The sequence below is a fragment of the Achromobacter spanius genome, from assembly GCF_002812705.1.
Lineage (GTDB): Bacteria > Pseudomonadota > Gammaproteobacteria > Burkholderiales > Burkholderiaceae_B > Achromobacter > Achromobacter spanius.
In genome coordinates, this window is sequence record NZ_CP025030.1 from 1,481,589 (window position 1) to 1,539,259 (window position 57,671).

45 protein-coding genes (2 of these 45 cut by a window edge) are annotated in these 57,671 nt (G+C 62.4%); 30 read left to right on the plus strand and 15 right to left on the minus strand.

Annotation, left to right across the window (positions count from 1 at the left end; genetic code table 11):
- Nucleotides 1-699, plus strand: the 3' portion of a protein-coding gene (tagF, locus tag CVS48_RS06730) for a type VI secretion system-associated protein TagF (RefSeq protein WP_100853766.1). Its footprint begins 18 nt before the window's first position; 699 of the gene's 717 nt are visible here — the last part of the coding sequence; its start codon lies off the left edge, out of view; its stop codon occupies nt 697-699.
- Nucleotides 700-725: 26 nt separating this feature from the next.
- The gene (locus CVS48_RS06735) at nt 726-2,081 is read left to right on the plus strand and encodes a serine/threonine-protein kinase (RefSeq protein WP_100853767.1); all 1,356 of its coding nucleotides are present in this window, start codon (nt 726-728) and stop codon (nt 2,079-2,081) included.
- 23 nt (nt 2,082-2,104) lie between these two features.
- Here the strand turns inward: CVS48_RS06735 and lysA are convergent, their stop codons facing one another.
- Together lysA and lptM are read right to left on the minus strand one after the other, a co-directional pair.
- On the minus strand, nt 2,105-3,397 hold the full coding sequence (lysA, locus tag CVS48_RS06740; protein WP_100853768.1) for a diaminopimelate decarboxylase: 1,293 nt from the start codon (nt 3,395-3,397) through the stop codon (nt 2,105-2,107).
- Nucleotides 3,394-3,651 carry an LPS translocon maturation chaperone LptM gene (gene lptM, locus CVS48_RS29840; protein WP_341867007.1) on the minus strand — a complete coding sequence of 86 codons (258 nt, stop codon included), beginning with the start codon at nt 3,649-3,651 and terminating at the stop codon, nt 3,394-3,396. Before lptM ends, lysA begins: the two co-directional genes overlap by 4 nt.
- Between lptM and cyaY the strand changes: the two genes are divergently transcribed.
- Nucleotides 3,602-3,931 carry an iron donor protein CyaY gene (cyaY, locus tag CVS48_RS06750; protein ID WP_100853770.1) on the plus strand — a complete coding sequence of 110 codons (330 nt, stop codon included), beginning with the start codon at nt 3,602-3,604 and terminating at the stop codon, nt 3,929-3,931. The two genes, lptM and cyaY, sit on opposite strands and share 50 nt — an antisense overlap.
- A 55-nt stretch (nt 3,932-3,986) precedes the next feature.
- Here the strand turns inward: cyaY and CVS48_RS06755 are convergent, their stop codons facing one another.
- Complete coding sequence (locus tag CVS48_RS06755; protein WP_100853771.1) at nt 3,987-6,437, minus strand: penicillin-binding protein 1A; 2,451 nt, start codon at nt 6,435-6,437, stop codon at nt 3,987-3,989.
- 114 nt (nt 6,438-6,551) lie between these two features.
- Between CVS48_RS06755 and CVS48_RS06760 the strand changes: the two genes are divergently transcribed.
- Genes CVS48_RS06760 through CVS48_RS06770 form a run of 3 tightly spaced genes read left to right on the plus strand, consistent with a single transcriptional unit; the run spans nt 6,552 to nt 9,418 of the window.
- Nucleotides 6,552-7,193, plus strand: a complete 642-nt coding sequence (locus tag CVS48_RS06760; protein ID WP_100853772.1) for a shikimate kinase — start codon at nt 6,552-6,554, stop codon at nt 7,191-7,193.
- On the plus strand, nt 7,190-8,266 hold the full coding sequence (gene aroB / locus CVS48_RS06765) for a 3-dehydroquinate synthase (protein ID WP_100853773.1): 1,077 nt from the start codon (nt 7,190-7,192) through the stop codon (nt 8,264-8,266). The genes CVS48_RS06760 and aroB overlap by 4 nt, the downstream gene beginning before the upstream one ends.
- 24 nt (nt 8,267-8,290) lie before the next feature.
- On the plus strand, nt 8,291-9,418 hold the full coding sequence (locus CVS48_RS06770; protein WP_100857540.1) for a deoxyguanosinetriphosphate triphosphohydrolase: 1,128 nt from the start codon (nt 8,291-8,293) through the stop codon (nt 9,416-9,418).
- 36 nt (nt 9,419-9,454) lie between these two features.
- Here CVS48_RS06770 and CVS48_RS06775 read toward each other — a convergent pair whose 3' ends face one another.
- Together CVS48_RS06775 and uvrA are read right to left on the minus strand one after the other, a co-directional pair.
- Entirely contained in the window at nt 9,455-10,117 is a 663-nt protein-coding gene (locus tag CVS48_RS06775; protein WP_100853774.1) for a glutathione S-transferase family protein, read from the minus strand.
- A gap of 34 nt (nt 10,118-10,151) precedes the next feature.
- The gene (uvrA, locus tag CVS48_RS06780) at nt 10,152-13,007 is read right to left on the minus strand and encodes an excinuclease ABC subunit UvrA (RefSeq protein ID WP_419191452.1); all 2,856 of its coding nucleotides are present in this window, start codon (nt 13,005-13,007) and stop codon (nt 10,152-10,154) included.
- A gap of 195 nt (nt 13,008-13,202) precedes the next feature.
- Here uvrA and CVS48_RS06785 point away from each other — a divergent pair, with 195 nt between their 5' ends.
- From CVS48_RS06785 to CVS48_RS06810, 6 genes are all read left to right on the plus strand, one after another.
- The gene (locus CVS48_RS06785) at nt 13,203-14,387 is read left to right on the plus strand and encodes an MFS transporter (protein WP_100853776.1); all 1,185 of its coding nucleotides are present in this window, start codon (nt 13,203-13,205) and stop codon (nt 14,385-14,387) included.
- Between the two features lie 399 nt (nt 14,388-14,786).
- Entirely contained in the window at nt 14,787-15,311 is a 525-nt protein-coding gene (ssb, locus tag CVS48_RS06790; protein WP_100853777.1) for a single-stranded DNA-binding protein, read from the plus strand.
- 205 nt (nt 15,312-15,516) lie between these two features.
- On the plus strand, nt 15,517-18,390 hold the full coding sequence (locus CVS48_RS06795) for a two-partner secretion domain-containing protein (protein ID WP_126376230.1): 2,874 nt from the start codon (nt 15,517-15,519) through the stop codon (nt 18,388-18,390).
- A 204-nt stretch (nt 18,391-18,594) separates the two neighbouring features.
- Nucleotides 18,595-21,390, plus strand: coding sequence for a two-partner secretion domain-containing protein (locus tag CVS48_RS06800; RefSeq protein ID WP_100853779.1), 2,796 nt, complete (start codon nt 18,595-18,597; stop codon nt 21,388-21,390).
- A 204-nt stretch (nt 21,391-21,594) separates the two neighbouring features.
- The gene (locus CVS48_RS06805; RefSeq protein WP_100853780.1) at nt 21,595-24,393 is read left to right on the plus strand and encodes a two-partner secretion domain-containing protein; all 2,799 of its coding nucleotides are present in this window, start codon (nt 21,595-21,597) and stop codon (nt 24,391-24,393) included.
- A 204-nt stretch (nt 24,394-24,597) separates the two neighbouring features.
- Nucleotides 24,598-27,399 (plus strand): two-partner secretion domain-containing protein, encoded by a 2,802-nt coding sequence (locus CVS48_RS06810; RefSeq protein ID WP_100853781.1) that lies wholly within the window; start codon nt 24,598-24,600, stop codon nt 27,397-27,399.
- Here the strand turns inward: CVS48_RS06810 and CVS48_RS06815 are convergent, their stop codons facing one another.
- A complete protein-coding gene (locus tag CVS48_RS06815; protein ID WP_100853782.1) occupies nt 27,400-28,299 on the minus strand; it encodes a LysR family transcriptional regulator in 900 nt (299 codons plus the stop codon). It lies immediately after the preceding gene.
- Between the two features lie 124 nt (nt 28,300-28,423).
- On the opposite strand from CVS48_RS06815, the gene CVS48_RS06820 reads away from it, so the two are divergent.
- Nucleotides 28,424-29,590 (plus strand): mandelate racemase/muconate lactonizing enzyme family protein, encoded by a 1,167-nt coding sequence (locus CVS48_RS06820; protein ID WP_050448316.1) that lies wholly within the window; start codon nt 28,424-28,426, stop codon nt 29,588-29,590.
- A 103-nt stretch (nt 29,591-29,693) separates the two neighbouring features.
- Here CVS48_RS06820 and CVS48_RS06825 read toward each other — a convergent pair whose 3' ends face one another.
- The gene (locus CVS48_RS06825) at nt 29,694-31,901 is read right to left on the minus strand and encodes a TonB-dependent siderophore receptor (protein WP_100853783.1); all 2,208 of its coding nucleotides are present in this window, start codon (nt 31,899-31,901) and stop codon (nt 29,694-29,696) included.
- Between the two features lie 167 nt (nt 31,902-32,068).
- Between CVS48_RS06825 and CVS48_RS06830 the strand changes: the two genes are divergently transcribed.
- The 5 genes from CVS48_RS06830 (at nt 32,069) to CVS48_RS06850 (ending at nt 35,597) form a co-directional block, all read left to right on the plus strand.
- Entirely contained in the window at nt 32,069-33,022 is a 954-nt protein-coding gene (locus CVS48_RS06830; protein WP_242001348.1) for an AraC family transcriptional regulator, read from the plus strand.
- 77 nt (nt 33,023-33,099) lie between these two features.
- Nucleotides 33,100-33,828, plus strand: coding sequence for a class I SAM-dependent methyltransferase (locus CVS48_RS06835; protein WP_100853785.1), 729 nt, complete (start codon nt 33,100-33,102; stop codon nt 33,826-33,828).
- Between the two features lie 305 nt (nt 33,829-34,133).
- Nucleotides 34,134-34,442, plus strand: coding sequence for a DUF4148 domain-containing protein (locus CVS48_RS06840; RefSeq protein ID WP_100853786.1), 309 nt, complete (start codon nt 34,134-34,136; stop codon nt 34,440-34,442).
- A 116-nt stretch (nt 34,443-34,558) separates the two neighbouring features.
- Nucleotides 34,559-34,867, plus strand: a complete 309-nt coding sequence (locus CVS48_RS06845) for a DUF4148 domain-containing protein (protein WP_100853787.1) — start codon at nt 34,559-34,561, stop codon at nt 34,865-34,867.
- 127 nt (nt 34,868-34,994) lie between these two features.
- Entirely contained in the window at nt 34,995-35,597 is a 603-nt protein-coding gene (locus CVS48_RS06850) for a TetR/AcrR family transcriptional regulator (RefSeq protein ID WP_100853788.1), read from the plus strand.
- A gap of 132 nt (nt 35,598-35,729) precedes the next feature.
- Here CVS48_RS06850 and CVS48_RS06855 read toward each other — a convergent pair whose 3' ends face one another.
- The 3 genes from CVS48_RS06855 to CVS48_RS06865 form a co-directional block, all read right to left on the minus strand.
- Nucleotides 35,730-36,587 carry a cysteine hydrolase family protein gene (locus CVS48_RS06855; RefSeq protein WP_100853789.1) on the minus strand — a complete coding sequence of 286 codons (858 nt, stop codon included), beginning with the start codon at nt 36,585-36,587 and terminating at the stop codon, nt 35,730-35,732.
- 245 nt (nt 36,588-36,832) lie between these two features.
- Entirely contained in the window at nt 36,833-37,450 is a 618-nt protein-coding gene (locus CVS48_RS06860; protein ID WP_100853790.1) for a TetR/AcrR family transcriptional regulator, read from the minus strand.
- A 118-nt stretch (nt 37,451-37,568) separates the two neighbouring features.
- Nucleotides 37,569-39,740, minus strand: a complete 2,172-nt coding sequence (locus CVS48_RS06865; protein WP_100853791.1) for a malate synthase G — start codon at nt 39,738-39,740, stop codon at nt 37,569-37,571.
- A 239-nt stretch (nt 39,741-39,979) separates the two neighbouring features.
- Between CVS48_RS06865 and glcC the strand changes: the two genes are divergently transcribed.
- The gene (gene glcC / locus CVS48_RS06870) at nt 39,980-40,744 is read left to right on the plus strand and encodes a transcriptional regulator GlcC (RefSeq protein WP_100853792.1); all 765 of its coding nucleotides are present in this window, start codon (nt 39,980-39,982) and stop codon (nt 40,742-40,744) included.
- Between the two features lie 45 nt (nt 40,745-40,789).
- Here the strand turns inward: glcC and CVS48_RS06875 are convergent, their stop codons facing one another.
- The 5 genes from CVS48_RS06875 to CVS48_RS06895 form a co-directional block, all read right to left on the minus strand.
- The gene (locus CVS48_RS06875; RefSeq protein ID WP_100853793.1) at nt 40,790-41,911 is read right to left on the minus strand and encodes a saccharopine dehydrogenase family protein; all 1,122 of its coding nucleotides are present in this window, start codon (nt 41,909-41,911) and stop codon (nt 40,790-40,792) included.
- 203 nt (nt 41,912-42,114) lie between these two features.
- Nucleotides 42,115-42,507 carry a DUF4148 domain-containing protein gene (locus CVS48_RS06880; protein ID WP_100853794.1) on the minus strand — a complete coding sequence of 131 codons (393 nt, stop codon included), beginning with the start codon at nt 42,505-42,507 and terminating at the stop codon, nt 42,115-42,117.
- A gap of 339 nt (nt 42,508-42,846) precedes the next feature.
- On the minus strand, nt 42,847-43,263 hold the full coding sequence (locus CVS48_RS06885) for a DUF1090 domain-containing protein (RefSeq protein ID WP_100853795.1): 417 nt from the start codon (nt 43,261-43,263) through the stop codon (nt 42,847-42,849).
- A gap of 169 nt (nt 43,264-43,432) precedes the next feature.
- Nucleotides 43,433-44,359, minus strand: coding sequence for a 4-hydroxybenzoate octaprenyltransferase (gene ubiA / locus CVS48_RS06890; protein WP_100857541.1), 927 nt, complete (start codon nt 44,357-44,359; stop codon nt 43,433-43,435).
- A 133-nt stretch (nt 44,360-44,492) separates the two neighbouring features.
- Nucleotides 44,493-45,695, minus strand: coding sequence for an aminotransferase-like domain-containing protein (locus tag CVS48_RS06895; protein ID WP_100853796.1), 1,203 nt, complete (start codon nt 45,693-45,695; stop codon nt 44,493-44,495).
- A 157-nt stretch (nt 45,696-45,852) separates the two neighbouring features.
- Here CVS48_RS06895 and CVS48_RS06900 point away from each other — a divergent pair, with 157 nt between their 5' ends.
- From CVS48_RS06900 to CVS48_RS06950, 11 genes are all read left to right on the plus strand, one after another.
- On the plus strand, nt 45,853-46,338 hold the full coding sequence (locus CVS48_RS06900; protein ID WP_050448331.1) for a GAF domain-containing protein: 486 nt from the start codon (nt 45,853-45,855) through the stop codon (nt 46,336-46,338).
- A gap of 377 nt (nt 46,339-46,715) precedes the next feature.
- Complete coding sequence (dapA, locus tag CVS48_RS06905; RefSeq protein WP_100853797.1) at nt 46,716-47,609, plus strand: 4-hydroxy-tetrahydrodipicolinate synthase; 894 nt, start codon at nt 46,716-46,718, stop codon at nt 47,607-47,609.
- Nucleotides 47,610-47,743: 134 nt separating this feature from the next.
- Nucleotides 47,744-48,520 (plus strand): sterol desaturase family protein, encoded by a 777-nt coding sequence (locus CVS48_RS06910; RefSeq protein ID WP_100853798.1) that lies wholly within the window; start codon nt 47,744-47,746, stop codon nt 48,518-48,520.
- Nucleotides 48,480-49,412, plus strand: a complete 933-nt coding sequence (locus tag CVS48_RS06915) for a fatty acid desaturase (RefSeq protein ID WP_419191451.1) — start codon at nt 48,480-48,482, stop codon at nt 49,410-49,412. Before CVS48_RS06910 ends, CVS48_RS06915 begins: the two co-directional genes overlap by 41 nt.
- Before the next feature lie 32 nt (nt 49,413-49,444).
- Nucleotides 49,445-51,376: a StlD/DarB family beta-ketosynthase gene (locus CVS48_RS06920; RefSeq protein ID WP_100853800.1), complete on the plus strand. Its 1,932-nt coding sequence runs from the start codon at nt 49,445-49,447 to the stop codon at nt 51,374-51,376.
- The gene (locus CVS48_RS06925) at nt 51,373-52,269 is read left to right on the plus strand and encodes a DUF6999 family protein (RefSeq protein ID WP_100853801.1); all 897 of its coding nucleotides are present in this window, start codon (nt 51,373-51,375) and stop codon (nt 52,267-52,269) included. The genes CVS48_RS06920 and CVS48_RS06925 overlap by 4 nt, the downstream gene beginning before the upstream one ends.
- 179 nt (nt 52,270-52,448) lie before the next feature.
- Nucleotides 52,449-53,732: a putative Na+/H+ antiporter gene (locus CVS48_RS06930; protein WP_100853802.1), complete on the plus strand. Its 1,284-nt coding sequence runs from the start codon at nt 52,449-52,451 to the stop codon at nt 53,730-53,732.
- 209 nt (nt 53,733-53,941) lie between these two features.
- Nucleotides 53,942-54,274, plus strand: a complete 333-nt coding sequence (locus tag CVS48_RS06935) for an FmdB family zinc ribbon protein (protein WP_100853803.1) — start codon at nt 53,942-53,944, stop codon at nt 54,272-54,274.
- A 16-nt stretch (nt 54,275-54,290) separates the two neighbouring features.
- Nucleotides 54,291-54,956 (plus strand): DUF502 domain-containing protein, encoded by a 666-nt coding sequence (locus CVS48_RS06940; RefSeq protein WP_167400956.1) that lies wholly within the window; start codon nt 54,291-54,293, stop codon nt 54,954-54,956.
- 40 nt (nt 54,957-54,996) lie between these two features.
- Nucleotides 54,997-56,781 carry an aspartate--tRNA ligase gene (gene aspS / locus CVS48_RS06945; RefSeq protein WP_100853805.1) on the plus strand — a complete coding sequence of 595 codons (1,785 nt, stop codon included), beginning with the start codon at nt 54,997-54,999 and terminating at the stop codon, nt 56,779-56,781.
- A 277-nt stretch (nt 56,782-57,058) separates the two neighbouring features.
- Nucleotides 57,059-57,671 carry the 5' portion of an endonuclease/exonuclease/phosphatase family protein gene (locus tag CVS48_RS06950; RefSeq protein ID WP_100853806.1) on the plus strand. The gene runs 254 nt beyond the window's last position, so only the first 613 of its 867 coding nucleotides appear in the window; its start codon is at nt 57,059-57,061; its stop codon lies beyond the right edge, outside the window.

Genomic DNA, 57,671 nt, shown 5'->3' on the forward strand with positions numbered 1-57,671 from the left:
AGCGGGCAGGTAGGCTGGTACGGCAAGATTCCGGCCGCGGGGGATTTCGTGCACCGGCGCTTGCCGCGCGAATTGATCGCGTGGTGGGACCACTGGTTGCAGTTCGGGCTGGTGGCGTTGAAGCAGGCGCCGGACGCGGCGGCGGCGCGCAGCTTTGCGTCCGCCCCGATCTGGAATTTCGCCATTCCGGCAGGGCCCGGCGCCGGTGTGGCGCAACTGGGCTGCATCACGCCAAGCCGCGACCGCGTGGGGCGCGGCTATCCCTTGTGCGTGGTCGTGGCGCTGCCGCCCGCGCAATATCACAGCAGCATGCTGGACGGCGCCAGCGACTACTACCGTCAAGTGGGCGCCAGCATGCTGGCGGCCGTGCGCCATGGCTGCGCGCCTGAGCAGTTTGACCGCAGCCTTCAGCAGGTACGCATGCCCGCCGCCTCGCCAAGCCCGGCCGCGCCGCGCGCGGGCAACGACATCATGGACATCTTGCGCGCGGGGCTTGAGCAGGAATCGGCGCCCTTGGCGCGCCGCGCCTTGAATGCGTGGCCCGACCTGCCGTTCTGCTTCAACCCCAGTTCGCACACCAGCTATTGGTGGACCAACCAGGCGGACGGCGCGGCGTTGCAAACCTATGTGCATGGCGGCGCGCTGAACGCCACCTTGTTCGCCAGACTGTTCTCGTCGCTGCCGACGTGGCGGCCATGAGTCTGATCGACCCCGGAGGACCGCGCATGACACCCGCTTCCACCATGCCGCCCGACGCGGGCGGGGCCGGCATTCCCACCTTGCCTGCCGACCCGCGCCTGGATGCTCTGATCCGCTTGCCGCCGGGCCGCAAGCGCCAGGACGAGATCACGCGCATCGTTGCCGGGCTGGCAGAGGCGCTGGCGCCGCTGCATGCGCAAGGCCGGGTGCATGGGGGTATTCATCCGGGGGCGGTCGGGTTTGATGGGGGCGCCTCAGGCGGGGGCGCGATAGACGGGGTCGCGATAGACGGGGTCGCCTCAGACGGGGTCGCCTCAGACGGGGTCGCCCTGAACAGCGGCGGCCTCGACGCAGCGGGCCAAGCCATGCTGGCTACGCCACCGGTGCAGCCTGCGCCAGATGCCGAGGACGCGCCCCGGCATGCCGGCTACGCGGCGTTCGAGCAATACACGGATGATCCGGCGTATCCCTGTGGCCCGTGGACCGACGTGTACGGGCTGGCGGCGCTGGCATACTTCCTGGCCACGGGCAGCGCACCGCCCAGCGCGCTGGCGCGTCGCGTGCGTGATGATTTTCTGCCTCTGGAGGAATGGGGCGCGAACGAGTACGGCAAGGCGTTTTGCGACGCGGTGAACAGCGGTTTGGCGATGCCGGCGCACGCACGGCCGCAGACGGTGGCGGCGTTCGCGGCTGCGATGGGGGCGTTGCCCCTGCGTGAGCCAACGGTCTTGCCTGCCGTCCCGCCGACGATAGCCCCGCCTGTTGATGAGACGCCGATGCTTGCCGAGGCCGATCCGGTGGCACAGACGCCGCCGGAGTATCCGCCTCGCCGCCGCCCGCGTGTCTTGCCGTGGGTCCTGGCGTGCTTGTTGCTGCTGGTCGCAGGCGGGGTTGCCTGGATGCAGATGACGCGTGCCCCTGTTCAACTGGCCGCTACGCCGCAGGCTCCGGCACAGACGCCGCAAGCGTCGGCACAGACGTCGCAGGCATCAGCACCCGCTCCCGCTCCGATCCTGGAGCCGCAGCCTCCTGAACCCGCTCCCGCCGCGCAAGCGCCACCCGCGGTCGAGCCTGAACCTGCGCCCCAGTCTACGTCTGCGTCCCCGCCTACGCCTGCGCCTGCGCCGCCCGAAACCCTACCTGATGCAGCACCCCAAGCAGTGCCCAAGGCAGCGCCTGTCGCGGTGCGCGTGGCCGTGCGGCCTTGGGGAGAAGTGCTGATCAATGGCCGGTCACGCGGCGTGAGCCCGCCCTTGCGGGAGTTGTCTCTGTCGCCGGGCCGCTACCAGGTGACGGTGCGCAACGCGTCGGCGGGCGAGCACCGCATGACATTGACCGTTGCGGCGGGCAAGCCTGCCTCGATCTCGCACGAGTTCAAGTGAAGGGGTGAACAGCGGGCGCTGGTTCAGGGCAGCGTGGACTCGCCCTTGAGCAGATCGTCCAGCGTCTCGCGCTGGCGCACCACGTGGTAGTGGTCGCCGTCGACCATGACTTCGGCGGCGCGGGCGCGCGTGTTGTAGTTGCTGGCCATCGTCATGCTGTAGGCGCCCGCGGATTCCACCGCCAGCACATCGCCCTGCTTGATCGCCAGCTTGCGCCGCCTGGCCAGCCAGTCGGCGCTTTCGCAAACCGGGCCGACGATGTCGTACTCCACTTGATCGCCGGCGCGCGGGCGCAACGCTTGCACGCCGTGGTAGGCCTCGTACAGCGCGGGTCGGAGCAGGTCGTTCATGGCGGCGTCGACAATGGCGAAGTTGCGGGCCTCGGCGTGCTTCAGATATTGCACGGTGGTCAGCAGCACGCCTGCGTTGCCGACGAGCGAACGGCCCGGCTCCAGCACCAGGTGCAGATGCCCGTGGCCGCGCTCGTTCAAGCGTTCAAACACGCGGTCCAGCAGCGCCTTGGGCGACGGGGGCGTTTCATCCGTATAGCGGATGCCCAGGCCGCCGCCCAGGTCCAGATGGGCGATGCGGATGCCGTCCTGATCCAAGGCGTCGATCAGGTCCAGCAATTTTTCCAGCGCATCGAAATAGGGACTGATGTCGGTCAGTTGCGAGCCGATATGGCAATCGACGCCCACGATGTCCAGGCCGGGCAAGGACCGCGCCACGCGATAGACGTCCAGCGCCGACTCGATGGCGATGCCGAACTTGTTTTCTTTCAGGCCGGTGGAGATATAGGGGTGCGTCTGCGCGTCCACGTCGGGGTTCACGCGCAGCGACACCGGGGCGCGCACGCCAAGCGCTTCGGCAACGTCGGACAAGCGGTGCAGCTCGGCTTCGGACTCGACGTTGAAGCACTTCACCTTGGCCGCCAGCGCGTCGCGCATTTCCCAGGCTTGCTTGCCCACACCGGAAAATACGATCTTGGACGGGTCGGCGCCAACCGCCAGCGCGCGCTTGAGCTCGCCGCCGGACACGATGTCAAAGCCCGCGCCCAGCCGCACGAATTCTTTCAGTACCGCCAGGTTGGAATTGGCCTTCATGCCGTAGCAGACCAGCACGGGGCGTTGCCCGATTGCGCTATGGTAGGTTTCCCAGGCTGCCTTGAGGGCCGCGCGGGAATAGACGTACAGCGGGGTGCCTAGCCCATGCGCCAGATGGTCCAGCGGCACATCCTCGGCGTACAGTACGTTGTTGCGGTACTGGAAATAGGGATGGCCGGCCAGCTCGGGCGGCAAGGGATAGGCTGACGTCATGGAACTGAGGGGACCGGGGGAATTTGCGGCGCGGGCTGCGAGCTCGACGGCGGCTTGCCGTCAGGCGTCGGCATATATAAAGGCCCCTTGTACCCGCAAGCCGCCACCATGCCGGAGGCCACAAGCGTGGCTACAATGCGAAGAGCCATGCGGCTGAATGCCAATTGGAACACTGGGAACTCCGTAATTCTTGCAGGCTCGATTATGACCGAAACCGAATTTCTTGCGTTGATCGACCAGGTGCTGGACAGCATCGAAAGCCAGGCCGATGACTGGGCGGCTTCGCTCGACGTCGATGTGGAAACCAGCCGCAGCGGCAATGTCCTGACCATGGTCTTCGAAGATAACACCCATGTCGTCGTGAACAGCCAGGCCGCCATGCAGGAGCTCTGGGTGGCCGCGCGCAGTGGCGGCTTCCACTACCGCTACGACGGCCAACACTGGCACGACACCCGGGGCGGCCCGCAACTGCCGGACGCCTTGTCCCAGATCTGCTCGGCCGCGGCCGGCGTGCCCGTGACGCTGAAACTATAAGGCTCACGTACTCGGCAAGTAAAAAGGCCGGCCTATCCAGGCCGGCCTTTTTGCGTCAGAACGGGATCTTCTGCGACCAGGGCGCGGTGTTTTGCGTGCCCACGCCCGGTGCAACCTTGATCTGCGTGTCCGGGTTGCTGCTGCCGCTGCCCAGACCGTTCAGGAATTCACCCAGCGTATCGGCCTCGGCCAGCCCCAGGCGGGCGACGGCTTGGCCGGGGGGGAATTCCGAGAAGTAGTACTCGCCGTTTTCCACGATCAGACCGTCGGGACGGGGGCGCGGCTTTTCTTCCGGCACGCCCTTCAGGACGTCCTGCATGTAATCGACCCAGATCGGCATGGCGACGCCGCCGCCCGTTTCACGCGAGCCCAGCGACTTCGGCTGGTCAAAGCCCAGCCACGACGTCGCCACCAGGTTCGGCGTGTAGCCCGAGAACCAGGCGTCCACGGATTCGTTGGTCGTGCCCGTCTTGCCGGCGATGTCGTTGCGCTTGAGCAGCACCCGGGCGCGGGCCGCGGTGCCGTAGGTGGCCACGCCGCGCAGGATGTCGTCCATGACCCAGGCGGTGCGCGGGTCGATGGCGCGGGCCGCCGCGTCGCCGGCCACAACGGGCCGGGACTGCATGATGACCTTGCCGCTGCTGTCGGTGACGCGGTCGATCAGGTAGGGCGTGACGCGGTAACCGCCGTTGGCGAATACCGAGAACGCGCCGGCCAGTTGCAGCGGCGTCACGGAGCCCGCACCGAGCGCCAGCGGCAGCACGGGCGGCTGACGGGCCTTGTCGAAGCCGAAACGGGTCAGATAGTCTTGCGCGTACTGCGGGCCGATGGCCTGCAGGATGCGGATCGACACCATGTTCTTCGACTTGTACAGGCCCTGGCGCAAGGTCAGCATGGGCTCGTACTGGTTGCCGTAGTTCTTGGGATTCCAGGCCTTGGAGCCGGTTTGCGCCGCGGTCAGTTCAAACGGCTGGTCGGAAATCTGCGTGGCCGGGGTCAGGCCGCGCTCAAGCGAGGCGGCGTAGATGAAGGGCTTGATGTTCGAACCCGGCTGGCGCCAGGCTTGCGTCACGCGGTTGAAGTTGCCGCGATAAAAATCGAAGCCACCCACCAAGGCGCGGATGGCGCCGTCTTGCGGGGTCAGGGCCACGAACGCCGCCTGCACCGACGGCAGGTTGATGATTTCCCAGTGGTCGCCGAACTTGCGGATGTAGACCACCGACCCACGCTTGATGCGCTGGTCGGGCTTGGCCTTGTCGTTCAGCGCGCGCGCCACCACGGCCAACACTTTTTTGTCCGTGATGGTGATGATTTCACGCGAGCTGCGCGCCAGCTTCACTTCGGTGGGGCTGGCCGACAGCACCAGGGCGGTGAGCAGATCGCCGCTGTCGCTGAACTTGTCGAACACGCCGTCCAGGAATTCGTCCAGCGCGGCCGGGTTGCTTTCGGTGCCCGGCGGCAGGTCCAGTTGTTCTTCGGGGCCGGGGTAGGGCGCGCGGCGGGTGTATTCCAGCACGCCTTCCCGCACGGCGCGATAGGCCGCTTCCTGGTCCTTGGACTGCACCGTGGTGTAGATGTTGATGCCGCGCGAGTAGACGTTGTCTTGGTAGACGTTGTAGAGCAGTTGGCGCGCGAGTTCGGCCACGTATTCGCCGTGGATGGCATAACCGCCGGCCGGCGTGCCTTCCGCCGATTTCATGACGATGGGCTGCGCCATCGCCTGCTTGTATTCGGGTTCGGTCAGGTAGCCCAGCGACAGCATGCGGCCCAGCACGTAGCGTTGGCGCAGTTCGGCGCGGGGGCGGTTCGAAATCGGGTTGAAGCGCGAGGGCGCCTTCGGAATGCCGGCCAGCATGGCGGCTTCGGCCGGCGTGACTTCCGACAGCGGCTTGCCGAAGTAGGCGCGCGAGGCGGCCGCGAAGCCGTAGGCGCGGTGGCCCAGGTAGATCTGGTTCATATAGAGCTCAAGGATCTGGTCCTTGGTGAGCTCGGATTCAATCTTGAACGTCAGCAGCAGTTCGTAGAACTTGCGCGAATAGGTCTTTTCCGACGACAGGTAGAAGTTACGCGCCACCTGCATCGTGATCGTGCTGGCGCCCTGCGTCTTCGACATGTTGATCACGTTGGTCAGGCCGGCCCGCACCACGCCCATCCAGTCGATCCCGCCGTGCTGGTAGAAGCGGTCGTCCTCGGCCGCCAGCACCGCCGACTTCATGACGTCGGGAATTTCATTGAAGCGCAGCACGTTGCGGCGTTCTTCGCCGAACTCACCGATCAGGACGCGGTCCGCCGTGTAGACGCGCAGCGGCACCCGGGGGCGGTAGTCCGTCATGGCGTTCAGGTTTGGCAGGTTGGGCCAGGCCAGCGCCAGCGCCATTCCGGCCAGCAATACGCCGCACAGGAACAGGCCGACACAGAAGATGCCGGTTTTTACGAAGAATCGCAGGATCGGGGAGCCGCTCTTGGCGGGCTTGTCTTTCTTGGAGGAATTCTGGGGCTTGCTCATCGCGGCGATTTTACGGGTAACTCCGGCCCCATCTCAGCGAGGGGGATCGGTTTCTGTAACAAGATTGTTCTGTGTGGTGCGCGGACAACTGGCGGCAGATGTGATAATGCCGACATGAACTTTTCCGCTCACTCATGTCCGGAAGCTGACCCGGACCCAGCGCCCACTGGCGAGGCGCCTGAAAACGTGCCGTGCGCCGTCGAATGCACAGGCAAGGCTGTGCCGTTGCCGCACGATTTGCCCGTCTTCCTGGTCGGGATGATGGGCGCGGGCAAGACCACCATAGGCCGTAGTCTGGCGCGTGCGTTGGGGCGCGAGTTTATGGATCTGGATCATGAGCTCGAGGCGCGTTGCGGCGTTCGGGTGCCGGTTATCTTCGAAATCGAGGGCGAAGCCGGTTTTCGTCGCCGAGAGTCCGCCGCCTTGGAGGAGTGTACCCAACGGCGCAACATAATTCTTGCCACCGGCGGCGGCGCGATCCTGGCGGCCGAAAATCGCCAGCGGCTGCACGAGCGCGGAATTGTCATCTATTTAAGGGCCAGCGTGGACGAATTGTTTCGCCGGACCTGCCGCGACCGCAACCGGCCCTTGCTGGCCACGGCGGACCCCCGCGGCACCCTGCGGGACCTGATGACCCTGCGGGAACCTCTCTATAAAGAAGTCGCCGACCTGGTCGTGGAAACGGGCGCGACGCCCATCCACACCCTGGTCAAGGCGCTGCTGCCGCAATTACAAGCCTTTGAGAAGCGCATATGAACGTTGTTGACGTCGACACCCCGGGCGGAAGCTATCCGATCCATATCGGCCCCGGCCGCATCGATGCCCTGGACCAATGCATTCCCGCCGACGCCACCGCGATTGCGGTCGTGACCAACCCCACCGTGGCGGCGCTCTACGGCGAACGCGCCGAGGCGGCGCTGGCGCGCACCGGCAAGCGGGTGTTGCGCATCGAGCTGCCGGACGGCGAAGCCTACAAAGACTGGCAGTCGCTGAACCTGATCTTCGACGCCTTGCTGACCCACCGCCTGGATCGCCGTTGCGTCCTGGTGGCGCTGGGCGGCGGCGTCATCGGTGACATGACGGGCTTTGCCGCCGCCGTCTACATGCGCGGCGTGCGCTTTCTGCAGGTGCCCACCACCCTGCTGGCCCAGGTGGACTCGTCGGTGGGCGGCAAGACCGCCGTCAACCATCCGCTGGGCAAGAACATGATCGGGGCGTTCTACCAACCGGTGGCGGTCGAGATCGACACCGATGTGCTGAACACCCTGCCCGCGCGGGAAGTGTCGGCGGGGCTGGCCGAAGTCATCAAGTACGGCTTGATCCTGGACCCGGATTTCTGGACCTGGTGCGAAGACAACGCCGCGAAGCTGCGCGCGCTGGACCCGCAGGCCGTCGCCCATGCCATCCGCCGTTCTTGCGAATTGAAGGCGCAGGTGGTGGGCAAGGACGAGCGTGAATCCGGCTTGCGCGCCATCCTGAACCTGGGCCACACCTTTGGCCACGCCATTGAGTCCGGCTTGGGCTATGGCGCCTGGCTGCACGGCGAGGCCGTCGGTTGCGGCATGGTGCAGGCGGCGGAATTGTCTGCCGACGTGGCGGGCTTTGACCGCGCCGACGTCGAGCGCGTGCGCGCGCTGGTGGCCGCCATCGGCTGCCCGGTCGTGGCGCCTGACCTGGGCGCGGACCGCTGGCTGGACCTGATGCAGGTCGACAAGAAAACAGAAGGCGGGTCCATCCGCTACGTGCTCATGCCGCGCATCGGCGAAGCCTTCATGCGCGCGGCCCCCGACGACGCGGTGCGCGCCGTCTTGTCCCGAACCACCCAGTAACCGCGATTGGAGACGGTGTTGCAGATGAATGAACTGGCTTCTTACGCATCCGACCCGTCTCAATCGCGAGGTCGGAAAACGGCAGAGGCGCCGCCCGAGAACCGGACCGAGTTTCAGCGCGACCGCGACCGCATCGTGCATTCCGGCGCGTTTCGCCGGCTGGAATACAAGACGCAGGTCTTCGTCAACCATGAAGGCGATCTCTTTCGCACTCGCCTGACGCATAGCCTGGAAGTGGCGCAGATTGCGCGCACGCTGGCCCGCAGCCTGAAGTTGTCGGAAGACCTGACCGAAGCCATCTCGCTGGCGCACGACCTGGGCCATACGCCCTTCGGCCATGCGGGGCAGGACGAGCTGAACGCCTGCATGCGCGAACTGGCGCCCGAAGCGGGCGGTTTTGAGCACAACCTGCAAAGCCTGCGCGTGGTGGACGAGCTTGAAGAGCGCTATGCGGACTTCAACGGCCTGAACCTGTGCTTTGAAACGCGCGAAGGCATCCTCAAGCATTGCTCGGCCGCGCACGCGCGCCAGTTGGGCGACGTGGGCGAACGCTTTCTGAGCCGCACGCAGCCGTCGCTGGAAGCGCAACTGGCCAACCTGGCCGATGAGGTCGCCTACAACAACCACGATATCGACGACGGCCTGCGTTCTGGATTGATCACGCTTGAGCAATTGCAGGACGTGTCGATCTTCGAACGGCATCACGCCTATGTGCTGGACCGCTATCCGGGCCTGGCGCCGCGCCGTGCGGTAGCGGAGACCATCCGCCGCATGATCAACACGCTGATCGGCGATTTGACGCAAACCTCGCTGGCCCGTATCCGCGACGCGGCGCCGGCCAGCGTGGACGACGTGCGCCGCTCACCGCCGCTGGCGGGGTTCTCGGACGACATCCGGCGCGAGGCCGATGCCTTGAAGAAGTTCTTGTTCGACAACCTGTATCGGCACTACCAGGTGCTGCGCATGACGGCCAAGGCGCGCCGCATCGTGCGTGAACTGTTCGCGGCGTTTCTTGATGACCCGCGCCTGCTGCCGCCCGACTACCGGCGTCCGGCATTCAACGAGCAGGCGCGCGCCATTGCCGATTACATCGCCGGCATGACCGACCGCTACGCCATCCGCGAACACAAGCGCCTGTTCGAAATGGGCTGACGCGGCCGGGGTTGGCCAGCCGCGCGCCATGCCCGCTTAGCGGTGCTTTCGATAGGGTTCGTCTTCCGGCACGAACGTGGCTTCAGCGCGCGCATCGCGCATCCAATCCTGCATGGCCGGCAGCGCCAGGACGGCGTCCATGTAGTCGCGCACGGCGCCCGCCGCGGCAATGCCGTAGGTGGTGAAGCGCGACACCACCGGCGCAAAGAATGCGTCGGCAATCGAGAATGCACCGAACAGGAAAGGGCCGCCGTGGCCGAATTCAGCGCGGGTGTCGTGCCAGATGGCTTGCAGGCGCGAGATATCCTGTTGCGCGGCCTCGGGCAGCTTGATGCCGGGCAGATGCGCTTCGATATTCATCGGCAGGGCATTGCGCAGGGCGCCAAAGCCGCTGTGCATTTGCGCCACCAATGAACGCGCGCGGGCGCGGGCCTTTGCGTCCTTCGGCCATAGCCCAGCTTCCGGGCGCTGCTCGGCCACGTATTCACAAATGGCCAGCGAATCCCACACGGCGAAGTCGCCGTCCAGCAAGACCGGCACCAGCCCGGCGGGCGACACCGCACCCACCTTGCGTGAAAACTCTTCCGTGAAAAACCCGAGCTTTTGCTCGGTGAAGGCGATGCCCGTGGCACGCAGCGCCAGCCACGGCCGCAAGGACCACGAAGAGTAATTCTTGTTGCCGATGATCAGGGTGTACATGGCGCGGTTCCTTGCGGGGTGTTGATAAGTCGTTCTACCTGCTTGCGTTACGCCGCAGCAGCTTGCCCAGGTATTGCCCGGTATGGCTGGCCTGCGTGTTCGCGACATCTTCCGGCGTGCCTTGCGCCACCACATAGCCGCCGCCATCGCCGCCTTCCGGGCCCATGTCGATCAGCCAGTCTGCCGTTTTGATGACGTCCAGGTTGTGTTCGATGATGAGCACGGTGTTGCCGCTGTCGACCAACTGGTTCAGCACTTGCAGCAGCAATTCAATATCGCGGAAATGCAGGCCGGTGGTGGGTTCGTCCAGGATGTACAGCGTGCGTCCGGTGCTGCGGCGCGAGAGTTCCAGCGACAGCTTTACGCGCTGCGCTTCACCGCCCGACAGCGTGGTCGCGCTTTGGCCCAGGCGTATGTAAGACAGGCCAACATCGATCAGCGTGTGCAGCTTGCGCGAGATGGCCGGCACGGATTCAAAGTAGTCCAGCGCCTGCTCAACCGTCAGGTCCAGCACTTCGCTGATGTTGCGGCCCCGGTAGCGGATTTCCAGCGTTTCGCGGTTGTAGCGTTTGCCGTGGCACACGTCGCAGGGCACGTACATGTCGGGCAGAAAGTGCATTTCCACCTTGACCACGCCGTCGCCCTGGCAGGCTTCGCAGCGCCCGCCCTTGACGTTGAAGCTGAATCGGCCGGGGTCGTACCCGCGTGTGCGCGCCTCGGGCACGCCCGCGAAAAGCTCGCGGATGGGCGTGAACAGGCCCGTGTACGTGGCGGGGTTGCTGCGCGGCGTGCGGCCGATGGGGCTTTGGTCCACGCTGATGATCTTGTCGAAATTCTCCAGCCCCTGCATCGACACGTAGGGGGCGGGCTCGCTTTGCGCGTGATGCAGTTGGCGCGACACGGCGACCGCCAGCGTGTCGTTGATCAGCGTGGATTTGCCGGAACCCGATACGCCCGTGACGCACACCAGGCGGCCGGCGGGCACGCGCAGTTCGACGTCTTTCAGGTTGTTGCCGCTGGCGCCGCTCAGGGTCAGCCAGGGCAGTTCGTCGTTGACCGGGCGGCGCGGGGGAATCGCGATCTCGCGCGCGCCGCTCAGGTATTGGCCGGTCAGGGAGTTCGGATCGCGCTGCACGGTTTCCGGGTCGCCCTGCGACACCACTTCGCCGCCATGCTCGCCCGCGCCAGGGCCCATGTCGACCACCCAGTCCGCCATGCGGATCATGTCTTCGTCGTGCTCGACCACGATGACGCTGTTGCCGAGGTCTCGCAGGTGCTGCAAGGTGCCGATCAGCCGATCGTTGTCGCGTTGATGCAGGCCGATAGAGGGTTCATCCAGCACATACATCACCCCCGTCAGGCCCGAACCGATCTGGCTGGCCAGGCGGATGCGCTGGGCCTCGCCGCCCGAGATGGTGTCGGCGCTGCGATCCAGCGACAGGTAATTCAACCCGACGTTGTTCAGAAAGCTGAGCCGCGCCTCGATCTCGCGCACGATGCGCTGTGCAATTTCCTGCTTGGCCCCGGTCAGGCTCAGGTCGCGGAACCAGGCCAGGCAGCCCGACAGCGGCATCGCCTCGACTTCATAGATAGCCTGGCCGTGGCGCTCGCCGCCGCGCGGATCGTGGCCGATCAGCACGTTGCGGGCCTCGGGGCGCAGGCGCGAACCCGCGCAGTCGGGGCAGGTCTTGATATTGCGGTACTTGCCCAGTTCTTCGCGCACCGTCGCCGAATCCGTTTCGCGCCAGCGGCGTTCCAGGTTCGGGATGACGCCTTCGAAGGTATGCCGCTTGACCGTGCTGCGGCCTTTTTCATTCAGGTAGAGAAACGAAATCTCTTCTTCGCCGGACCCGTACAGGACTTTGTCGCGCAGGGCTTCGGGTAGCTCTTCAAACGGGGCTTCGATATCGAATTCGTAATGGGCTGCCAGGCTGGCCAGCAGCGAGTGCGTGAAAGCGTTGCGGCGGTCCCAGCCACGGATGGCTCCAGCGGCCAGGCTCAGTTCAGGAAACGCCACGACCCGCTTGGGGTCGAAAAAGCCCACCTGGCCGATGCCGTCGCAACTGGGGCAGGCGCCCATCGGGTTGTTGAAGCTGAACAGGCGCGGTTCCAGCTCGGGCAGGCTGTGGCTGCATACCGGGCAGGCGTAGCGGCTGGAGAACACCTGTTCGTGCTCGCTGTCCATGTCCAGCGCCAGCGCGCGTCCGTCGGCCAGTTGCAGCGCGGTTTCGAAGCTCTCCGCCAGGCGCTGCTTGCTTTCCGGCTTGATGCGCAGCCGGTCGATGACGACGTCGATATCGTGCTTTTCGGTTTTCTTCAACGGCGCCATGCCGTCGATTTCCACCAACTGCCCGTCCACGCGCAGGCGTACATAGCCTTGCGCCTGCAGGCTGGCGCATTCGTCCTCGAAGCTGCCTTTCTTGCCGCGCGCAATGGGCGCCAGCACGGCCAGCCGCGTTTCGGGCGTCCAACCCAGCACCGCGTCCACCATCTGGCTGACGGACTGCGCCTGTAGCGGCAGGCCGTGCTCGGGACAGTAAGGGGTGCCCACCCGCGCATACAGCAGACGCAGGTAGTCGTGGATCTCGGTGATGGTGCCGACCGTGGAGCGCGGGTTGTGGCCGGCGGCTTTCTGCTCGATGGAGATGGCGGGCGACAGGCCTTCGATCAGGTCGACGTCCGGCTTGTCCATCAGCTGGAGGAATTGGCGGGCATACGCGGACAGGCTTTCCACATAACGTCGTTGGCCCTCCGCGTACAGCGTATCGAACGCCAGCGAAGATTTGCCAGAGCCGGACAAGCCGGTGACGACCACCAGTTTGTGGCGCGGCAGGTCCAGCGAAACGTTCTTGAGGTTGTGGGTGCGAGCACCCCGTATGCGTATTGTCACGTCGATCGGGTGTCCATCAGGCTCTTTTAAGCGGATTCAAAGGCCAACTTGTTACTATAGCGCGCCGAGTCCCCCCGCGTTCAAGGCAGTCCGCGATTTGGACTGAATGGGCTCCGGCGCCGCACCGCCAGATCAGACTGTGAACGTGTGACATCCACGCGCGCGCACCGCCCTTGTCATTGTTGAATTTTCCGCATGCCGGCAGACATCAAACTGAAATTGACCCCTTCCGAGCGCCGCGCCAGCGTGGCATTGGCCGGCCTGTTCGCCGCGCGGATGTTGGGGCTGTTCCTGTTGCTGCCGGTGTTTGCCGTGGCGGCGGCCGGCATGCCGGGCGGAGACGACCCCGCGCGCGTCGGCCTGGCGCTGGGCATGTATGGCCTGACCCAGGCGTTCATGCAGATTCCCTTCGGCCTGGCGTCCGACCGCTGGGGCCGCCGCCCCGTCGTGCTGTTCGGGCTGCTGCTGTTCGTGGCCGGCAGCATCGTCTGTGCGCAGGCAACCGATGTGTACTGGATCACCATTGGCCGCGCCATCCAGGGGGCGGGCGCCATCTCGGCCGCCGTCACCGCGTGGTTGGCCGACGCCACCCGCGACGAAGTCCGCACCCGCGCCATGGCCATGGTGGGCGCGTCGATTGGCCTGTCTTTCGCGGTGTCCTTGGTGCTGGCGCCCGTGCTGGTGGGGTGGTGGGGCTTGTCCGGCCTGTTCTGGACCATCGCCTGCCTGGGTGTGATCTGCCTGGCCGTGGCGCGTTTCGTCGTGCCCGTGGTGCCGCGCACCCAGGCCCGCACCATGCAAGCCGCCCGGCCGATGGAAGTGTTGACCCACCGCGACCTGCTGCGCTTGAATTTCGGCGTGTTCGTGCTGCATTTGATTCAGGTGTCGATGTTTGTCGTGGTGCCGGCGCTGCTGGCCAAGGTGGGCGGCCTGGACGCGCGCGAGCTGTGGAAGGTCTATTTGCCCGTCATCCTGGTGTCGTTCGTGCTGATGGTGCCCGTGGTGTTCGTGGCGGAAAAGCGCCGCGCCCATCGGGGCGCCTTGCGCGCCGCCGTGGCGGGCCTGGTCCTGGTGTGCGCGTTGATGCCGGCGGCCAGCCATGGTTTCTACACGCTGGCCATCGCGCTGACGGGCTTCTTTGTCGCCTTCAACGTGCTGGAAGCCCTGCAACCGTCGCTGGTGTCCCGCGTGGCGCCGCAGGCCTACAAGGGCTTGGCGCTGGGCTTCTACAACACGGCGCAGGCGGCGGGGCTGTTCATGGGCGGCGCTTTAGGGGGCTGGTTGGCAGCGCATTCAGGCGCCAGCGCGGTGTTCATCGGCGCGGCTATTTTGTCGGCGGTGTGGCTGGCGGTGACCTGGGCGTTGCGGCCGCTGGCGTAAGGCGGCTGAGGTGGGCGTGGGGCCGCTGGCTAAGGTCGGTGCGGCCCGTTGCAGGGCTGTGGATCGAGCTCTGGATCGAGCTGGCTATGCGTCCCCTAATTCATCCGAAACCTCACTGATCGCGCTGCGAATGGCGGCCAACAGCCCCTAAATCGATTCCCTGGGTGGATCGCTTTGTCACGAATCGCGTTTGGCGTGCCGGGTGCTTTTCGTCGATAATACGTACCAAATTAGGGCTTCACGGAAGTAGGGGTCATCAGGATCCCAGGCGTCGCCGGTCATTGTCATGATGACCGGCGTGTTTCATGAAGCCGGTCTTCAACATCGCTTTTTATGTTGTTGCCGGCGCGCTCGCGGCAACGCACAGGCGCAGGCTGTCAACAACTGAGGGACATCGGCATGGCATCGGTTAACAAAGTCATTCTCGTGGGCAACCTGGGTCGCGACCCGGAAGTCCGCTACAGCCCGGAAGGGGCTGCAATCTGCAACATGTCCATCGCCACCACCTCCACCTGGAAGGACAAGGCATCGGGCGAGCGCCGCGAAGAAACCGAATGGCACCGCGTCGTCATGTACAACCGCCTGGCTGAAATCGCCGGCGAATACCTGAAGAAGGGCCGTTCGGTCTACATCGAAGGCCGTCTGAAGACGCGCAAGTGGCAAGACAAGGACACCGGCGCTGACCGTTACAGCACCGAAGTGGTGGCTGACCAGATGCAAATGCTGGGCGGCCGTGAAGACGGCGGCGGCGGCGGCGCCAGCTACGGTGGTGGTGGCGGCTACGACGACGCCCCGTCGCGCCCGCAACAACAACGCGCCGCCCCGGCGCAACGCCCGGCCCCGCAACAGCGCCCGGCGCCTGCTTCGGCCCCGGCCAGCAGCGGTGCGAACCTGGCGGATATGGACGACGATATTCCGTTCTGATATCGCCACGCGAATAGATTGTTATTCCAAGCCCTCGCAAATGCGGGGGCTTTTCATTTTTAAGCTACGGAATCAATAAGACGGTTATGAAATTCGCAGCGTAATAATCATTATTTGGTTGCGAATTCTATAATCGAGTTTTACAGCAATATGGCGTGCTAGCCTCGTCTAAAGGGTTTCCAATCATTGAGACGAGGAGAGTGAAGTGAATAATCGCCGCCGTACTCCAGAAAATAAAATACAACGACGCGCGCGTCGCGCCTTGCGAACCGCATATCCGCTTCTGGCATGCATGTCGTCGTCCGTAATATTGTTTGCTGGTTCTGCCTACGCGCAGAATCTACCCATGGGCGGCAAGATCACCAGCGGACAAGGCAGTATCTCGGAGCCCAATCGCCTATCGAAAAAAATCCAACAGACCAGCGACAAGCTATCCATTGACTGGACCAGTTTCAATATTGCCTCGGGCAGCCGGGTGGATTTTCATCAGCCCGACGCCAATTCCATTGCCTTGAACCGCGTCGTCGGCATCAATGGCAGCAAGATCATGGGGCAACTCAACGCCAATGGCCGTGTGTTCCTGATCAACCCCAACGGGGTGTTGTTCGGCAAGACCGCGAAGGTCAACGTGGGGGGCTTGGTGGCGTCGACGTTGAAGCTGAGCAATGACGATTTCAACGAGGGCCGATTCCGCTTTGTCGGCGACGGCCGCCCGACATTGGCAAGCGTCGTCAACGAAGGCGTGTTGATTGCGGCAGAGGGCGGAACGATCGCGTTGCTGGGTGGGCAGGTTGAAAACAAGGGTGTCATCCGGGCCAAACAGGGCGCCATCGCGCTGGCAGCGGGCGAACGCATCACGCTCGGCGTTTCCGAGGATGGGCTGCTGAACGTAGAGATTGATCAGGCGGGGTTGAATGCCTTGGTCAGCAACCACAACGCGCTGACGGCGCAGGGTGGGCAGGTGACGCTCAAAGCTCGCGCTGCCAATGCCGTGGCGCACGCGGTCGTGAATAACCAGGGTTTGATCGAAGCGCAAACGCTGAATGGCCGCTCGGGCACGATCGTGCTGGACGGTGGTGAGCAAGGCACGGTATTGGCGGCAGGCACATTGAACGCCAGCGCGTTCAGTGGCAACGCCGGTGATATTACGGTGCAAGGCCAGCGCGTGGACCTGCGTGGGAATCTACTCGCGACAGCCGGCGGACAGGGCGATGGCGGTAACGTTCTGGTCCAGGGCAGGCAAGTGCAGATGGAAGGTAGCGCCCAGGTCGATACACGCGCGGCGACGGGCAACGTTGGCTGGCTGACGCTTGAAGCGGATCAAATCAGCGTGACGACGCAGGAAGTGCCGCTGGTCAGCGGTATCAGTGGCGAGCATCTGAATCAGCAATTGGCCAAAAACAATATCGCGCTGAAATCCACGCAAGGCGACCTTCGCGTTCTGGAAGAAATTAGCTGGGATGCCGATACGACGCTGAGTCTGGATGCGAAGAAATCCGTACGGCTGAATGCAAATGTCGAGGTAAGCGGGGATAAGGCGGGTTTCGTGATGAACCATGGCGCCGACGCCGACTATATTTTGGGTAAGAACGTCACAGTGACGTTGCCCGGGGCGCAAGCAAGCTTGCGCATCAATGGGCAGGATTATCAACTCATCCGCAATGTTCACGAGCTTCAGGCCGTGGAAAACAATCTGGACGGTTATTACGCCTTGGCCAATCGGATCGACGCGAGTGAGACAGCGAATTGGAATGGGGGCCGAGGATTTGTGCCGATTGGTGGAGGTCTCTGGAACCATAAAGACAGATTTAAGGGGACGCTTACCGGCTTGGGACATTCGGTCGACAATTTGACGATCAAAGTTGATTCCTCAAATACTGTTAAACAAGTAGGAATGTTCAGCAAGTCCCATGGGGTGCTTAGGAATATTGGTGTAGTCAATCAGAAAATTTCTTTAGATCGCCCTGATGCGCTTAATTATCTTGGCGGCCTGGTAGCGGTAAACTATGGCGTGGTGAAGTACGCCCATTCCTCTGGCCAAGTCACTACGACTCAATTGATGGACACGCTCGGTGGACTTGTCGGATATAACGAAGGGGAAGTGCTTTACTCAAATTCTCGCAGTGTAGTGCGAGGCGTTCCGGCTGATAGTGGTCAATTGGGAAACGCTGGTAGTTTAGTGGGCTATAACAGCGGGCACATCGCGCACTCCTACGCGACCGGAGACGTCTACGGGGGGCTATCGGCGGCCGGAGGCTTGGTGGGAGTAAATGACCAAAAAGGGAATATTGAATATTCCTACGCAACGGGAAATATTAATTCATTCTCCATTGCAGGGGGGTTGGTGGGCGATAATTATGGCAAAATTAGCAACAGCCATGCTCATGGAAGCACCTTTGGCCCGACTGGTTCTGGGGGGTTGGTGGGAATTAATAATGGTCAAATTAGCAACAGCCATGCTCACGGAAACTCCGGGGGGGATCAGAATGTTGGTGGACTTGTGGGGAGCAATCGACACACCGGAATCATCGCGGATTCTCGGGCATCGGGAAATGCGACACTCCGATTCGTTTTCGGACACGCAGGTGGTATTGCAGGCGATAATTACGGGCTGATCCATCGCAGCCATGCATCGGGCAATGCAAATGGTAGCAGCGATAATGCGGTGGGGGGGGTGGCTGGATATAATGCGCGAAGTGGAATAATCCGCGAATCTTCCGCAAGCGGTACGGCGACTGCTGGGTCGCACAACCCCAGGCATCCGATCGGTACGGTTGGCGGGCTGGTGGGGAGCAACTACGGTCTGATTGCGAATTCTTATGCCAGTGGCGCTGTTATAGGCCGTCATGATCAGGACGCAGTGGGCGGACTGGTCGGTCTCAATCGCGGTCTGATTGAGCAGTCTTATTCAAGCGGAGCCGTTACGGGCAAGGGCATCAAGGGCAGCCTGGTGGGATGGAACGTCCACCCTGATTCCTATGGGACCCTTAGCGAAATCCGCCAGTCCCTCGGTTCCGGCACCGTCAACGGTGAGGACGGCCCTCAGGTCGGTATCGACCAAGGCACCTTCGAATGGTGATCCCCTCCCCGCTGAAGTGATCCAAATCCCCCCGCAATTTTGCGGGGGGATTTTCATTTTTAAACGCTAAATCAATAAGATGATTACGATATAAGAGACTTAATAATCATTATTTGATTGTCAATTTTATAATCATGAGCTGCGATTGTTTGGCGTGTTAGTCTCGTCTCCCAAGATTTGGTTAATCAAGACGAGGAGCAGTAAATGAATAATCGCAGCCAGATAATTAAAAATAAAAAACAACGACGGGCGCGTCGTTCTTTGCCAACCGCCTATCCGATTTTGGCGTGCATGTCATCGTCCATGATTTTGCTTGCCGGTTCTGCCTACGCGCAGAATCTACCCATGGGCGGCAATATCACCAGCGGGAAAGGCAGTATTTCTGAACCCAATCGCCTGTCGAAGAAAATCGAGCAGGCGAGCGACAAGCTGTCCATCGACTGGACCAGTTTCAATATTGCCTCGGGCAGCCGAGTGGATTTTCATCAGCCCGACGCCAACGCCATAGCCTTGAACCGCGTCGTCGGCATCAATGGCAGCAAGATCATGGGGCAACTCAACGCCAATGGCCGTGTGTTCCTGATCAACCCCAACGGGGTGTTGTTCGGCAAGACCGCGAAGGTCAACGTAGGCGGCTTGGTGGCGTCGACGTTGAAGCTGAGCAATGAAGATTTCAACGAGGGTCGATTCCGCTTTGTGGGCGACGGCCGCCCGACGTTGGCAAGTGTGGTCAACGAAGGTGTGTTGGTTGCGGCAGAGGGCGGAACGATCGCGTTGCTGGGTGGGCAGGTTGAAAACAAGGGTGTCATCCGCGCGAAGCAGGGCGCCATCGCGCTGGCGGCGGGCGAGCGTATTACGCTCGGCGTTTCCGAGGATGGGCTGCTGAACGTAGAGATTGATCAGGCGGGGTTGAATGCCTTGGTCAGCAACCAGAATGCGCTGACGGCGCAGGGTGGTCAGGTGACGCTCAAAGCTCGCGCTGCCAATGCCGTGGCGCACGCGGTCGTGAATAACCAGGGTTTGATCGAAGCGCAAACGCTGAATGGCCGCTCGGGCAAGATCGTTCTGGACGGTGGTGAGCAAGGCACGGTATTGGCGGCAGGCACATTGAACGCCAGCGCGTTCAGTGGCAACGCCGGTGATATTACGGTGCAAGGCCAGCGCGTGGACCTGCGTGGGAATCTACTCGCGACAGCCGGCGGACAGGGCGATGGCGGTAACGTTCTGGTCCAGGGCAGGCAAGTGCAGATGGAAGGTAGCGCCCAGGTCGATACACGCGCGGCGACGGGCAACGTTGGCTGGCTGACGCTTGAAGCGGATCAAATCAGCGTGACGACGCAGGAAGTGCCGCTGGTCAGCGGTATCAGTGGCGAGCATCTGAATCAGCAATTGGCCAAAAACAATATTGCGCTGAAATCCACGCAGGGCGACCTTCGCGTTCTGGAAGAAATTAGCTGGGACGCCGATACGACGTTGAGCCTGGATGCCAAGAAATCCGTGCGGCTGAATGCGAATGTCGAGGTAAGCGGGGATAAGGCGGGCTTCGTGATGAACCATGGCGCGGATGCGGACTATATCTTGGGCAAGGACGTCGCGGTGACGTTGCCTGGAGCCCAAGCAAGCTTGCGCATCAACGGGCAGGATTATCAGCTCATTCGCAATGTTCACGAGCTTCAGGCTATCGAGAATAATCTGAACGGCTATTACGCCTTGGCCAATCGGATCGACGCGAGTGAGACCGCGGATTGGAATGGGGGCAGGGGATTTGTGCCGATTGGTGGATACTACCGAACACCCCAAGAAAAATTCCAGGGAGAGCTTACCGGCCTGGGACATACAATCGACCATCTGACGATTAAAATGGATTCTTCGAATACTGTTAAACAGGTGGGAGTTTTCAGTAATTCCTATGGTGTGCTTAGAAATATTGGTCTGGTCAATCAGAATATTTCTGTAGCACGCCCAAATCAGCAAAATATTATAGGCGGCTTGGTCGCGGTCAACGCTGGCGTGGTGAAGTATGCCCACTCTTCGGGTCAAACTTCGACGACCAGATTCAGCCACATAATCGGTGGACTCGTTGGATATAACCTAGGCGAAATTCTCCAGTCACATTCTCGCAGTGTGCTTCGAGGTGGCCCTTCCGATGCTTTCGAACTTGCGTACGTCGGTGGTTTGGTTGGCCTCAACAGCGGACGCATTGCGCATTCCTATGCGACGGGAGACATTCACGGAAAACTGTCGGCGAGCGGAGGTCTGGTGGGTAGAAATCGCGGAACCGGGAGTATCGAGTATACGTACGCAACCGGCAATATCGCTTCAACCATTTTTGCGGGAGGGTTGGTGGGCGAGAACGGCGGCCAGATTAGCAACAGCCATGCTCGCGGAAGCACTGATGGCGAGTACTATTCTGGCGGGCTGGTGGGAAGCAACAACGAAACCGGGATCATTATGGACTCTCGGGCATCAGGAGACGCGACAAACCGATCCCATTTCGGGAGAGCGGGCGGCTTGGCGGGCCAGAACTTTGGGCTGATTAACCGCAGCCATGCCTCGGGCAGTGCAAATGGTAGCAGGGATAATTTGGTAGGCGGCTTGGTTGGGTCTAACGAGCGTAGTGGGACAATCCGCGACTCTTCCGCAAGCGGTACGGTGACTGCCGGGTTCGAAAATCGAAGGGATCGGGTCGGGACGGTTGGAGGGCTGGTGGGTAGCAACGCCGGTCTGATCGCCAACTCGTACGCCAGTGGCAATGTTATAGGCCTTCACGATCAGAACGCAGTGGGGGGACTCGTCGGTCTTAATAGCGGCCTCATTGAGCAGTCTTATTCCAGCGGAGCCGTCATAGGCAAGGGTATTCAGGGCAGTCTGGTTGGATGGAACGTCCATCCGGATTCAGATGGGACCCTCAGTGAAATCCGCCAATCCCTGGGCTCCGGCACCGTCAACGGCGAGGATGGCCCTCAGGTCGGGCTCGACGAAGGCACCTTCGAATGGTGATTCCCTCCACTCGCTGAAGCAATCCAAATCCCCCCGCAATTTTTCGGGGGGTTTCATTTTTAAACGCTAAATCAATAAGATGATTACGATATAAGAGACTTAATAGTCATTATTTGATTGTCAATTTTATAATCATGAGCTGCGATTGTTTGGCGTGTTAGTCTCGTCTCCCAAGATTTGGTTAATCAAGACGAGGAGCAGTAAATGAATAATCGCAGCCAGATAATTAAAAATAAAAAACAACGACGAGCGCGTCGTGCGTTGCGAACCGCATATCCAATTTTGGCGTGCGTGTCATCGTCCATGATGTTGCTTGCCGGTTCAGCCTATGCGCAGAACTTGCCCATGGGCGGCAATATCACCAGCGGGAAAGGCAGTATTTCTGAACCCAATCGCCTGTCGAAAAAAATCCAGCAGACGAGCGACAAACTGTCCATAGACTGGACCAGTTTCAATATTGCCTCGGGCAGCCGGGTGGATTTTCATCAGCCTGACGCCAACGCCATTGCCTTGAACCGTGTTATCGGCACTGACGGCAGCAAGATCATGGGGCAACTCAACGCGAATGGCCGTGTGTTTCTGATCAACCCCAACGGGGTGTTGTTCGGCAAGACCGCGAAGGTCAGTGTCGGCGGCTTGGTGGCGTCGACGTTGAAGCTGAGCAATGAAGATTTCAACGAAGGCCGATTCCGCTTTATCGGCGACGGCCGCCCGACGTTGGCAAGTGTGGTCAACGAAGGTGTGTTGGTTGCGGCAGAGGGCGGAACGATCGCGTTGCTGGGTGGGCAGGTTGAAAACAAGGGTGTCATCCGCGCGAAGCAGGGCGCCATCGCGCTGGCGGCGGGCGAGCGTATTTCGCTCGGCGTTTCCGAGGATGGGCTGCTGAACGTAGAGATTGATCAGGCGGGGTTGAATGCCTTGGTCAGCAACCACAACGCGCTGACGGCGCAGGGTGGGCAGGTGACGCTCAAAGCCCGCGCCAGCAATGCCGTGGCACATGCCGTTGTGAACAACCAGGGTTTGATCGAAGCGCAAACGCTGAATGGCCGCTCGGGCACGATCGTGCTGGATGGTGGTGAGCAAGGCACGGTACTGGCCGCAGGCACATTGAACGCCAGCGCGTTCAGTGGCAACGCCGGTGATATTACGGTGCAAGGCCAGCGCGTGGACCTGCGTGGGAATCTACTCGCGACAGCCGGCGGACAGGGCGATGGCGGCAACGTTCTGGTTCAGGGACGGCAAGTGCAGATGGAAGGCAGCGCACAGGTCGATACGCGCGCGGCGGCGGGCAATGGCGGTTGGTTGACGCTTGAAGCGGATCAAATCAGCGTGACAACGCAGGAAGTGCCGCTGGTCAGCGGTATCAGTGGCGAGCATCTGAATCAGCAATTGGCCAAAAACAATATTGCGCTGAAATCCACGCAGGGCGACCTTCGCGTTCTGGAAGAAATTAGCTGGGATGCCGATACAACGCTGAGCCTGGATGCCAAGAAATCCGTGCGGCTGAATGCGAATGTCGAGGTAAGCGGGGATAAGGCGGGCTTCGTGATGAACCATGGCGCGGATGCGGACTATATCTTGGGCAAGGACGTCGCGGTGACGTTGCCTGGAGCCCAAGCAAGCTTGCGCATCAACGGGCAGGATTATCAGCTCATTCGCAATGTGCATGAGCTGCAAGCCGTAGAGAATAATCTGAACGGCTATTACGCCTTGGCCAATCGGATCGACGCAAGTGAGACGGCCGATTGGAATAAGGGCGGGGGATTCGTGCCGATTGGCGGAGATGGCGGGAGCGTCAAGGACAGATTTAACGGAACGCTGACCGGCTTGGGGCATTCAGTCGACAATTTGACGATCAAGGTTGATTCCTCAAATACTGTTAAGCAAGTCGGATTGTTCAGTAATTCCTACGGTGTACTCAGAAATATCGGCTTGCTCAATCAGAATATTTCCGCAGCCCGCGTTGGCCGTCCTAACTTTGTGGGCGGATTGGTCGCGGCCAATTTTGGAACGGTGAAGTACGCCCACTCATCCGGCCAAATCGTTACCACGCAGATCAAGGACTCGCTGGGTGGTCTTGTTGGAGTTAACGAGGGAGAGGTGCTCCATTCCTATTCCCGCAGTGTGGTGCGAGGTGTTCCCGCATTGGGCGGCCAATTGGGATACGTAGGCGGTTTGGTGGGCAAAAATAGCGGGCGCATCGCGCATTCCCACGCGACAGGCGACGTTCATGGCGGATTTTCGTCGGCCGGAGGCTTGGTCGGGGCAAATATCGAACGGGGGAACATTCAAAACTCCTACGCAACGGGAAATACGACTTCCAGCTTTCTTGCTGGCGGGTTGGCGGGCATTAATCGCGGCCAGATCAGCAACGGCCATGCCAGGGGTAATGTGTCCGGCCGGAACAATACGGGGGGATTAGTCGGCATCAACGGCGTGGCGGGAATAATTGTGGATTCTCGAGCATCGGGAGATGCTGTCAGCCAATATTTCGGCGTCGGCGGTTTGGTGGGGACTAACGAAGGAATGATCAAGCGTGCCCATGCATCGGGGAATGTGAAGGGAAATGTCAATGCCGTGGGTGGATTGGTGGGGACCAATCTGGGAGGGATGATCAGCGATTCTTCGGCTAGTGGAACCGCGACTGCCGGTGATCATTCTACGAACATGAGCGGCGCGGTGGGTGGCTTGGTGGGTCAAAACTCGCAATATGAAGGGCGCGCCGGCACGATCATTAATTCGTACGCCAGCGGCGATGTCATAGGAACTCGAGATCAGGACATGGTGGGAGGGCTGGTTGGCTCGAACTTGGGCGTGATCCAAGCTTCTTATTCCAGCGGCCACGTGTCGGGCAAGGGCATCAAGGGCAGCCTGGTGGGATGGAACTTCCATCCTGATTCCTATGGATCCGTCAGCGAAATCCGCCAATCCGTTGGTTCCGGCACCGTCGACGGCCAGGAAGGTCCACAGGTCGGCATAGATCAAGGCACCTTCGATTGGTGATCCCGTCTATGCAATGACGCGCTTAAAAGCCCTCGAAAATCGCGAGGGCTTTTCATTACGGAACCGTTTAATCAATAAGATGATTACGATATGCATGGCGGAATAATCATTATTTGACTGCCGGTTTTCAAATCATGATTTGCGATTATTTAGCATGTTAGTCTCGTCCCCCCAAAGTTTCAGTTATTAAGACGAGGAAGGTAAATGAATAATCGCCGCCAATCTGTCAAAAATAAAAAAGAACGACGAGCACGTCGCGCATTAAGAACCGCATATCCAATTTTAGTGTGCGTGTCGTCGTCCATGATGTTGCTTGCCGGTTCAGCCTATGCGCAGAACTTGCCCATGGGCGGCAATATCACCAGCGGGAAAGGCAGTATTTCTGAACCCAATCGCCTGTCGAAAAAAATCCAGCAGACCAGTGAGAAGCTATCCATAGACTGGACCAGTTTCAATATTGCCTCGGGCAGCCGAGTGGATTTTCAGCAGCCCAACGCCAACGCTATTGCATTGAACCGTGTTATCGGCACTGACGGCAGCAAGATCATGGGGCAACTCAACGCGAATGGCCGTGTGTTCCTGATCAACCCCAATGGGGTGTTGTTCGGCAAGACCGCCAAGGTCAACGTGGGGGGCTTGGTGGCGTCGACGTTGAAGCTGAGCAATGAAGATTTCAACGAGGGTCGATTCCGCTTTATCGGCGACGGCCGCCCGACGTTGGCAAGTGTGGTCAACGAAGGCGTGTTGGTTGCGGCAGAGGGCGGAACGATCGCGTTGCTGGGTGGGCAGGTTGAAAACAAGGGTGTCATCCGGGCCAAACAGGGCGCCATCGCGCTGGCGGCGGGAGAGCGCATCACGCTCGGCGTTTCCGAGGATGGGCTGCTGAACGTAGAGATCGATCAGGCGGGGTTGAATGCCTTGGTCAGCAACCACAATGCGCTGACTGCGCAGGGTGGCCAAGTAACGCTAAAAGCTCGCGCCAGCAATGCCGTGGCGCACGCGGTCGTGAACAACCAGGGTCTTATCGAAGCACAAACGCTGAATGGCCGCTCGGGCAAGATCGTGCTGGATGGTGGTGAGCAAGGCACGGTACTGGCCGCAGGCACATTGAACGCCAGCGCGTTCAGTGGCAACGCTGGTGATATTACGGTGCAAGGCCAGCGCGTGGATTTGCGTGGGAATCTCCTGGCGACAGCCGGTGGACAAGGCGATGGCGGCAACGTTCTGGTTCAGGGTCGGCAAGTGCAGATGGAAGGCAGCGCACAGGTCGATACGCGCGCGGCGGCGGGCAATGGCGGTTGGTTGACGCTTGAAGCGGATCAAATCAGCGTGACAACGCAGGAAGTGCCGCTGGTCAGCGGTATCAGTGGCGAGCATTTGAATCAGCAATTGGCCAAAAACAATATCGCGCTGAAATCCACGCAAGGCGACCTTCGCGTTCTGGAAGAAATTAGCTGGGATGCCGATACGACGCTGAGCCTGGATGCGAAGAAATCCGTACGGCTGAATGCAAATGTCGAGGTAAGCGGGGATAAGGCGGGTTTCGTGATGAACCATGGCGCCGACGCCGACTATATTTTGGGTAAGAACGTCACAGTGACGTTGCCCGGGGCGCAAGCAAGCTTACGCATCAATGGGCAGGATTATCAGCTCATTCGTAATGTGCATGAGCTACAAGCCATTGACAACAAATTGGACGGCTTTTACGCGTTGGCTAATGGAATCGACGCCAGTGAAACGGCGACTTGGCATGCGGGCGCAGGGTTTAGACCGATTGGGGGGGATAACGGAAGTGAAACGCACAGATTCCGAGGTGTTTTGACCGGCATGGGTCATGCCGTGAATAAGCTGACGATGAACGTGGATTCGTCGGACTATAAGGGATATGTGGGGGTATTCAGCGATTCATATGGCGTGCTAAGAAACGTCGGATTGCAGGACTACAGTATTTCCGCAAGCGGACTTGACTCTTCCTACGCTGTGGGAGGACTGGTAGGGGCGAATTTTGGCGTGGTGAAGTACGCTCACACCTCGGGGCAAATCCGGACGACACAAATCGTGAATTTACTGGGCGGACTAGTCGGATACAACGTTGGCGAGGTGTCGAACTCCTATTCGCATGGCACCGTGGACGGCGCCTCAAATCATGGTGGCAAGAGTATGTCCGGCGGTTTGGTCGGCTCGAATGAGGGTCGTATCGCTCGCTCATACTCGACTGCGGTGATTAACGGGAGGCAGTCATATGCCGGAGGATTGGTCGGCTCAAACTATGGTGGAAAAATTGAGCAGTCTTACGCGACCGGTGACGTTTCCAGCCTTTTCTATGCCGGCGGGTTGGCCGGTGAAAACTACGGCTCAATCAATAACAGTTACGCAAGCGGAAATAGCAGTGGTCATACAGCGGGCGGGCTGGTGGGGCTGAACTTCCCAGGGCGGACCATCGCAGATTCGCGAGCATCAGGGAATGCGACGTCGACGTCCGGAGGCTATTTAGGCGGTTTGGTTGGTGAGAACGCTGGGTTGATCCTTCGCAGCCACGCATCGGGAGACGCCACCGGAGGCCAGGACAGCAGGGTTGGCGGATTGGTGGGGATAAACCGGGGTGGAATTATTCGCCAATCCTCCGCCAGTGGCATGGCCACGACCGGGGGGCGTTCGTCCGGCGCTTATCCGAGGGGTAGCGCCGGTGGGTTGGTTGGAAGCAATTTCAGCGCGCACGGAAATACGGCGCTGATCATCGATTCCTATGCCAGCGGCAACGCGGCGGGCACCCACGAGCAAGACGCCGTGGGCGGGTTGGTGGGCGCAAATTCCGGCGTGATCGAAAGCTCTTCTTCCAGTGGCCAAGCCTTGGGCAAGGGCATCATGGGCAGTCTCGTAGGATGGAATTTCCACCCGGACACTTATGGCACCGAAAGTGAAATCCGCCAGTCCTTGGGTTCCGGCACTGTCAACGGCGAAAACGGCCCCCAGGTCGGCATCGACCAAGGCACCTTCGAATGGTAATCAGCCTGAGCGTTTGAACACCTCAACCAGATAATCAATAAACGCCCTGGCCCGGGCGGTTTGATTTCTGCGTTGCGGGTAATACACAAAGAGGTCGGCGGACGGCAGCGTGATGTCGGGTAATACCACTCGCAGCCGTCCGCTTTTCAAATATTTGGCCAGATCCCATTCCGAGCGGATCAATATGCCATGGCCGTCCAGCGCCCAGCCCAGCACGATATCTCCGTCATTGCTGGACAAGGCCCCATCCACCTTGATTGCCACGCTTTCCCCATCGCGGGTGAATCGCCACACGCCGTGCGCCTCATCGTTTTGCGTATGCAGGATGCAGCGGTGTGACGCAAGATCGGCCAGCGTGGCGGGCGTGCCGTGTTTATCCAGATAGCGCGGCGCCGCGCACAAGAAGCGGCGGTTGGACATGACGCGCCGCGCGCTCAGGCGTCTGTCGGGTAGTTCGCCGAAGCGGATCCCCAGGTCGAAGCCGCTTTCCACCAGATCCACCGGCCGGTCCGTGACTTCCAGTTGGACTTGGACCTCGGGATAGCGCTTGGCGAAGTCCGAGACCAGCGGGGCGATGGTGGTGCGGCCGAAGCCCAAGGTGGCGTTCACTTTCAGCGCGCCGCGTGGCGTTGCGCCGCTGCTGGAGACGGCGTCTTCCATGTCGCGCAGATCTTCAAGGATCTTGGTGGCGTGCGACAGATACGTCTCGCCTTCGCTCGTGAGGCTCAGGTTGCGCGTGCTGCGGTTCACCAGCCGCACGCCCAGGCGCCGCTCCATCAGCGCCAGGCGCTTGGTGGCGGCGGGCGGCGTCAAATTGAGTTCGCGCGCGGCGGCGGACAGGCTGCCCAGCCGGGCCAGATGGATGAAGAACTCCAGTTCGGACGCGATGTCAGTTTTCACTGAAAGTAAATAATCAAATGAATAATGGTGAATCTTAGTGCGGGTATTCGCCTCTACGCTAGGGGTTCCCACTGACTTATTCCCCACCCCTCGCCGCCACAGTCGGCGCATCAGGAGACACCCCATGAGAATCGTCGAGATCCGCGAACAGACGCTGCCCATCAGCTCGCCCATCCGCAACGCCTATATCGATTTCAGCAAGATGACGCTGAGCCTGGTTGCCGTGATCACCGACGTGATCCGCGACGGCAAGCCGGTGGTGGGCTACGGCTTCAATTCAAATGGCCGATATGGCCAGGGCAAGCTGATGCGCGAACGCTTCATTCCGCGCGTCATGGAGGCGGATCCTGAATCGCTGGTGGACGCGACGGGCAAGAACCTGGACCCGCACAAGATCTGGAACGCCATGTTCACGAACGAGAAGCCGGGCGGCCATGGCGAGCGCTCGGTCGCGATCGGCACCATCGACATGGCGGTGTGGGATGCGGTCGCAAAGATCGAGGGCAAGCCGCTGTTCCAGTTGCTGGCCGACCGCTACGGCAACGGCCAGGCCGACCGTCGCGTGTTCGTCTACGCGGCGGGTGGGTATTACTACCCTGGGCAAGACCACGGCAAGCTCAAGGACGAGATGCGCAGCTACATCGACCGGGGCTACACGGTCGTGAAAAAGAAGATTGGCGGCGCGTCGCTGGATGAGGACTTGCGCCGCATCGATTCGATCTTGAGCGTGCTGCAAGACGGGCAGAAGCTGGCGGTTGACGCGAACGGCCGCTTTGATCTGGATACCGCCATCCAGTACGCCAAGGCGTTGTCGCAGTACGACCTGTTCTGGTACGAAGAGGCGGGCGACCCGCTGGATTACGAATTGCAGGCCACCCTGCGCAACTACTACGCCAACCCGATGGCGACGGGCGAGAACCTGTTTTCGATGCAGGACGCGCGCAACCTGATCCGCCATGGTGGCATGCGTCCGGACCGCGATTGGCTGCAATTTGATTGCGCGCTGAGCTACGGATTGGTGGAGTATCTGCGCACGCTGGACATGCTGAAGCAGCACGGCTGGTCGGCCAGCCGTTGCATTCCGCACGGCGGCCACCAGATGTCCTTGAACATTGCGGCAGGCTTGGGGCTGGGCGGCAACGAAAGCTACCCGGACCTGTTCCAGCCCTTCGGCGGGTTCCCCGATGGCGTGAAAGTGGACGGTGGTTACGTCACGATGCCGGAGCTGCCCGGCATCGGCTTTGAAGGCAAATCGGACCTGATCACCGTCATGCGGCAATTGTCGGCGTAGGCGGCAGCCGCCCCGCACGGGGTTTGCCGGCGAATCACCGGCGAACCCTCAGCGGGTCATTCTGAGCGGGTCACCCGCGAATCACCCGCGATCCCCGCCCGATTTACCAGCGATAGCGCAGCGTCGCCATCACCGTGCGCTCCGCGCCCCAGTAGCAACTGACGGCCGTGCCCAGGCAGTTGGCGACGTAGCGCTTGTCGAACAGGTTGGACACGTTCAGCGCCACCTGCGCGCCGGCCAGCGTGGGGCTGGCGCGGCCCAGGTCATAGCGGATGGCCGCGTCCACCAGCGTGACGGCGGGGATGGCGTAGCGGTTGTTCAAGTCGCCATAAAAGCCGCCACGGTAAGTGACGCCCGCGCCCAGGCCCACGCCTTGCAGCGGACCGTCGCGCAGCGTGTAGTCGGCCCACAAGGCGGCTTGATGGCGCGGCACGAAGATCAACTGGTTGCCACGTTGGGCCGCAACGTTGGTCTTGGTGATTTCGCTGTCGCTCAACGCATACGACATGGTCAGGTCCAGGCCGTTGTCGAAACTGGCCTTGCCTTCCAGCTCGATACCCTGCACCTGCGCTTCGCCGGTCTGCACGACAAAGCTGGTGTTGACGGGATCCGGCGTGCTGACGTTTTTCTGCGTGATCTGGAAGGCCGACAGCGTGATGAAGCTGTCGTAGCCATCGGGCTGGAACTTCACGCCGGCTTCGTACTGTTCGCCCGTGGTGGGCTTGAGCGCCGAGCCGTCGCGGGTGACGCCCGTCATCGGTTGGAAAGACGTGGAATAGCTCAGGTACGGCGACAAGCCGTTGTCGAAGCGGTAGGTCACGCCGGCGCGGCCGGTGAAGCGGTCGGCGTCGGCCTTGCGGGACGTCCAGCCCCATTGGCCGCCACTACCCACGGTGCCGTTGTCGGTGGTGCCTTCGGTCCAGTCATAGCGGCCGGCAAACGTGAAGCGCAGGCGGTCCAGTTCAATCTGGTCTTGCGCATACAGGCCCAACTGGCTGCGCGTCATGTTGATCTTGGTGGCGGTGGGCGGGCGCGTCACCGAGGTGCCGTAGTCAGGGTCGAACACGTCGAACAAGGGGGACGCGGGCGGCAGCATCAGACCCAGGCTGCTCTCGTTGTAGCGGGACTTTTCGCGCAGGTAGTCCAGGCCGAAGGTCAGGTCATGACGCATCGGGCCGCTGCTGAACTTGGCGTTCAACTGGTTATCGATCTGAAACGTGTGTGAGGTTTCGGGAAAGGCCCAGGCGTAGCGGATGGCCTGGGTGTCCGACACCATTGCGCCAATCTGCACGCGCCGCGTGTTGGTGTCGACGTTCGTGTAGCGGGCGCTTTGGCGCAGGCTCCAGGTGTTGTTTACGCGATGGTCTAGCGTGTAGCCGACCATGGTTTGTTCGTTGGTGAAGATGTCGTAGCCGGGTTCGCCCACGAAGCGGTCGCGCGGGATGTAGCCGGCCGTGTCGCTTTTTTCCAGCGTGCCGATGACGGGCAGCACAGGGGCGCCGCCGCCGCCATGGCTGGTGATCTTCTGATACTGGGCGCTTAGGTTCAGGCTGGTGTCGGACGAGGGGCGCCAAGTGAAGCTGGGGGCGATGAACTGGCGTTCGTCGTCAACGTGCCGATACTGCGTATCGCTGTCGCGCAGCGTGCCCGTCAGCCGGTACAGAAACTTGCCTTCTTCATCGGCCGGGCCAGAGAAGTCGAATGCGCCCTGGAACCGGTTGAAGCTGCCCGCCTGCAACACCACTTCGTTAAGTGGTTCGGCGGTGGGGCGTTTGCTGGTCATGTTGACCAGACCACCCGGCGCGCTTTGGCCGTACAGGCCTGACGACGGGCCTTTCAGGATTTCGATGCGCTCCAGGCCATAGGTGTCGATACGTGGCTGCGAATAGCCGCGCGCGCCAAAGGGCAGCAGCAGGCCGTCCAGGTAGCGCGACGGCGTAAAGCCGCGAATGGTCAGCCAGTCATAGCGCACATCGTTGTCGCCGTATTGCGCGATCACCCCCGGCGTGTAGCGCACGGCCTGGGCGACCGAGGTGACGCCGCGCTGGTCCATTTCATTGCGGGTGATGACGTTGATGGTCTGGGGCGTGTCGATGAGTTCCGCGTCCGACTTGGTGCCGGAGCGGCTGCGCGTGGCCACGAAGTCCGCGCCAGAAGTGGGCGACGCGTCGCGCGCGCCTTGCACCACCACCGGTGCCAGCGTGGTCACGCCGCTTGCGGCAGGCGATGCGGTTTGCGCGGCAACGATAGCCGGCGACGCGGCAATGGCGGCCAACAACGCCAGCGGCAGCGGCTTCTTGGTAAAGGACACGGTGTTACCCCTGGTTCAATTTATAATTAACAAGAATCATTCCTAAGCGTCGGCATGATTCCAGATCCCGGTTTTTCTGTCTGACGTTTCTTCGGCGCCCATTGACGGTTTTGCTGCCGCCCCGTTTTTTGCGCCCGCCACCTATGCCTGCCAGCGCCACCGCGCCCTTGTCTACTCTGTCACTGCCCGACCCCTGCACGGGTCCCATCAAGCCGCATGAATGGTGGCGCGGCACGCTGCCGACCGTGCCCGCCACCGACGACTGGGAAGATGTCATCGAAAAAGTGCTGCGGGTTGATGATGGCGTCAGCCTGGTGGTGCTGGATGGTTGCCCACGACGGACGTTGACGATTCCCGCGCCGGGCGCGCCGGTGTTCGGCATGCAGGTCTGGCTGGAAGGCGATGCCCTGTTGGCGCTGGAAGGGGGGGAGCCTCTGAAGGTGACGGGCGGCGCGGCGCTCTTGTTCAACCACGAGCGCGTGATGGGCTGGGCCACGCATCTGCCGGCCAGGCGTCGGGTGCGAATGGTGGACATCCGCTACACACCGGACGCGCTGGCGCGCGCGGGCGGCACGATGCCCCTCGGCTTGCTGCGGCAGCGTTTCCACCGCGATGTCAGCGTACCGGCGCACGGGTCCTTGGTGGCATCGCTGGACGCGCCCCCCAGCTTGCTCGCCTTGGCGGGTAGCCTTTCCAGCGATGCGCCGCCGGCGGCAGACGCGCGGCGCCTTTGGTATCGCGCCAAGTCCCTTGAAATGCTGTCGGCATTCGTGCAGCTACTATCCCTGCCTGCCGCGCTGGCCGGCCCCGCGGCGCACGAACATCAACGGATACGTCACGCGTGCCAACTGTTGCGGGATCGCTGCGCGGAACACTGGCCGCCGGGGCTCCTGGCGCGCACGGTGGGGCTGTCAGAGAAGCGCTTGCAGCAATTGATGCGCGAATGCGTGGGCCGGTCAGTGCATGCGTACCTGAGCGACATGCGCTTGGCTCGCGCATCGGACTTGTTGCAGGCCGGCATGAGCGTCACGCAGGTGGCGGGCGAGGTGGGCTTTTCCAGCCTGAGCCATTTCAGCAAGGTCTTCAAACTGCGCTATGGCGCATCGCCGCGATCCTGGTAAGGTCGGACCCAACCTGACGCATCCGCTGCTGGAATGCGTAATACAGGCGTAGGAATGCCCTGCACAAAGGACGCGCCATGACGCAAAACATCTATGACACCGCTGAGTTTTTTGAAGGCTATAGCCAGATGGCCCGATCCGTGCACGGCCTGGACGGCGCGCCCGAATGGCCAGCGTTGCGGGCGCTGATACCCGCATTGGCCGGCAGCCGCGTCGTGGACCTGGGCTGCGGCTTTGGTTGGTTCTGCCGGTGGGCGGAAGCGCAGGGCGCCGCCCAGGTATTGGGCCTGGACGTATCCCAGAACATGCTGGACCGCGCACGCGCCACGACGCCCGCCGGACCGATCGCTTATCAACGCGCCGACCTGGAAAACCTGGCGCTGCCTGCTGCGGCCTACGATTTGGCCTACAGCTCTCTGACGCTGCACTACATCGAACGATTACCCGAGTTGTTGGCGGCGATTTACCGCGCGTTGACGCCAGGAGGGCATTTTGTGTTCTCTGCCGAGCACCCCATCTACACTGCGCCGGCGCAGCCGGGCTTCGTGCAAGATGCAACCGGGCGCCGGGTCTGGCCGCTGAACCAATACGCCGTGGAGGGGCCGCGCACCACGGACTGGTTGGCTAAAGGCGTGATCAAGCAGCACCGCACGCTGGGCACGTATTTGAACCAGTTGATTGCGGCCGGGTTCACCATCACGCACGTGCAGGAGTGGGCGCCGACCGCTGAGCAACTGGCGGCGCAACCGGCTCTGGATGAAGAGCGTGATCGCCCGATGATGGTGTTGGTGGCGGCGACGCGCTAGCGCGCTGTTGTCTTTCCGGCATCATGAAATATTTGGTTTCACAAAACCCGCTTGCGCTATCTATCTAGTAGTAGGTAAGATTCATCCATCGACGCAGCACAAGCAGCAAACGCAGCAAGGCAAGTACAGGCAACACCCAGGCAACACCCCGGAAGCACCGCTGCCGCCGAAACCAGAAATACAGTAGGACGATTTTTGATTGGCCCTTTTTATTTATCGCCGTACCTATCTATAAGTAGATAGCTGGTGATCGTAACCCAAACTCAACCGAAGCACCTTTCGCATATTCATCTGGAGAACTGACCATGAAGACCCTCGTATCCGCCCTGATCCTGTCCGCCTCGTTCATTGGTGCCGCTCAAGCCGGCGAACTGGACTACCCGCCCGAACTGAACACCGCCAGCACCGTGACGCGCGCCCAAGTGCAGCAAGAACTGGCCGCCGCCCGCGCCAACGGCGAACTGAGTTTTGGTGAAGAAGGCTACGCCGCGACGACGTTTGCCGATGTCGGTAGCGACAAGACCCGCGCCCAAGTGAAGCAGGAACTGGCAGCCGCCCGTGCCCAAGGCCTGACGGAAAGCAACGAACTGGCCTACCCGCCCGTGCAAGGCTGAGTTTTTTTGAGGCCTTATCTATCTAGGCATAGATAGTTTTTCGCAGCAACGTTTCATCCTGATTGTTCAAACCGATTGCCCCCTTACGCAGCACAGATCCTTACTGGAGATCAACCATGAAGACCCTCGTATCCGCTCTGATTCTGTCCGCCTCGTTCATTGGCGCCGCTCAAGCCGGCGAACTGGACTACCCGCCTCCCCTGAACACCGCCAGCACCCTGACCCGTGCTCAAGTGCAGCAAGAACTGGCCGACGCCCGCGCCAATGGCGAACTGGTGTTCGGTGAAGAAGGCGAATCCGCCACGGCCTTTGCCGCCGTCGGTGCCGACAAGACCCGCGCCCAGGTCAAGCAGGAACTGGCTGCCGCCCGTGCCCAAGGCCTGACCGATACCGGCGAACTGGACTACCCGCCCGTGCAAGGCTAAGCCAATGCCGGCACATGCGAACCCCGGGGGGCGGGAAGTTTCCCGGCCGGGGTTCGCACGGGCTCCGGTCCACACACTAGGGCGGGCACCGATGACGGACCGACCTATTAGTAGGTAATATTCAGCCATGGACACTCCGACCCCCAACACCACCCGAGACCTGCTGCTGGCGCATGCCGAAAAGCTCATCCGCACGCGCGGATGCAATGGTTTCAGCTACCGCGACCTGGCGGAGCATGTGGGCGTGAAGACGTCCAGCATTCACTATTATTTTCCAGGCAAGGACGACCTGCTGTACGAAGCGGTCGAAGCCTATAGCACGCGCGCGCTGGGCGCCATACGCGGCATCGACACCACGCAGCCTGCCCAAGCGCAGCTTAAGGCGTACCTGTCGATGATGGAATCGGCGGCCTGCGGCGAAGGTGAACTTTGTCTGGGCGGGATGTTGGCCGCCGACATCATGACCTTGTCTGACCGCGTGCGCGGCGCATTGCAGGGATTTTTCCGTGCGCACGAAGCGTGGTTGGCGCGTGTGCTGGCTCAAGGCGCCGCTGAGGGCACGCTGAGATTCTCTGGCTCGGCCGAGGCCGCCGGCCGCGCCGTGTTCGCGACCGTGCAAGGTTGCTTACTTGTCTCGCGACTGTTCCAGCAACCGCCCGCGTTGTGCGAGGCCATCAGCGCCTTGTACGTGGCATGCGACAAGGCCGCCAAGCCCGCGGCGGGCGTCTAAGCGCAGCAGGACTGACGACAGGCGTTCAGCAGTGCTTTTATTAGCGTAGTACTTCACGGCCGCCCGGCGTAAGCAGGCGGCCGTTGTCATGGGCGTCAACGTGGCCTCAACGACGGACGTCAACGATGGGCGTCAACTTTGCAGCGCGCGCGCCATGTCGACGCTGGTGCGTTCCTGCACACCCAGGTCGCGCATGCGTTGCAGGAACGTTCTCTGAGCATCTTCAAACCCGGCGACCGGGCTCATGCAGTCGGTCAACAGCACAACCCGCGACAGATTGCCCCCAGGCAAGTGTTCGGCCAGATGCTCCACCGTGGCTCGCACGCAGTGGCTGCCAGCTTCGCCCGCGACCAGGATGAGGTCGGAACGATCCAGCGAATCCAGCAAGCCCCGGTTGAGCTGGCTGCGCGGGTCGTCGGGGTCCGGCACTTCGGCCATCAGCGCGCTGTAGTGCTCCGTCCACGGGTTCGTGCCCTTGGGCACCTTGCGCACGATGAATTGTCCGGCGTCTTCCCAGCGGTTGTACGCCGCCCGCACGTCGGGGTGCACGTTGTGGCCCCACGTGCCGATTTCGCAATGCACCGGCCACACCATCAGCGTGTATCGGCCCCGCGCTTCAAGCTCGTCCAGATAGGTCAAGGTGCGCGGCAGGTCGTCGGCGTGGCGGGGCACAAATTGGCCCGCGCGCAGTTGCGCGGCGGAGATCGGCGTGAACGGCTCGACAGCCAGGCCTTCGCCGGCGTGCCAGAAGGTGGGGTGCGCGATGTCCACGCGATGGTGGGAATCCAGCGTGACGGTTATCGAGCTTAATACTGGCGCGGTGGCGTCGATGAAACGCGCCAGCCGCTGCATGTCGGCGTGGGCCCCCGGCACGGGCAGGGCGGGTTGCCTGGCCTGTCCGGTCATGGGATCCCGGGGCAGGTAAGGCTCGGGCAGATCGCAGAAATCGTTCTGCGGGTCGACGATCAATAAATGGACGGAACGCGGCATGGGGAATTTGGATGGCCTTTTCCGGAATATAGACCGGGATGACGCTTGACCACTAGAACAGCACCAGATGTTCCGCGCAGTCGGGCAATTGACGCAGCAAGGCGCGCCATTGCCGCCAAAGGTAGACCAGTACGGCGAGGGCAAGAGCGGCGATCAGCATCCACATGGCAGTATCCAAAGAATGTTTCGCACGACCGTGCGAAATTGGTCAAGAAAATCGCCGGCATCGGCCGGCCGGGAGTGGGTTACTCCAGGTACGTAAAGCTGCGGTACGTTGAGATAAGCCTGTCATAGGCGGCGCGTACGCGCGCGGGGGCTTTCGGGTCCCGCAGGAAGCGGGCGTCATGCATCAGGCCGATCATCAGGCTGTACACCTCGAACACCAGTTGTTCCGGATCGGTGTCGGGCCGCAAATGGCCGGCCTCAAGCGCTTGGCGCACCGTGCGCACCATGGCCGCGCGCCAGCGCCGCAAGTTGCCTTCCAGCACGGCTCGCAGCGGCGATTCCACGTCGTCGTATTCAAAGGCGCCCGCTACATAGACGCAGCCCGTCGACATCTCGACGTTGCTGGCGCGTTCAACCCACAGTGACACCAGCGCATTCAAGCGCGGCAGGCCACGCGGTTGCGCCATGGCGGGGGTGAAGACGGCGGCGACGAAGCGCCGGTCGTATTCGTCCAGCACGGCCTGCTGCAAGGCTTCCAGCGACCCCACGCGCGAAAACACGCCGCTTTTGCTGATGCCGAGCCGCTTGGCAACCTGGCCCAGCGACAGGCTTTCCATGCCCTGGGTCGCGGCCATCTCCAGGGACGCATCCACGATGGCGGCGAAGGTCAGCTCGCTTTTCTCTGTTTTGGCAGTCATGCGGCAAAATTTAGCACGACTGTGCGAAAGTAATGTGTTTTTTTAATGGGGCTCATTGGGATGGCAAAAAAAACGGGCAGCCCAGGCTGCCCGTTTTGGCGTGTAACGCGAACAGCGATCAGGCTGCCTTGAATTGCAGACGATACTTGTGCAGCAAGGGTTCGGTGTAGCCGTTCGGTTGCGTCAGGCCTTCAAACACCAGGGCGCATGCCGCCTTGAAGGCCAGCGAGGTGTCGAAGTTGCCGGCCACCGGCTGGTAGAGCGCGTCGCCGGCGTTCTGGCCATCCACCACCTTGGCCATGCGCTTGAAGGTCTCCATGACCTGATCCTTGTTGGTCACACCGTGGCGCAGCCAGTTGGCGATGTGCTGGCTGGAGATGCGCAGGGTGGCGCGGTCTTCCATCAGGCCCACGTTGTGGATGTCGGGCACCTTGGAGCAACCCACGCCCTGGTCGATCCAGCGCACCACGTAACCCAGGATCCCCTGCACGTTGTTGTCCAATTCCTGCTGGATGTCGGCGGCGGACCACTTGGACGGGTCGCCCACCGGCACGGTCAACAGCCCGCCCAGCAAGTCGTCGCGCACGCTATCCAGCTTGGTGCGTTCCAGTTCCTTTTGCACCGCTTGCACGTCGATCTGGTGATAGTGCAGCGCGTGCAGCGTGGCGGCGGTGGGCGAGGGCACCCAGGCGGTATTGGCGCCGGCCTTCGGATGCGCGATTTTCTGTTCCAGCATGGCCGCCATCAGGTCGGGCATGGCCCACATGCCCTTGCCGATCTGGGCGCGGCCGCGCAGGCCGGTGTCCAGCCCAACCAGCACGTTGTTGCGTTCGTAGGCCGTGATCCAGGCGGTGGATTTCATGTCGCCCTTGCGCAGCATCGGGCCGGCTTCCATGCTGGAGTGCATTTCGTCGCCGGTGCGATCCAGGAACCCCGTGTTGATGAAGGCGACGCGCGAGGCCGCCGCGCCAATGCAGGCCTTGAGGTTGATGCTGGTGCGGCGCTCTTCGTCCATGATGCCCATCTTCAGCGTGTTGCGCGGCACCTTGATCAGGTCTTCCACGCGGTCGAAGAGCTCGCTGGCGAAGGCGGCTTCGTCGGGGCCATGCATCTTGGGCTTCACGATGTAGACCGAGCCGGTGCGCGAATTCAGCTTGGCGGTGCGGTCGTGCAGCGCGGCCAGGCTGGTGACGACGGCGTCCAGAATGCCTTCCGGGATTTCCTGGCCATCGCGGTCGAGGACGGCGGGGTTGGTCATCAAGTGGCCCACGTTGCGCACGAACATCAGCGAACGGCCATGCAAGGTCAGCGCGCCGCCGTCGGGGCGCGTGTACTGGCGGTCGGCGTTCAGCTTGCGGGTAAAGGTCTTGCCGCCCTTGGTGACGTCTTCGGTCAGGTCGCCCTTCATCAGGCCGAGCCAATTGCGGTAGATATGGACCTTGTCGTCGGCATCGACGGCGGCGACCGAGTCTTCGCAGTCCATGATGGTGGTCAGCGCGGCTTCGACCAGCACATCCTTCACGCCGGCGGCGTCGGTGCTGCCGATGGTGTTGGCGCGGTCGATCTGGATCTCGAAGTGCAGGCCGTTGTTCTTCAGCAGGATGGCCGTGGGGGCGGACGCCTCGCCTTGGTAGCCGGCGAATTGCGAGCCGAACTTCAGGCCGGTGACCACGCCCTTGGCCAAGGCCACTCGCAGTTGGTCGCCGTCAACGGTGTAGCTTTGCGCGTCGGCGTGCGAACCGTTGGCCAGCGGGGCGGCGGTATCAAGGAAGCTGCGCGCGCGCGCAATGACCGCGGCGCCGCGCTCGGGGTTATAGCCCTTGCCGGTATCGCCCGGCGTGGCGGGAATGGCGTCGGTGCCGTAGAGGGCGTCGTACAGGCTGCCCCAGCGCGCATTCGCGGCGTTCAAGGCGTAGCGGGGGTTCGACATCGGCACGACCAGCTGCGGGCCGGCCTGCTGCGAGATTTCGGTATCGACGTTATCGGTGGTGGCCTGCACGCTGGCGGGCTGGGGCAGCAGGTAGCCTATGCCTTCCAGAAACTTGCGGTAGGTGGCCGGGTCGGCAATGGGGCCGGGGTTGGCGCGGTGCCAGGTGTCCAGTTCGGCCTGCAGGCGGTCGCGTTCGGCCAGCAGTGCGCGGTTCTTGGGCGCCAGGTCGTGTACCAGCGCCGCAAAGCCCTGCCAGAAGCCGTCGGCATCCAGGCCGGTGCCGGGCAAGGCTTCTTGTTCGATGAATTGGTTGAGATTGGCCGCCACTTGCAGGCCGTGGTGCTGGATGCGTTGAGTCATGCGGGTCTCTAGCGGTAAGAAGGGCTGGCCGGCGCCTGAGCGCCGGGCGAATCTGTTTTGACATCATCGTTCGCACCCGCTCCAATGTCCATATCAAAACCAGCTGGTCATACCAGTTTGTTTACGGCGGTGAAGACAGATACCAGATTTTTGTGGTTCTATATCAGCCACTTACGGGGGTATGGTAATTCGCCGGAAACAACGGTTCGGCTTGGTCATACCACTGGTGCGGAGATTGCATGTACGCGGAAACAGAAGAAAAACCCCGCCAGGTGGCGGACGAGGTTGCCGAACGAATCGAACGCCTGATCCTGGATGGCGTGCTGAAAGCTGGGCAGGCGTTGCCGTCCGAACGGCGCTTGACTGAAAAGTTGGGCGTATCGCGCACGGCGTTGCGAGAAGGGCTGAAGCTGTTGCGCGCGCGCGAGATCATTCACACCGCGCAAGGCAAGGGCTCGTTCGTGGCGCACATTTCCAAGGTGGACGCCGGGCCGTTGATGCATCTGTTCAATTCGCAGCCCCGCACGCTTTACGACCTGCTGGAAGTGCGTTCGCTGCTGGAAGCCGAGTCCGCGCGCCTTGCCGCCATACGCGGCACCGAGGCAGATTTCATCATGATCCGCCGCCGTTATGACGACATGGTGGCGGCACAGGGTACGGCTACCGATACGGCTACCCATGCCCATCTGGACCACGCTTTCCATCTGGCGATCTGCGAGGCATCACATAACCCGGTGCTGGTGCACACGCTGCAATCGCTGACGGATCTGCTGCTGGGTTCGGTGTTTGCGTGCGTGAACAATCTGTACCACCGCGAACCCGAAAAGCGGCAGATCGACCGGCAGCACACGCGCCTGTTCAACGCGGTGACGGGACGCCAGCCGGAACAGGCGCGCAAAGCCGCCGCCGACCATGTGGACAGCGTGCGTCAAAGCTTGTCGGATATCGAACAGGAAGAACAGCGGCTGGTGCGTGCGACGCTACGTCTGGAAGGTTGGACGTAACGCCGCGCGGGCGGGCGTATGCGCCCGCGCGATGGGTAGCGGCTTTTAGCGGTCGGCCGTCGCGCAGCCCGCCAGTGCCAGTGGTTTGCCCGCGTAGACGCGGCCGAAGCGGTTGTTCAGCAACGCATCCAGATCAATCGCTTCCTGGCCCACGAATCCCTTTTGCGGCAAGGCGCCTTGCGCCACCAGGTCCAACGCCGCGCAGATGCCCGCCGCCGTGGACAACTGGATGGCGCTAAGGCGGTGGCCGTCGACGTCCGCGCCGAACACGCGGATCGGGTACGACTCTTCTTCCAACCTGCCGTGGCGATGGCCGGATGCCGAGGCCTGGATGACGATGACGTCCTGCTCGGTGGTGGGAATGGCGGACTCGAAAATGTCCTTGAGCAGATCGCGGCGATCGCGCAGGCGCAGATCGTTGAGCAGCAACTTCATGATGTTGCAATGGCCGGGATAGCGCACGGATTTGTAGTCGACGTTGCGGGCACGGCCCAGCAGCGTCGTGGGCAGGGTGCCCAGTCCGCCCGAGGTGTTGAAGGCTTCGTATTCGACGCCATCCAGCGCGAACGTTTCGTAGCCTTCCAGCGCCGGCACGCTGGTCAGTTGCCCGTCGACGATGGCCTCGCAAGGGTTGCAGTATTCGTTGATCAGCCCTTCGGTGCTCCAGGTCAGGTTGTAGCGCAAGCTGTTGGAGGGGTAACGCGGCAGCGCGCCCACGCGCATGCGCAGGTCTAGCAAGGTGTCGAAGCGGCGTGCCAGCGCGTTGCCGACGATGCCGATAAAGCCGGGAGCCAGGCCGCATTGCGGCATCAAGACGCTTTGCACATCGCCCGCCAGCGCCTGGATGGCGTGGGTGCTGGCGACGTCTTCAGTCAGGTCAAAGTAGTGCACGCCGGCGCGGGCGCAAAGGCCTGCAACGGCGGTGGCGCGATGAAAGGGCAGGGCATTGACCACGGCATAGGCGCCTTCGATGCAGCGCGCCACCGAGGCGTCGTCATTGATCTGGCGGGTTTCGCAGCCCAGTTCGGCCAGAACCGCCAGCCGGGCGGGGTCCTGATCGGCAACCAGGACGGCGTAATCGCCGCTGCGTTCCAGCATCAGGGCAATGGCGAAACCGATTTTTCCGGCACCCAGCAAAACGATGGGGCGGGTGGCTGAGGTGGACATGGTGCTGCTCCTGCAATGAAATGGACGGGGGTGGCCTCATCCTATGCGTGAGCGCTGTCGATTTGTAGAATCAAATCTGTCGTAACGGTTTAAGTTAACGCCGATATGACTTAATTAGCCGTCGAATCGTCAAAAACAAAGCCCCTCGGTAGTTTACCGAGGGGCTTTCGATGGGGCTGTCACGGCCTTTTCAGGCCCGTGGATCAGCTACCCATGGGGGGGTAGTCCAGGTTGCCGAAGGTGACCAGGCCTTCCGCCTTGGCTTGGGCCAGTTGCGACTGCACTTGCGAACGGCTCAGCGACGTGGCGTGTTCAGCGGCGGCGACGGGCGGGTAGTCCAGGTTGCCGAAGGTGACTTCGCCAGCGTTCTTGGCTTGGGCGAGTTCAGCTTGGACTTGTTGCGAGGTCAGGCTGGACGTCTGGGCGATGGGGGCGGGGTAGCCTTCTTCGCCGAACGTGTATTGGCCCGAAACCTTGGCTTGTTGCAGTTCGGCCTGAACCTGTGCGCGGGTCGGGCCTTGGTCGGCTTCGGCGGCTTGCGCGCCGGCAGCCAGAACGGACATGGACAGCATCAATGCGGTAGCAAGGGTTTTCATAGCAGACCTCCGGTGTCTTGTGAGCTTGGGATTCGAACCGCTGGCGTCATTGCCTGGGGTTCGCTTGCTGTGTCCCGATGAGATGCATTCTGTGCTCAAAGAACCCTGGGATAAACCCTTATTACCTGAAAACATCTTTCCAAATTCTGTACTAATCTATTTGGATTCCACCAGTTGGCACCATGGATGGTGATATTTCCGTCTGATGACACGATAGATAGTGGTTGAGGGGGAGTTCGAAAGGCCGCTCGCACATCGCGGTCAGGACTAAAAAAGCAAAGCCCCGGGGCATGCCCGGGGCTAAGGGAAAGCAGACAGCGCAAACAGAGAGCAAACGCCCTAGCGATTCAACTCCACCAGCGCGGCGTTGTATTCGGATTGGGCTTCTTCCAGCTTGCGCTGCGCCTTGTCGATTTTGTCTTGCTTGCCCTTGGCGCGCGCTTCCTTCAGCTCTTGCTCGCGTTCGGACACCTTGGTTTGTTTCTCACGCACGTCGGCTTCGCGCTGCGACTGCAGGCGGCCGTCGGTGCAATTGGCACGGGCTTCGGCCAGCGCCTTCTTCAAGCCGGCTTCGCGGCGCGTGTTGTTCTGTGCCTGGGCAGCGGCGATGTCGTTTTCGATTTCGCAGAACTTCGCGGCGCAACCGCGCTGCGCCGAGCAGTCGGTGGCGGCCTGCGCGGGCATTGCGCCGAACAGGGCGCCGAACATGGCGGATGCGGCGGCGGCAGTCGCCAGGGATTTCACGAAAGAGGGCATGCGGTGTCTCCGTAGGTCGTTTCGACAAGCGCCATGATGGCGCGATCCGGCCCAGGCGGCAATGCGCGCGCGGCAAATCGTGGCCGGCTCATGTGCCCGGCTCATGCCCAGGATCTGCGCCGGATCCGGGCCGGATCTACGTCGGGTCTGCGCGTATGCCCCGTCTTCCCTAGCGGATCAGCGTGCCCGCCAACGCGGCCGCAACCAGCAGCGCGCCCAGCCACAGGTTGGCGCGGAACAGCATGAAGTTGCGATCGGGCCGCTGAATATCGAACACCTTCAACTGCCACGCCAGATGTACCGCCACGGCGGCCATCCCCACCTGATACGCCCACGACAGCCCCATGGCGTGGCCGCCCCAGGCCCACAGCACGACGGTGGCGACATAGAACCCGCCGATCCACAGCTTGCCCTGGTCGCCGAAGCGCATGGCGGTGGAGTGCAGGCCCAGGCTGCGGTCGTCGCGCACGTCGACATAGGCGTAGATGCTGTCGTAGCCCACCTGCCACAGCACCGCGCCCAGCCACATCGCGATGGCCGCCAGCGGCACCACGTTCTGCGTGTCGGACCAGGCCATCAGCATGCCCCAGTTAAAGCAGATGCCCAGCACCACTTGCGGCCAGTACGTCACGCGCTTGCACAGCGGGTAGATGAAGACGAAGGGCAGCACCGCCAAGGCCAGCCAGCGGCTCATCTCGTTCAGGAAAAACAGCAGTGACCCGCAGACCAGCAACTGGCCGACCAGGAACCACACGGCGTTCTTCATCGATAACTGGCCGCTGGTCAGCGGGCGGAAGCGCGTGCGTTCAACGTGCTTGTCGAAGTTGCGGTCGCACATGTCGTTGACGGTGCAGCCGATGCCGCGCATCAGCAGCGCGCCCAGCGAAAAGACGATCAGCCGTTGCAGGTCGGGCAGCCCGCCCGCGGACTGCACCAGCGCGGCAATGGCCGGCAACAACGTCAGCCACGTGCCGATGGGCCGGTCCAGGCGGCAAAGGCGGGCGTAGGGACGCCACGACTTCGGGAGCCAGCGTTCGACCCAGTCGGTGAAGACGATGTCGCTGAGATCGACGGGAGATTGTTGCGAGGCGCTCACTGTCACGGTCAGAAAATGGTCGGGAAAGCCGACAGCATAAAACAACGGCCGGGCATCGCGCCCGGCCGTGGAGGATCAATCGCCGTTCAGGATGCGGTTTTCAGGCCGCATTGCCCGGAAGGCTGCGGCTTGCTTATGCTGTGTATTCCTTGAGCAGCTTGCCCAGGATGGCGATGCCCGTGCGGATCTTGTCTTCCGGCACGGTGGCGAAGCTCAGGCGCAGCGTGTTCGGCTTGCCCGCGCCGCTGTAGAACGGCGCGCCCGGCACGAAGGCCACGTTTTGCGCGATGGCTTTTTCCAGCAGCTTGGTGCTGTCCATGTGTTCGGGCAGCGTCAGCCAGATGAACATGCCGCCTTCCGGCTTGGTCCAGGTGACGGTGGACGGGAATTCCTGCTTGATCGCGTCCAGCATGCAGCTGCCTTGAGCGCGGTAGATTTCGCGCACGTTCGGCAGATGCTCTTCCAGGAAGCCGTCCTTGACGATTTCGTACACGGCCATCTGCGTCAGCGTGGGCGTGTGCAGGTCGGTGGCTTGCTTGGCCTGCACCAGCTTGTTGATCAGCGAGCGCGCGCCGGCGATGTAGCCCAGGCGCAGGCCCGGGGCCAGCACCTTCGAGAACGTACCCAGGCGCACCACGTTGGCGCCGTATTCGGCGGCCAGCGCGATCAGGCCCGGCTGCGGCTCGCCTGCGTAGCGCAGTTCGCCGTAGGGGTCGTCTTCAACGATAGTCAGGTTCAGTTCGGCGGCGCGCTTGACCAGCGCGATGCGGCGTTCCAGGTTCAGCGTGCGGCCCGTGGGGTTCTGAAAGTTGGGCAGCGCGTACAGGAAGCGCGCGCCGTCAGCCAGTTCCGGCGTGATGGCTTCGGGGATGAGGCCGCCGTCATCGGTGGGCACCGGCACGAACTTCGGCTGGTACAGGCTGAACGATTGCAGGGCGCCCAGGTAGCTGGGGTCTTCGACCAGCACCTTGCTGTCCTTGTCGATCAGCACTTTGCCCAGCAGGTCCAGCGCCTGCTGCGAACCCGAGACGATCAGGATCTGGTCGGCGGCGACGTTGGCGCCCGCGCGGTTCAGGTCGTCGGCAACCCATTGGCGCAGCGGCGCATAACCTTCGGTGGGGCCGTATTGCAGGGCCGCGCGGCCGTTGGTGGCCAATACCTTGTCGAACGCAGCACGTACCACTTCTACCGGGAAGCCGCCGGGCGCCGGCAGGCCGCCAGCGAACGAAATGACTTCGGGGCGCTCGGTGACCTTGAGGATCTCGCGGATGGCGGAGCTGGTAAGTTGCTGAGCGCGTTCCGAAAAGGAAAACGCAGGTTCGAGAGGCTTGTCCATGGATTGCTTCTTGAAGAAGAAGGGTAAAGGGAGAGGCTTGTAACGGGACTGCGACAAAAAAGTATTGTCCCACACGCTAGCAGCCCGGCCCCTTTAACGCGCGGAACCCCTAAAATCACCTGCATCGAAAACCGCCTGTACAGTTACATTTATCGCCATGTTTGAAGCCGCCCCGATCGTCGCCGAATCCAAGTCCGCCCTGTATGCCGAACTGGTGGCGCAGGCCCGCGCGCTGCTGGAAGGCGAGCCCGACCGCATCGCCAACGCCGCCAACCTGAGCGCGCTGGCCTATCAAGCCTTGCCCGATTTGAACTGGGCGGGCTTTTATTTTTTCGATGGCACCGAGCTGGTTCTTGGACCCTTCCAGGGCAAGCCGGCCTGCGTGCGCATCCCCTTGAATCGCGGTGTGTGCGGCGCGGCCGCGAGCCAACGGCAGACGCAGTTGGTGCCCGACGTGCATGCCTTCCCGGGCCACATCGCTTGCGACGCCGCGTCGCGTTCGGAAATCGTGGTGCCGTTGGTGCATCAGGGTGAATTGATCGGTGTCTGGGATGTGGACAGCCCGGTGCCTGACCGCTTCGACGAAGACGACCGCCAAGGCATGCAGGCGCTGTGCGCCGTGTTCCTGGCCAGCCTGGGGTAAGCGTAGCTATGCGCGGGCTTAGCGCCGTCGAGCCGTCCGAGACGCGCGCAAGGCCGCACGCCACCGCGCGCCGTTGACACGTTGACGGCCGCCCGGTAAATTTCCGCATCCGTCGCTTACGCGCGTTTTTTTCATTCATGAATCTTCAGGCCATCGAATCCGCTTCCTGCATCCGCGCCCTGGGCGTGGTGCTGGCTGCCGTCGGCCTGAAATCCAAAAAACAGCCGCTCATCTGACCGGAGCATGCTGTTCCGTCAGATGGGCGACGGAACAGCGGCCTCCTGGCGGCGCCTCAGCGCCTCCGCGCGCATCCTCTGATATCCCGAGCACTTCTGTACGGTCCAACCGCGGTCCGCTTACATCGAAGGAGTGTTCTCATGTCTATTCAACAATCTGTGTTCCAAGGCGTCTGGGTGCCGTTGGTGACGCCGTTTTCCGGCGGGGCCGTCGACGGCGGAGCATTGCGCCGCCTGGTGCGCCACTATGCCGCCGCGGGTGTGGACGGGCTGGTCGTGTGCGGCAGCACGGGCGAGGCCGCGTCACTGGACGACGCCGAGCAACTGGCGGTGTTGGACGCCGTGTTGACCGAAGCCGGCCGGCTGCCCGTCATCATGGGCCTGGCGGGCAACCACCAGGGGCATGTGCTGCATCGCCTGTCGGCCTTTGGTACGCGACCGCTGGCGGGCATCTTGGCGCCCGCGCCGTACTACGTGCGCGCTGGCCAGGAAGGGGCCGCCGCCTATTTCCGCCGCCTGGCCGATGCCTCGCGCTTTCCCCTGGTGCTCTACGACATTCCCTACCGCACGGGCACCACGCTTGAGACATCGACCTTGCTGTCGCTGGCCGCGCATCCGAACATTGCCGCCATCAAGGATTGCGGCGGGTCCTTGGACAAGACGCTGGCCCTGATTGCCGACGGCCAGATGAATTTGCTGGCGGGCGAAGATCTGCAAACCTTGTCCGTGCTGTGCCTGGGCGGGGCCGGCATGATTGCCGCCGCCGCGCATATACGGCCTGACCTGTTCGTGGCCATGTACCAGGCGGTGCGCGCGCAGCAACTGGACGTGGCGCGTCGGCTGTTCCAAGCCTTGGCGCCAGTGATCCGTCTGGCTTTCGAAGAACCCAACCCCGGCCCGCTGAAGGCGCAGCTTGGGCGCCAGGGCCTCTTGACCGAAGAACTGCGGCAGCCGATGCCGGCGGCCAGCGCGGCGTTGGCACTGCGCCTGGACGCGGCCGTTGCGGGCCTGAACCGCCAGTTTCCTTGCCAGTAGACGGAAGTTAGGCCGCAATCGCGCTGTTCCATTCAGCTTTGTGGTGCCCGGATTCATTTTGTAATAAATGCCTTACCGGGATGCTGACGGATTGCTTATGATGCGGCCATTCTTCGGGGTGAAACAAAACGTTCATGGCTCAAGCATTTGAAGCCTTGTCCGCCTGGCAGGTGATGCTGGCGGGGCTGCTGTTCTTCGGCGGCATCTATCTGGTCTTCGGCGCGGCCACCTGGCTGCTGACCCAGCACGTGTTGCCGGCACTCGGCATAGGCCGGCCGCTGGATCCGCGCCCCTTGGGCCCCGGCCAGCTACGCCGTGAATTTGCGCAGTCCGGGCTGTCCATCCTGCTGTTCGGCACGGGCATGATCTTTCCCTGGGGCTTGCTGCAACTGGGTTGGGCGCATCTGGACCCGAACCCAAGCTGGCAAAAAGTGGTGGTGGAAATCCTGCTGCTGGTGGCCTGGAACGATGTCCATTTCTGGATCAACCACCGCTTGCTGCACACCAAGCTGCTGCGCCGTTTCCACTTGCCGCATCATCGGTCCGTGGTGACCACGCCGTTCTCGACCTACAGCTTTCATCCCATCGAAGCGCTGATGCTGGGCAACGTCATCATGCTGCCCATGGTGCTGCATGATTTCAGCTTCTGGGCGTTGGCGTCGGTGCCGCTGTTCAGCCTGTTCTTCAATTGCATCGGCCACGCCAATTACGATTTTTTCCCCAAGGTGTCCTACGCGCACTGGTTCGCCGCCAGCCGGCGCCACCATCTGCACCACGCCTGCTACAACGGCAATTACGGCTTCCAGTTCACCTTCATGGACCGCTTGTTCCGCACGCGCCTGCAAGCCGAGGCCGCGGCCCCCCAGCTGGATGCCTTCCGGCGCAGAGACTCTGTTGGCGGCAAGGCTTAACGCGCGGCGCCGCCTGCCGTCGCTGCGCAACCGGCGCGACTGGCAAAGCCTGGCCTATCTGGCCGCGCTGCCCGCGTTGGCGGCGTGGCAATGGGTGTACGGATTCTGGTGGCCGCTTTACGCGCTGATGCTTTTTTTGACCTTGGGCATCGGCGTCATCCATCACAACCACACGCACATCCGCATGTGGCGCGGACGCTGGACCAATCGCGCCACCGATTTCTGGATCACGTTGTTGCAGGGGCACCCGACGTTTGTGTTCTATCCGGCGCATGTGGCGAACCATCATCGCTACAAGCATGGCGCGCGCGACGCCGCGCGCACGTATCGCTTTGGCGGCGACACGAATCACCTGTGGGGCTATGTGCTGCACCCGTTCCAGGCGGGCTGGGTGCTGTACCCGATGTTCTTCGCGTGGCTGGGCCGACTGCGCCGCTACTGGCCGGGCGCGTGGCGCTACAGCATGGCGCAATACGGTGCGTGGCTGGGATTGTGGGGCGGACTGCTGGCCGTGAATCCGGTCAAGGCGCTGGTGCTGGTGATCGTGCCGCAACTGCATGGCCTGCACTGGCTGCTGGCCACCAACTACTTGCAGCACGCGCATGCCGACGGCGGGCCGCGCCCGGTGGCGGGTCTGAATTACGCGCGCAATTTCGAAGGGTTGGTCAACCCGTTGCTGTTCAATATCGGCCTGCATACCGCGCACCACGAGCATCCGCGCGCGCATTGGTCGGAACTGACCCGGCTGCATCGCGAGCACTATCGCGCGCGCGTCGACCCGGCACTTAACGAACGTGGGCTGCTGCCCTATATGTGCCGCGTCTTCGTGCTGGCGGCGTTCGTGCCGCGTTTGCGCAGCCGTTCCCGCATGGCGCCCGAGCATGTCCGCTAGCGTCCCATCCATTCTCCATCGAGGCCTGTCACATGCCCATCGCGTTTAATCGTGTCTACCTGGAAAGCGCCGGCTATTTCATGCCGGGCGAAGCCGTGTCCAACGACGCCATGGACAGCTACATTGCGCCGCTGAACCGGATGTCCAGCCGCATCAAAAGCCGCATCCTTGCCGAGAACGGCATCAAGCAGCGCTACTACGCCATCGACCCGGAAGGCCAGACGGTCTACACGAACGCGCAACTGGCGGCCAACGCCATCCGCGACTGCCTGCGTCGCAACGACAGCGACCTTTCCGCCGTGTCCTTGTTGACCAGCGGGTCGTCGGGCGGCGACGCGCTGATGCCGGGCTTTGCCAACATGATCCAGGGCGAGCTTGCCGCGCAGCCGATGGAAACGCTGTCGGTGCATGGCATTTGCGCGGCGGGTGTGTCGGCGATCCAGGTGGCCGCGCAGGGCGTGGAGATGGGCGGACACGCCAGCGCTTTGGCCGTGGCCAGCGAATTGCCGTCGCGCCTGTTCAAGCGATCGCGCTTCGCGGCGCGTGGCTATGACGCGGACTTTGACGCGCACTTCCTGCGCTGGATGCTGTCGGATGGCGCGGGCGCCTTGCTGCTGGGCAACTCGGGCCGCGCGCTGGCGGGGGCATCCAGCGGCGTCCGGCTGAAACTGAAATGGGTGCATCAGCGCTCGTTCTCGGGCGACTACCCCGTGTGCATGCAACTGGGCTTGTCCGCTGACCGCCAAAAAGGCCATCTGGATTACCCGTCCTGGAACGAGGCCGAGGCCGACGGTGCGCTGTCACTGCGGCAGGACATCCGCCTGCTGCCGCATCTGTTCGACATCGGTATCCACGAGTACGCCAAGCTGGTGCGCGACGGCTGGCTGGATCCGGACCAGGTCGACCATTTCCTGTGCCATTACTCGTCTGAAAAATTCATCCCCGTGGTCGAAGACCTGATGGAAAAGGCGGGCCTGGTGATTCCGCGCGAGCGCTGGTTCAGCAACCTGGCGTGGCGCGGCAACACGGGCGCGGCGTCGATCCTGATCATGCTGGCCGAGTTTCTGGAAACGCGCGAGATCAAGCCCGGCGAACAGATCTTCTGCTACATCCCCGAGTCCGGGCGCTTCATGGCGGCCTATATGCTGCTGGAAGCCGAGGCCGTGCATGCGCCGGCCGTGACCGGAACCACGATGTCCGCCGCCAAGCCCGCTTCCCGCGACGACACGCAAAGCGATGACGCCGACGCCATCGCACCGCCGCACGATCCCGACATGGCGCCGCAAGGCCTGGGCCAATTGCTGACCGAGCTGGCCGCCATCTGGCATGACTACCGTTCGCGGGTATGGCGCACGCCAGTGGTGCGCCGGCTGCGCAACCGCCAGTTCCAGACGGCCGACTACCTGAACTGGATGGAAAACTGGATTCCGCAGGTGCGCGAAGGCAGCAAGTGGATGCGCGAAGGCGCGGCGTCGCTGACGGAGCAATACGCGCCGCTGGCCGCGCTGATCGACATGCATGCCGGCGAAGAGCAGAACGACTTCCAGATTCTGTTCCAGGACTACCGCACGGCAGGCGGCGCGGTCGACAACATCGATGCGCTGCGCCGCAACCCCGGTGGCGAGGCACTGAACGCCTATCTGCACGGCCTGGCCGCCACGCGCGACCCGATTGGGCTGCTGGGCGCCATCTACATCATCGAGGGCACGGGCCAGCGCATCGTGTCGGCGCTGCTGCCGCTGTTGAAGGCCAGCCTGAAGCTGCCGCCCGATGCGTTCCGCTTTCTGGAATACCACGGCCATAACGACGAACATCATCTGGCGCGTTGGTTGTCGGCGGTGGAACTGGCGCTGGATTGCGACGAAGACGGCCGCGCCGAACAGCGCATCGTGGATACCGCGCGCCGCACGGCCGCGCTGTACCTGATGCAGTTCCACCACGTGATGGAGGGCGAAGCGGCATGAGCAAGGAACCCGATTTTCTGGCCAAGCCGCACGATCCGGCCGACCCCAACCCCTGGCTTGCCCTGTACCTGGACCGCAGCACGCCCTTGCCGGACAAGGTGAAGAAGGCCTGGCTGACGGACTCCAGTTGCGCCTCGCGCCAGTATCTGCTGCCGTTCCTGCGGCCGCTGGCGCGCGCCTTCATCATCCTGATTCAGGTGGTGAAGACGTTCCTGCCGCGCCGCTGGTCGCATTCGAAACTGCTGCATCGCATTCTGGCCTGGGGGCTCAAGCGCTTTGTGTCGCCCGAGGCCAACTGGCTGATCCTGCGCCACTTCCATCTGGGTGCGCAGGCGCTGGCGTTCATCGCCGCGAACTCGCCGGTGCCGATCACGACCACGCCGCTGCAACCGCTGGAAATCGATGATCTGAAAGACGAACTCTTCGTCAAACATGACCTGAACCTGTTCAACTTCGTCATCCGCTTGAACCAGGCGCTGCGCGAGGCCGGCGTGGAAATGCATGCGCCTGAAACGGTGGACTTCTCGATGATCCAGGACCCGCCGCTGAAGTTGGAAGACATGCCGCAAGGCCGGTTGAATTTCCTGGACCTGCAAAGCGCCATTGAACTGTTCACGCCGCTGTATCAGTTGATGCTGACCGACAACGACTTCTGGCGCGCCGCCAATTCGTTGCAGTTGGACGAGACCATCGGCATCTACACGGCCAAGTTGCTGGGCGCGCCGCAGCACCTGATCCTGGTCAACAACAGCCATCCGCTGGTGCCGCTGTCGACCTTGCGCGCGGGTTACCGCCTGGTGCTGCACGGCTTGTCCACCGAGATGCTGCACAGCTTGCTGATGGAGATGAAGGCGGCGCAGCAGGGGGCGGAACCGCCCGCGCCGATCAGCTAGGCCAGGCCGGGGAAAGGGTCTACGCATCGGACGTAGCGCGGTGCGCCTTGGTGTAGTCCCTGCGTTACACGGCAATATGCCTGCGTTATATTGCCTGCCTTGTTCGGTGAGCAGCGCCGGATCGCGTTCGCATCGCGTGAGTTTCCGTTGCGTGATTCTTTATTTCGGAAGTCCCTCTTATGCCCCAGCCTATTGAAGTCATCGCCACCATCCTGTTTGCCGTGGCGGTTCTTCATACCTTTTCCGTTCCCGTTTTTGCGCGGCTTGCCCATCGCGGCGGCCCGCACGCGGGCATCTGGCATTTGTTCGCCGAGGTGGAGGCAGTGTTCGGCGTCTGGGCATTTGCGCTGATCGTGACGATGGCGGCGTTGTCAGGCCCCACCAGCGCCATCAACTACATGGACACGCGCAACTTCACCGAGCCGCTGTTCGTTTTCGTGATCATGGTGGTGGCGGCCAGCCGGCCGATCCTGGAAATGGTGGGGCTGATGGTGCGCATCGTGGCGCGCGTGCTGCCGCTGCCGCGCGAGCTGGCGACCTTCTTCGTGGTGATGTCCCTGGTGCCGCTGGGCGGCTCCTTCATTACCGAGCCCGCCGCCATGACGCTGGCCGCCATCTTGCTGCGCGATGCCTATTTCCGCACGAGCGGCCGCGCCGGCTTCAAATACCTGACCTTGGGCGTGCTGTTCGTGAACGTGTCCATTGGTGGTGTATTGACGTCCTACGCCGCGCCGCCGGTGCTGATGGTGGCATCCACCTTCGGATGGGACGCCGCGCACATGGTGCAGCATTTCGGCTGGCGTGCCGCGGTGGCGGTCCTGCTGAACGCAGGCATCCTGACCTTCGTCTGCCGTAAGGCGCTGATGGAACGCTCGGTGGGTACGGGCGGCGGGGTGGATGCACCGGATGGGTCGGATTCCCGTCCCCCGGTGCCGGTGCTCGTCATCCTGGTGCATCTGGCGTTCCTGGTGGCCGTGGTGCTCACCGCCCATCACCCGGCCATCTTCATGGGCCTGCTGATGATGTTCATCGGCTTTTCGGAAGCCTATAAGCGCCATCAGAACCGCCTGCTGATCAAGGAAGGCCTGATGGTGGGCTTCTTCCTGGCCGGGCTGGTGGTACTGGGCGGCTTGCAAAAATGGTGGTTGCAGGACTTGCTGGGCGGGCTGGAACCGTTCGTGCTGTTCTGGGGCGCCACGGCGCTGACGGCCATTACCGACAATGCCGCGTTGACGTACCTGGGCTCGCTGGTCGAAGGCACGAACGAGACTTGGCGCTACATGCTGGTGGCCGGCGCAGTCACGGGCGGCGGCTTGACCGTGATTGCCAACGCGCCCAATCCGGCAGGCTTCGCCATCTTGAAGAACCACTTCCCGGACGGCAGTATTTCGTCGGGCCGCCTGTTCCTGTCGGCCCTCGCGCCCACCCTGGTCGCGGCCATCATGTTCCTGCTTCCGGTATAGGCAAAGGCGGCTGGCGGCACGGGGGGCAGGCCCCCGCGGTGCCGCTTGGCGCCCCAGGGCCGGGCCGGACACCGACGGTTCATGAAAAACCGCTAAAATTCAAGACTTTCCCGAATTTTTTTCCGGCCTTGCCCTCCCGTCGCCCCAGACTGCATTTGTCTGGCGACCGACGGCTTTTTATTTTCCGGGCGCGCGCCTGGGAGCCCTTGATGCCCATCTACGCCTATAAGTGCAGCGCCTGCGGCCATGCCAAAGACGTCTTGCAGAAGCTTTCCGATGCACCCCTTTCGGTTTGCCCCGAATGCGGCCAAAGCACGTTTTCCAAGCAGGTGACCGCGGCTGGATTCCAGCTCAAGGGTTCCGGCTGGTACGTCACCGATTTCCGTGGCAATGGTTCCGGGGGCGCTGCGCCCACAGGGACGGCGGCCGAAGGTGGGGCGCCTGCTTCGGCGCCGGCCGCCACGCCGGCGGCAACTCCAGCGGCTCCTGCGGCAGGCGCTCCTGCCGCAAGCGCGCCTGCCGCAGGGTCGTCCGCCACCTAGAGCCCTTGCGATGCGGATGCGCCTTATCAAAAAGTACTTCATCACCGGCCTGCTGATCTGGGTTCCCCTGGTCATCACGGTGTGGGTGCTGGGTTTGCTGGTCGCCACCCTGGAAGGGTTCGTGCCTGGCTTTCTGTCGTCCGAATCGCTGTTCGGCATCGACATCCCCGGCTTCCGCTTCGTCCTGGTCATTGTGGTGGTGCTGTTGACGGGCGTGTTTGCGGCTAACCTGATCGGCCGTACCATGGTGGACCAGTGGGAAAACCTGCTCGGCCGTATTCCGCTGGTGCGTTCCATCTATAACTCGGTCAAGCAGGTCAGCGATACCGTGCTTGCCCCGAACGGACAGGCGTTTCGCCGCGCGGTGCTGGTGCAGTATCCGCGGGCGGGTTCCTGGACCATCGCTTTTGTCACCGGCACACCCAGCGGTGAAGTGGCCAGCCTGATGCCAGGCGACCACATCAGCGTGTATGTGCCGACGACGCCGAACCCCACGTCCGGCTTTTTCCTGATGATGCCTCGCGCTGATGTGATTGATCTTCAGATGAGCGTGGACGCGGCTTTGAAGTACATCGTTTCCATGGGCGTGGTCGCCCCGGCCCAGGCGCTTGCGCCCGAGGGCCAACCGGCTTCGCTCTCTCCGGCGCCTGGCGTGCAAGACGCGCCGCGCGCCGATTCGTAACCCTTACGCTCAAACTAAGCACACAACGGAGTCATCCCGCATGCGTACCTGCTACACCGGCCAGGTTTGCCGTGACCATCTCGGCCAGACCGTCACCCTGTACGGCTGGGTGAACCGCCGCCGCGACCACGGCGGGGTCATCTTCATCGACTTGCGCGACCGCGCGGGCCTGGCCCAGATCGTGTTCGATCCGGACAACGCCGCCTTCGCCACCGCCGAGCGCCTGCGCAATGAATTCTGCGTCCGCGTCACCGGCCTGGTGCGCGAGCGTCCGGCCGGCACCGCCAACAGCGAACTGGCTTCGGGCGAAATCGAAGTGCTGTGCAAGGAAGTCGAAATCCTGAACGCGTCGGTCACGCCGCCGTTCCAGTTGGATGACGACAACCTGTCGGAAACCACCCGCCTGACGCACCGCGTGCTGGACCTGCGCCGCCCGCAAATGCAGCGCAACCTGATGCTGCGTTACCGCGTGTCGATCGAAACGCGCAAGTTCCTGGACCAGCTGGGCTTCATCGATATCGAAACCCCGATGCTGGCCAAGAGCACGCCCGAAGGCGCGCGCGACTACCTGGTGCCTTCGCGTGTCAACGCCGGCCACTTCTTCGCGCTGCCGCAGTCGCCGCAGTTGTTCAAGCAGATGCTGATGGTGTCGGGCTTTGACCGCTACTACCAGATCACCAAGTGCTTCCGCGACGAAGACTTGCGCGCTGACCGTCAGCCCGAATTCACTCAGATCGACTGCGAAACCTCGTTCCTGAACGAGTTCGAGATCCGTGAAATCTTCGAGAACCTGATCCGTCACGTCTTCAAGGTCGTGCAGGGTGTGGACCTGGCGTCGCCGTTCCCCATCATGCCGTGGACGGAAGCGATGCGCCGCTACGGTTCGGACAAGCCGGACCTGCGCGTGAAGCTCGAATTCACCGACATGACCGACGTCATGCGTGATGTGGACTTCAAGGTGTTTGCCGCCGCCGCCACGGCGCCCGGCAGCCGCGTGGTCGCCCTGCGCGTGCCCGGCGGCGCGGAAATGTCCCGCAGCGAAATCGACGGCTACACGCAGTTCGTCGGCATCTACGGCGCCAAGGGCCTGGCCTACATCAAGGTCAACGAAGTGGCCAAGGGCCGTGATGGCCTGCAATCGCCCATCGTCAAGAACCTGCACGACGCCGCGCTGGCCGAACTGGTCAAGCGCACCGGCGCGCAAGATGGCGACATCATTTTCTTTGGCGCGGATCGCGAGAAGGTCGTCAACGACGCCATCGGCGCGCTGCGCGTGAAGATCGGCCACAGCGAATTCGGCAAGAAGACGGGCCTGTTCGAAGCCGGTTGGCAGCCGCTGTGGGTGGTTGACTTCCCGATGTTCGAATACGACGAGGAAGACGGCCGCTACACCGCTGCCCACCACCCGTTCACCAGCCCGAAGGACGGCCACGAAGACTTCCTGGAAACCGATCCCAGCAAGGCGTTCGCCAAGGCCTACGACATGGTGCTGAACGGTTGGGAAATCGGCGGCGGCTCGGTCCGTATCCACCGCGAAGAAGTGCAAAGCAAGGTGTTCCGCGCGCTGAAGATCGGCGCCGAGGAAGCCCAGGAAAAGTTCGGCTACCTGCTGGACGCGCTGCAGTATGGCGCGCCTCCGCACGGTGGTATCGCGTTCGGTCTGGACCGCATCGTCACGATGATGACCGGCGCCGAATCGATCCGCGACGTGATCGCCTTCCCGAAGACGCAACGCGCTCAGGATCTGCTGACGCAAGCGCCTTCCGAAGTCGACGAAAAGCAGCTGCGCGAATTGCACATCCGCTTGCGTAACGTCGAAAAGTAAGGGACCCCCCCGAGGCGCCGGGGGCGCCTCCCCCCCAGGGGGGCGCCTCACGGGACCGGCGGAGCCGGATCCTCGGCGGCCCGGCTTGTGGCGCGGCATGGGCTTGCGGCGGGTTGCGTTCTTTGGCGGCTTGGCTTGCGATAAGTGTGTTCTTGTTGCGGCTAGGGCTTGCTGAATTGGAGTAATCTGGCAAACGCCGCTTTGTTGGCGGTGCTTGCCGGGGCTGCTTTTGGGCCCGGCTTGTGGTTCCTCTGCTTTCAAAGGCGCCATCGCTTTTATGTCGCTCATCCGTGTCGTCAGCTACAACATTCACAAGGGCCGTTCGGCATTGGGCCGGCTCGACTCCCTGAATGAACTTCGCTTGGGGCTGTATGGCCTGCGCCCAGATTTGGTCTTCCTGCAGGAAGTCCAGGGCCGCAACGAGCAACGATCCCTGCTCCACGCGCAACACGAATCCCTGGCCGCCGCCTTGCGGCTGGACGTGGCTTACGGCCGCAATGCTGTCCGCCACGCCACGGACCATGGCAACGCGCTGCTGTCGCGCTTTCCCATTCTTGATCACGAAAACCTCGACATCTCCGACCATCGCCTGGAGCAACGTGGCCTGCTGCATGCGCGCATCGACGTGGGCGACCGGCCGGTGCATTGCTTTGTGGTGCATCTGGGCCTGTTTGCCGGCAGCCGCACGCGCCAGGTGCTGGCGTTGACCGAGCGGATCCGACGCATGGTGCCGGACGGTGAGCCCATTCTGATCGCAGGGGATTTCAACGATTGGAATGACCGGCTGGCGCCGCTGTTCGTTCAACAGTTGGGGCTGTATGAAGTGTTTTCCCATGCGCCCCGCAGTCATGGCGGCGAATTGCCGCGCTTGCGCGATTCAGTCAAACGGC

Excerpts from the sequence above, each read along its gene's own strand:
- CVS48_RS06735 (WP_100853767.1), top strand. The coding sequence starts at position 726 with ATGACACCCGCTTCCACCATGCCGCCCGACGCGGGCGGGGCCGGCATT.
- lysA (WP_100853768.1), bottom strand. The coding sequence starts at position 3,397 with ATGACGTCAGCCTATCCCTTGCCGCCCGAGCTGGCCGGCCATCCCTAT.
- cyaY (WP_100853770.1), top strand. The coding sequence starts at position 3,602 with ATGACCGAAACCGAATTTCTTGCGTTGATCGACCAGGTGCTGGACAGC.
- lptM (WP_341867007.1), bottom strand. The coding sequence starts at position 3,651 with ATGCTGTCCAGCACCTGGTCGATCAACGCAAGAAATTCGGTTTCGGTC.
- CVS48_RS06755 (WP_100853771.1), bottom strand. The coding sequence starts at position 6,437 with ATGAGCAAGCCCCAGAATTCCTCCAAGAAAGACAAGCCCGCCAAGAGC.
- CVS48_RS06760 (WP_100853772.1), top strand. The coding sequence starts at position 6,552 with ATGAACTTTTCCGCTCACTCATGTCCGGAAGCTGACCCGGACCCAGCG.
- aroB (WP_100853773.1), top strand. The coding sequence starts at position 7,190 with ATGAACGTTGTTGACGTCGACACCCCGGGCGGAAGCTATCCGATCCAT.
- CVS48_RS06770 (WP_100857540.1), top strand. The coding sequence starts at position 8,291 with ATGAATGAACTGGCTTCTTACGCATCCGACCCGTCTCAATCGCGAGGT.
- CVS48_RS06775 (WP_100853774.1), bottom strand. The coding sequence starts at position 10,117 with ATGTACACCCTGATCATCGGCAACAAGAATTACTCTTCGTGGTCCTTG.
- CVS48_RS06785 (WP_100853776.1), top strand. The coding sequence starts at position 13,203 with ATGCCGGCAGACATCAAACTGAAATTGACCCCTTCCGAGCGCCGCGCC.
- ssb (WP_100853777.1), top strand. The coding sequence starts at position 14,787 with ATGGCATCGGTTAACAAAGTCATTCTCGTGGGCAACCTGGGTCGCGAC.
- CVS48_RS06800 (WP_100853779.1), top strand. The coding sequence starts at position 18,595 with ATGAATAATCGCAGCCAGATAATTAAAAATAAAAAACAACGACGGGCG.
- CVS48_RS06805 (WP_100853780.1), top strand. The coding sequence starts at position 21,595 with ATGAATAATCGCAGCCAGATAATTAAAAATAAAAAACAACGACGAGCG.
- CVS48_RS06810 (WP_100853781.1), top strand. The coding sequence starts at position 24,598 with ATGAATAATCGCCGCCAATCTGTCAAAAATAAAAAAGAACGACGAGCA.
- CVS48_RS06820 (WP_050448316.1), top strand. The coding sequence starts at position 28,424 with ATGAGAATCGTCGAGATCCGCGAACAGACGCTGCCCATCAGCTCGCCC.
- CVS48_RS06835 (WP_100853785.1), top strand. The coding sequence starts at position 33,100 with ATGACGCAAAACATCTATGACACCGCTGAGTTTTTTGAAGGCTATAGC.
- CVS48_RS06840 (WP_100853786.1), top strand. The coding sequence starts at position 34,134 with ATGAAGACCCTCGTATCCGCCCTGATCCTGTCCGCCTCGTTCATTGGT.
- CVS48_RS06845 (WP_100853787.1), top strand. The coding sequence starts at position 34,559 with ATGAAGACCCTCGTATCCGCTCTGATTCTGTCCGCCTCGTTCATTGGC.
- CVS48_RS06850 (WP_100853788.1), top strand. The coding sequence starts at position 34,995 with ATGGACACTCCGACCCCCAACACCACCCGAGACCTGCTGCTGGCGCAT.
- CVS48_RS06855 (WP_100853789.1), bottom strand. The coding sequence starts at position 36,587 with ATGCCGCGTTCCGTCCATTTATTGATCGTCGACCCGCAGAACGATTTC.
- CVS48_RS06860 (WP_100853790.1), bottom strand. The coding sequence starts at position 37,450 with ATGACTGCCAAAACAGAGAAAAGCGAGCTGACCTTCGCCGCCATCGTG.
- CVS48_RS06865 (WP_100853791.1), bottom strand. The coding sequence starts at position 39,740 with ATGACTCAACGCATCCAGCACCACGGCCTGCAAGTGGCGGCCAATCTC.
- glcC (WP_100853792.1), top strand. The coding sequence starts at position 39,980 with ATGTACGCGGAAACAGAAGAAAAACCCCGCCAGGTGGCGGACGAGGTT.
- CVS48_RS06875 (WP_100853793.1), bottom strand. The coding sequence starts at position 41,911 with ATGTCCACCTCAGCCACCCGCCCCATCGTTTTGCTGGGTGCCGGAAAA.
- CVS48_RS06880 (WP_100853794.1), bottom strand. The coding sequence starts at position 42,507 with ATGAAAACCCTTGCTACCGCATTGATGCTGTCCATGTCCGTTCTGGCT.
- CVS48_RS06885 (WP_100853795.1), bottom strand. The coding sequence starts at position 43,263 with ATGCCCTCTTTCGTGAAATCCCTGGCGACTGCCGCCGCCGCATCCGCC.
- CVS48_RS06895 (WP_100853796.1), bottom strand. The coding sequence starts at position 45,695 with ATGGACAAGCCTCTCGAACCTGCGTTTTCCTTTTCGGAACGCGCTCAG.
- CVS48_RS06900 (WP_050448331.1), top strand. The coding sequence starts at position 45,853 with ATGTTTGAAGCCGCCCCGATCGTCGCCGAATCCAAGTCCGCCCTGTAT.
- dapA (WP_100853797.1), top strand. The coding sequence starts at position 46,716 with ATGTCTATTCAACAATCTGTGTTCCAAGGCGTCTGGGTGCCGTTGGTG.
- CVS48_RS06910 (WP_100853798.1), top strand. The coding sequence starts at position 47,744 with ATGGCTCAAGCATTTGAAGCCTTGTCCGCCTGGCAGGTGATGCTGGCG.
- CVS48_RS06915 (WP_419191451.1), top strand. The coding sequence starts at position 48,480 with ATGCCTTCCGGCGCAGAGACTCTGTTGGCGGCAAGGCTTAACGCGCGG.
- CVS48_RS06920 (WP_100853800.1), top strand. The coding sequence starts at position 49,445 with ATGCCCATCGCGTTTAATCGTGTCTACCTGGAAAGCGCCGGCTATTTC.
- CVS48_RS06925 (WP_100853801.1), top strand. The coding sequence starts at position 51,373 with ATGAGCAAGGAACCCGATTTTCTGGCCAAGCCGCACGATCCGGCCGAC.
- CVS48_RS06930 (WP_100853802.1), top strand. The coding sequence starts at position 52,449 with ATGCCCCAGCCTATTGAAGTCATCGCCACCATCCTGTTTGCCGTGGCG.
- CVS48_RS06935 (WP_100853803.1), top strand. The coding sequence starts at position 53,942 with ATGCCCATCTACGCCTATAAGTGCAGCGCCTGCGGCCATGCCAAAGAC.
- CVS48_RS06940 (WP_167400956.1), top strand. The coding sequence starts at position 54,291 with ATGCGCCTTATCAAAAAGTACTTCATCACCGGCCTGCTGATCTGGGTT.
- aspS (WP_100853805.1), top strand. The coding sequence starts at position 54,997 with ATGCGTACCTGCTACACCGGCCAGGTTTGCCGTGACCATCTCGGCCAG.